At 58.0% G+C, this 55,332-nt stretch carries 59 protein-coding genes (2 of these 59 running past the window's edge); 17 read left to right on the top strand and 42 right to left on the bottom strand.

Annotation, left to right across the window (positions count from 1 at the left end):
* Together V8G57_RS21970 and V8G57_RS21965 are read right to left on the bottom strand one after the other, a co-directional pair.
* Positions 1–66, bottom strand: the beginning of a protein-coding gene (locus V8G57_RS21970) for a hypothetical protein (protein ID WP_342831205.1). 111 nt of this gene lie to the left of the window's left edge; only the first 66 of its 177 coding nucleotides appear in the window; it begins with the start codon at positions 64–66; the stop codon falls past the left edge of the window.
* A 60-nt stretch (positions 67–126) separates the two neighbouring features.
* Positions 127–591: a transposase gene (locus V8G57_RS21965; protein WP_342831204.1), complete on the bottom strand. Its 465-nt coding sequence runs from the start codon at positions 589–591 to the stop codon at positions 127–129.
* A 339-nt stretch (positions 592–930) separates the two neighbouring features.
* Between V8G57_RS21965 and V8G57_RS21960 the strand changes: the two genes are divergently transcribed.
* Positions 931–1,215, top strand: coding sequence for a hypothetical protein (locus V8G57_RS21960; RefSeq protein WP_144737152.1), 285 nt, complete (start codon positions 931–933; stop codon positions 1,213–1,215).
* A 145-nt stretch (positions 1,216–1,360) separates the two neighbouring features.
* Here V8G57_RS21960 and V8G57_RS21955 read toward each other — a convergent pair whose 3' ends face one another.
* From V8G57_RS21955 to V8G57_RS21940, 4 genes are all read right to left on the bottom strand, one after another.
* Positions 1,361–2,758, bottom strand: a complete 1,398-nt coding sequence (locus V8G57_RS21955) for a winged helix-turn-helix domain-containing protein (RefSeq protein ID WP_342831203.1) — start codon at positions 2,756–2,758, stop codon at positions 1,361–1,363.
* A 136-nt stretch (positions 2,759–2,894) separates the two neighbouring features.
* Complete coding sequence (locus V8G57_RS21950; protein WP_342831202.1) at positions 2,895–4,301, bottom strand: winged helix-turn-helix domain-containing protein; 1,407 nt, start codon at positions 4,299–4,301, stop codon at positions 2,895–2,897.
* A gap of 158 nt (positions 4,302–4,459) precedes the next feature.
* Positions 4,460–4,903 carry a tetratricopeptide repeat protein gene (locus V8G57_RS21945; RefSeq protein ID WP_342831201.1) on the bottom strand — a complete coding sequence of 148 codons (444 nt, stop codon included), beginning with the start codon at positions 4,901–4,903 and terminating at the stop codon, positions 4,460–4,462.
* A 276-nt stretch (positions 4,904–5,179) separates the two neighbouring features.
* Positions 5,180–5,434: a hypothetical protein gene (locus V8G57_RS21940; RefSeq protein ID WP_342831199.1), complete on the bottom strand. Its 255-nt coding sequence runs from the start codon at positions 5,432–5,434 to the stop codon at positions 5,180–5,182.
* Positions 5,435–5,845: 411 nt separating this feature from the next.
* Here V8G57_RS21940 and V8G57_RS21935 point away from each other — a divergent pair, with 411 nt between their 5' ends.
* Positions 5,846–6,151 (top strand): hypothetical protein, encoded by a 306-nt coding sequence (locus tag V8G57_RS21935; RefSeq protein WP_342831198.1) that lies wholly within the window; start codon positions 5,846–5,848, stop codon positions 6,149–6,151.
* Between the two features lie 86 nt (positions 6,152–6,237).
* On the opposite strand, the gene V8G57_RS21930 is transcribed toward V8G57_RS21935, so the two are convergent.
* The 4 genes from V8G57_RS21930 to V8G57_RS21915 form a co-directional block, all read right to left on the bottom strand.
* Positions 6,238–6,495, bottom strand: coding sequence for a hypothetical protein (locus V8G57_RS21930; protein ID WP_342831197.1), 258 nt, complete (start codon positions 6,493–6,495; stop codon positions 6,238–6,240).
* Positions 6,496–6,513: 18 nt separating this feature from the next.
* The gene (locus tag V8G57_RS21925; RefSeq protein ID WP_342831196.1) at positions 6,514–6,930 is read right to left on the bottom strand and encodes a cyclic nucleotide-binding domain-containing protein; all 417 of its coding nucleotides are present in this window, start codon (positions 6,928–6,930) and stop codon (positions 6,514–6,516) included.
* A 404-nt stretch (positions 6,931–7,334) separates the two neighbouring features.
* A complete protein-coding gene (locus tag V8G57_RS21920) occupies positions 7,335–8,468 on the bottom strand; it encodes an ABC transporter substrate-binding protein (RefSeq protein WP_342831195.1) in 1,134 nt (377 codons plus the stop codon).
* A 79-nt stretch (positions 8,469–8,547) separates the two neighbouring features.
* Positions 8,548–9,813, bottom strand: coding sequence for a serine hydrolase domain-containing protein (locus V8G57_RS21915; protein WP_342831194.1), 1,266 nt, complete (start codon positions 9,811–9,813; stop codon positions 8,548–8,550).
* A 139-nt stretch (positions 9,814–9,952) separates the two neighbouring features.
* Between V8G57_RS21915 and V8G57_RS21910 the strand changes: the two genes are divergently transcribed.
* The gene (locus V8G57_RS21910) at positions 9,953–10,846 is read left to right on the top strand and encodes a LysR family transcriptional regulator (RefSeq protein ID WP_342831193.1); all 894 of its coding nucleotides are present in this window, start codon (positions 9,953–9,955) and stop codon (positions 10,844–10,846) included.
* Positions 10,847–10,917: 71 nt separating this feature from the next.
* On the opposite strand, the gene V8G57_RS21905 is transcribed toward V8G57_RS21910, so the two are convergent.
* The 4 genes from V8G57_RS21905 to V8G57_RS21890 form a co-directional block, all read right to left on the bottom strand.
* The gene (locus V8G57_RS21905; RefSeq protein ID WP_342831192.1) at positions 10,918–11,865 is read right to left on the bottom strand and encodes an NADP-dependent oxidoreductase; all 948 of its coding nucleotides are present in this window, start codon (positions 11,863–11,865) and stop codon (positions 10,918–10,920) included.
* Positions 11,866–12,085: 220 nt separating this feature from the next.
* The gene (locus tag V8G57_RS21900) at positions 12,086–12,865 is read right to left on the bottom strand and encodes an ABC transporter substrate-binding protein (RefSeq protein WP_342831209.1); all 780 of its coding nucleotides are present in this window, start codon (positions 12,863–12,865) and stop codon (positions 12,086–12,088) included.
* 281 nt (positions 12,866–13,146) lie between these two features.
* A complete protein-coding gene (locus tag V8G57_RS21895; RefSeq protein WP_342831191.1) occupies positions 13,147–14,463 on the bottom strand; it encodes an NRAMP family divalent metal transporter in 1,317 nt (438 codons plus the stop codon).
* Between the two features lie 138 nt (positions 14,464–14,601).
* Positions 14,602–15,249 carry a universal stress protein gene (locus tag V8G57_RS21890; protein ID WP_342831190.1) on the bottom strand — a complete coding sequence of 216 codons (648 nt, stop codon included), beginning with the start codon at positions 15,247–15,249 and terminating at the stop codon, positions 14,602–14,604.
* A 98-nt stretch (positions 15,250–15,347) separates the two neighbouring features.
* Here V8G57_RS21890 and V8G57_RS21885 point away from each other — a divergent pair, with 98 nt between their 5' ends.
* From V8G57_RS21885 to V8G57_RS21875, 3 genes are all read left to right on the top strand, one after another.
* Positions 15,348–15,722 (top strand): phasin family protein, encoded by a 375-nt coding sequence (locus V8G57_RS21885; RefSeq protein ID WP_092399894.1) that lies wholly within the window; start codon positions 15,348–15,350, stop codon positions 15,720–15,722.
* Between the two features lie 93 nt (positions 15,723–15,815).
* On the top strand, positions 15,816–16,022 hold the full coding sequence (locus tag V8G57_RS21880) for a cold-shock protein (RefSeq protein ID WP_092399896.1): 207 nt from the start codon (positions 15,816–15,818) through the stop codon (positions 16,020–16,022).
* A 66-nt stretch (positions 16,023–16,088) separates the two neighbouring features.
* Complete coding sequence (locus V8G57_RS21875) at positions 16,089–17,126, top strand: zinc-dependent alcohol dehydrogenase family protein (protein WP_092399898.1); 1,038 nt, start codon at positions 16,089–16,091, stop codon at positions 17,124–17,126.
* A gap of 24 nt (positions 17,127–17,150) precedes the next feature.
* On the opposite strand, the gene V8G57_RS21870 is transcribed toward V8G57_RS21875, so the two are convergent.
* The 3 genes from V8G57_RS21870 to adhP all read right to left on the bottom strand — a co-directional run bounded on the left by V8G57_RS21870 (position 17,151) and on the right by adhP (position 21,415).
* The gene (locus V8G57_RS21870) at positions 17,151–18,659 is read right to left on the bottom strand and encodes a L,D-transpeptidase family protein (RefSeq protein ID WP_342831189.1); all 1,509 of its coding nucleotides are present in this window, start codon (positions 18,657–18,659) and stop codon (positions 17,151–17,153) included.
* A gap of 98 nt (positions 18,660–18,757) precedes the next feature.
* A complete protein-coding gene (locus tag V8G57_RS21865) occupies positions 18,758–20,323 on the bottom strand; it encodes an oleate hydratase (RefSeq protein WP_092399902.1) in 1,566 nt (521 codons plus the stop codon).
* Between the two features lie 57 nt (positions 20,324–20,380).
* Entirely contained in the window at positions 20,381–21,415 is a 1,035-nt protein-coding gene (adhP, locus tag V8G57_RS21860) for an alcohol dehydrogenase AdhP (RefSeq protein ID WP_342831188.1), read from the bottom strand.
* Positions 21,416–21,682: 267 nt separating this feature from the next.
* Between adhP and V8G57_RS21855 the strand changes: the two genes are divergently transcribed.
* Positions 21,683–23,110: a bifunctional enoyl-CoA hydratase/phosphate acetyltransferase gene (locus V8G57_RS21855; protein WP_342831187.1), complete on the top strand. Its 1,428-nt coding sequence runs from the start codon at positions 21,683–21,685 to the stop codon at positions 23,108–23,110.
* Entirely contained in the window at positions 23,107–24,330 is a 1,224-nt protein-coding gene (locus V8G57_RS21850) for an acetate/propionate family kinase (protein ID WP_342831186.1), read from the top strand. Before V8G57_RS21855 ends, V8G57_RS21850 begins: the two co-directional genes overlap by 4 nt.
* Here V8G57_RS21850 and V8G57_RS21845 read toward each other — a convergent pair.
* Positions 24,327–26,210, bottom strand: a complete 1,884-nt coding sequence (locus tag V8G57_RS21845) for an AMP-dependent synthetase/ligase (RefSeq protein ID WP_342831185.1) — start codon at positions 26,208–26,210, stop codon at positions 24,327–24,329. The two genes, V8G57_RS21850 and V8G57_RS21845, sit on opposite strands and share 4 nt — an antisense overlap.
* Positions 26,211–26,421: 211 nt before the next feature.
* Between V8G57_RS21845 and V8G57_RS21840 the strand changes: the two genes are divergently transcribed.
* From V8G57_RS21840 to V8G57_RS21825, 4 genes are all read left to right on the top strand, one after another.
* Positions 26,422–26,628 (top strand): hypothetical protein, encoded by a 207-nt coding sequence (locus V8G57_RS21840; protein WP_342831211.1) that lies wholly within the window; start codon positions 26,422–26,424, stop codon positions 26,626–26,628.
* Positions 26,629–26,777: 149 nt separating this feature from the next.
* Positions 26,778–27,152 carry a TraR/DksA family transcriptional regulator gene (locus V8G57_RS21835; protein ID WP_342831184.1) on the top strand — a complete coding sequence of 125 codons (375 nt, stop codon included), beginning with the start codon at positions 26,778–26,780 and terminating at the stop codon, positions 27,150–27,152.
* A 24-nt stretch (positions 27,153–27,176) separates the two neighbouring features.
* The gene (locus V8G57_RS21830; protein ID WP_342831183.1) at positions 27,177–27,560 is read left to right on the top strand and encodes a translational machinery protein; all 384 of its coding nucleotides are present in this window, start codon (positions 27,177–27,179) and stop codon (positions 27,558–27,560) included.
* 19 nt (positions 27,561–27,579) lie between these two features.
* On the top strand, positions 27,580–28,428 hold the full coding sequence (locus V8G57_RS21825) for a universal stress protein (protein ID WP_342831182.1): 849 nt from the start codon (positions 27,580–27,582) through the stop codon (positions 28,426–28,428).
* 58 nt (positions 28,429–28,486) lie between these two features.
* On the opposite strand, the gene V8G57_RS21820 is transcribed toward V8G57_RS21825, so the two are convergent.
* On the bottom strand, positions 28,487–29,158 hold the full coding sequence (locus V8G57_RS21820; RefSeq protein ID WP_342831181.1) for a BON domain-containing protein: 672 nt from the start codon (positions 29,156–29,158) through the stop codon (positions 28,487–28,489).
* 407 nt (positions 29,159–29,565) lie between these two features.
* Here V8G57_RS21820 and fnr point away from each other — a divergent pair, with 407 nt between their 5' ends.
* Positions 29,566–30,372: a fumarate/nitrate reduction transcriptional regulator Fnr gene (gene fnr / locus V8G57_RS21815; RefSeq protein WP_342831180.1), complete on the top strand. Its 807-nt coding sequence runs from the start codon at positions 29,566–29,568 to the stop codon at positions 30,370–30,372.
* Positions 30,373–30,382: 10 nt separating this feature from the next.
* Here the strand turns inward: fnr and V8G57_RS21810 are convergent, their stop codons facing one another.
* From V8G57_RS21810 to V8G57_RS21750, 13 genes are all read right to left on the bottom strand, one after another.
* Positions 30,383–32,800, bottom strand: coding sequence for a bifunctional acetate--CoA ligase family protein/GNAT family N-acetyltransferase (locus tag V8G57_RS21810; RefSeq protein WP_342831179.1), 2,418 nt, complete (start codon positions 32,798–32,800; stop codon positions 30,383–30,385).
* A gap of 15 nt (positions 32,801–32,815) precedes the next feature.
* Positions 32,816–33,712 (bottom strand): ribose-phosphate pyrophosphokinase, encoded by an 897-nt coding sequence (locus V8G57_RS21805; protein ID WP_342831178.1) that lies wholly within the window; start codon positions 33,710–33,712, stop codon positions 32,816–32,818.
* Positions 33,712–33,888 carry a hypothetical protein gene (locus tag V8G57_RS21800; RefSeq protein ID WP_342831177.1) on the bottom strand — a complete coding sequence of 59 codons (177 nt, stop codon included), beginning with the start codon at positions 33,886–33,888 and terminating at the stop codon, positions 33,712–33,714. The genes V8G57_RS21805 and V8G57_RS21800 overlap by 1 nt, the downstream gene beginning before the upstream one ends.
* A gap of 21 nt (positions 33,889–33,909) precedes the next feature.
* A complete protein-coding gene (locus V8G57_RS21795) occupies positions 33,910–34,674 on the bottom strand; it encodes a potassium channel family protein (protein WP_342831176.1) in 765 nt (254 codons plus the stop codon).
* Between the two features lie 180 nt (positions 34,675–34,854).
* Entirely contained in the window at positions 34,855–35,409 is a 555-nt protein-coding gene (locus V8G57_RS21790; protein ID WP_342831175.1) for a FixH family protein, read from the bottom strand.
* A gap of 67 nt (positions 35,410–35,476) precedes the next feature.
* Positions 35,477–36,877, bottom strand: a complete 1,401-nt coding sequence (gene ccoG / locus V8G57_RS21785) for a cytochrome c oxidase accessory protein CcoG (RefSeq protein ID WP_342831174.1) — start codon at positions 36,875–36,877, stop codon at positions 35,477–35,479.
* 21 nt (positions 36,878–36,898) lie between these two features.
* The gene (gene ccoP, locus V8G57_RS21780) at positions 36,899–37,858 is read right to left on the bottom strand and encodes a cytochrome-c oxidase, cbb3-type subunit III (protein ID WP_342831173.1); all 960 of its coding nucleotides are present in this window, start codon (positions 37,856–37,858) and stop codon (positions 36,899–36,901) included.
* Complete coding sequence (locus V8G57_RS21775) at positions 37,851–38,057, bottom strand: cbb3-type cytochrome oxidase subunit 3 (RefSeq protein WP_342831172.1); 207 nt, start codon at positions 38,055–38,057, stop codon at positions 37,851–37,853. The genes ccoP and V8G57_RS21775 overlap by 8 nt, the downstream gene beginning before the upstream one ends.
* Positions 38,058–38,059: 2 nt before the next feature.
* Positions 38,060–38,674, bottom strand: coding sequence for a cytochrome-c oxidase, cbb3-type subunit II (ccoO, locus tag V8G57_RS21770; RefSeq protein ID WP_342831171.1), 615 nt, complete (start codon positions 38,672–38,674; stop codon positions 38,060–38,062).
* A 34-nt stretch (positions 38,675–38,708) separates the two neighbouring features.
* Positions 38,709–40,187, bottom strand: coding sequence for a cytochrome-c oxidase, cbb3-type subunit I (ccoN, locus tag V8G57_RS21765; RefSeq protein ID WP_342831170.1), 1,479 nt, complete (start codon positions 40,185–40,187; stop codon positions 38,709–38,711).
* 99 nt (positions 40,188–40,286) lie between these two features.
* Positions 40,287–40,487 carry a cbb3-type cytochrome oxidase assembly protein CcoS gene (gene ccoS, locus V8G57_RS21760; RefSeq protein ID WP_092399988.1) on the bottom strand — a complete coding sequence of 67 codons (201 nt, stop codon included), beginning with the start codon at positions 40,485–40,487 and terminating at the stop codon, positions 40,287–40,289.
* Between the two features lie 10 nt (positions 40,488–40,497).
* A complete protein-coding gene (locus V8G57_RS21755) occupies positions 40,498–43,035 on the bottom strand; it encodes a heavy metal translocating P-type ATPase (RefSeq protein WP_342831169.1) in 2,538 nt (845 codons plus the stop codon).
* Entirely contained in the window at positions 43,026–43,805 is a 780-nt protein-coding gene (locus V8G57_RS21750; protein ID WP_342831168.1) for a sulfite exporter TauE/SafE family protein, read from the bottom strand. The genes V8G57_RS21755 and V8G57_RS21750 overlap by 10 nt, the downstream gene beginning before the upstream one ends.
* Before the next feature lie 472 nt (positions 43,806–44,277).
* Between V8G57_RS21750 and V8G57_RS21745 the strand changes: the two genes are divergently transcribed.
* The gene (locus V8G57_RS21745; protein WP_342831167.1) at positions 44,278–44,832 is read left to right on the top strand and encodes a cytochrome b; all 555 of its coding nucleotides are present in this window, start codon (positions 44,278–44,280) and stop codon (positions 44,830–44,832) included.
* Here the strand turns inward: V8G57_RS21745 and V8G57_RS21740 are convergent.
* Positions 44,822–45,133, bottom strand: coding sequence for a hypothetical protein (locus tag V8G57_RS21740; RefSeq protein ID WP_342831166.1), 312 nt, complete (start codon positions 45,131–45,133; stop codon positions 44,822–44,824). The two genes, V8G57_RS21745 and V8G57_RS21740, sit on opposite strands and share 11 nt — an antisense overlap.
* On the opposite strand from V8G57_RS21740, the gene V8G57_RS21735 reads away from it, so the two are divergent.
* Together V8G57_RS21735 and V8G57_RS21730 are read left to right on the top strand one after the other, a co-directional pair.
* Positions 45,120–46,085, top strand: a complete 966-nt coding sequence (locus V8G57_RS21735) for a universal stress protein (RefSeq protein WP_342831165.1) — start codon at positions 45,120–45,122, stop codon at positions 46,083–46,085. The two genes, V8G57_RS21740 and V8G57_RS21735, sit on opposite strands and share 14 nt — an antisense overlap.
* 27 nt (positions 46,086–46,112) lie before the next feature.
* The gene (locus tag V8G57_RS21730) at positions 46,113–47,348 is read left to right on the top strand and encodes an MgtC/SapB family protein (RefSeq protein WP_342831164.1); all 1,236 of its coding nucleotides are present in this window, start codon (positions 46,113–46,115) and stop codon (positions 47,346–47,348) included.
* 291 nt (positions 47,349–47,639) lie between these two features.
* On the opposite strand, the gene V8G57_RS21725 is transcribed toward V8G57_RS21730, so the two are convergent.
* The 8 genes from V8G57_RS21725 to V8G57_RS21690 all read right to left on the bottom strand — a co-directional run bounded on the left by V8G57_RS21725 (position 47,640) and on the right by V8G57_RS21690 (position 54,393).
* On the bottom strand, positions 47,640–48,065 hold the full coding sequence (locus V8G57_RS21725) for a lipocalin-like domain-containing protein (RefSeq protein WP_342831163.1): 426 nt from the start codon (positions 48,063–48,065) through the stop codon (positions 47,640–47,642).
* Positions 48,066–48,317: 252 nt separating this feature from the next.
* Positions 48,318–48,656, bottom strand: a complete 339-nt coding sequence (locus V8G57_RS21720) for a hypothetical protein (RefSeq protein ID WP_092399954.1) — start codon at positions 48,654–48,656, stop codon at positions 48,318–48,320.
* A 200-nt stretch (positions 48,657–48,856) separates the two neighbouring features.
* Positions 48,857–49,177 (bottom strand): hypothetical protein, encoded by a 321-nt coding sequence (locus V8G57_RS21715; protein ID WP_092399956.1) that lies wholly within the window; start codon positions 49,175–49,177, stop codon positions 48,857–48,859.
* 425 nt (positions 49,178–49,602) lie between these two features.
* Entirely contained in the window at positions 49,603–50,286 is a 684-nt protein-coding gene (locus tag V8G57_RS21710; protein ID WP_342831162.1) for an HD domain-containing protein, read from the bottom strand.
* 70 nt (positions 50,287–50,356) lie between these two features.
* Complete coding sequence (locus V8G57_RS21705; RefSeq protein ID WP_342831161.1) at positions 50,357–52,207, bottom strand: M61 family metallopeptidase; 1,851 nt, start codon at positions 52,205–52,207, stop codon at positions 50,357–50,359.
* 30 nt (positions 52,208–52,237) lie between these two features.
* Positions 52,238–52,885, bottom strand: coding sequence for an NAD(P)-dependent oxidoreductase (locus tag V8G57_RS21700; protein ID WP_092399962.1), 648 nt, complete (start codon positions 52,883–52,885; stop codon positions 52,238–52,240).
* Between the two features lie 89 nt (positions 52,886–52,974).
* Positions 52,975–53,355, bottom strand: a complete 381-nt coding sequence (locus tag V8G57_RS21695) for a hypothetical protein (protein WP_342831160.1) — start codon at positions 53,353–53,355, stop codon at positions 52,975–52,977.
* A gap of 177 nt (positions 53,356–53,532) precedes the next feature.
* Entirely contained in the window at positions 53,533–54,393 is an 861-nt protein-coding gene (locus V8G57_RS21690; RefSeq protein ID WP_342831159.1) for an SDR family oxidoreductase, read from the bottom strand.
* Between the two features lie 89 nt (positions 54,394–54,482).
* On the opposite strand from V8G57_RS21690, the gene V8G57_RS21685 reads away from it, so the two are divergent.
* On the top strand, positions 54,483–54,935 hold the full coding sequence (locus V8G57_RS21685) for a winged helix-turn-helix transcriptional regulator (protein WP_342831158.1): 453 nt from the start codon (positions 54,483–54,485) through the stop codon (positions 54,933–54,935).
* A 119-nt stretch (positions 54,936–55,054) separates the two neighbouring features.
* Here the strand turns inward: V8G57_RS21685 and V8G57_RS21680 are convergent, their stop codons facing one another.
* Positions 55,055–55,332, bottom strand: partial view of a lysozyme inhibitor LprI family protein gene (locus V8G57_RS21680; RefSeq protein ID WP_342831157.1) — the 3' portion only. Its footprint extends 259 nt past the window's final position; only the last 278 of its 537 coding nucleotides appear in the window; the start codon falls outside the window, past its right edge — the gene reads right to left on this strand; the stop codon is at positions 55,055–55,057.

The raw sequence follows: 55,332 nt of genomic DNA, 5'->3' as shown, positions 1-55,332 counted from the left end.
ATCCCTGGCCGCAGGTCCGCAAATGTCAGTACCGATTCCTTCATCGGCAACCTGAAATTCAGCCATCAATTTCTCCAAAAATTTTCAAATCAGCCTACATGGAAATTCAGCCTCTTTCGCCCGGCATCAAAGATTCATGCCCCCATTGTCTTTAAGTGGCCCTACCAATGACAGCCAGGTCACGCCGGCCTCACTTTCATTATATTTTTCCAAGCCCCTTCTCAGCGAATTTACTGAGGCTGCATAAATTTCACGTTCAACTTTCCTGGTCTTTCTTCTGACAGCATCTTCTGTTTGCTGATCGGCATATTCGGCAATCTTCTCCATTGCGATACGCAGTTCCCCCTGGCCATCCAGGTCCTGCACTATCTGGCGCCAGAAGCCGCTTTGGTTCCACCGTCTAAACCGCATATAAATGGCATTCCATCCTCCGAATTCGGATGATAATTCGCTCCAGCAGCGACGATCGGAGACATGCAAAAGCACGGCCTCGATAAATAACCGGTTATTGCGCCCGCTTACTCCCGGCGCGCCTTTCTTACCAAGCAACAACGGTTCTAATTTTTCCCACTGATCATCCCGAAGAATCATGATTAACGCCCATCAAATAAGAGATTTGACCCAACTGCCGCGCAGCCGGCATTGAATGGAATATAGGTGATTATTTTCTTCGTGTGACATACGAAAACAATGATTAACGAAATCATCAAGAAGACGTCATCATTTGTGGCATCTGCGAACCAGGAGAAGATGTGACGCGAAGATCGTTTTCGAAAAGCAACGAAAAGAATGAAATGCGTGCCGGCAGGCAAGAGTCTGACCAAACGATATGGAAATTGACAACCATTGTGAAAGCACGCACAAACGAATGGACTGCAAGCGCCTTGATCTCTAGGATGAACGACTCGACTACCACGGGTTATAAGTCATATGGAAATGATCACGGACGACAAAGTGCTCGACGAACGCGTCGATGAAATCTTGAAGCTGGCAGCGCTTACGCTTTACGGTGCGAATGTCATCGGCCAGGTGCATGTTGTCATCAACGGAGTTTGCCGCTATCTCATCCTGGAAAAAGCAGGTGATCCGGAATCCAATTTATTGGCTTTCAAAAATCGGTTAACGACCTTGAGCAATCTCACGCATCCCAGCCTGCCGGCTTACAAGAAAACCATCGACTACGCGGCATCGTTGATCGTTATAGAGGCGCCTTGATTTCTTCAGGCAGAAAACCAAGGGCATCGTCCGTTACGAAAGACCGCGCTTTCGAATATTGGCGACTAGTCTTTCCGGAAGAAATGGCGACGGCAGCTCCAGCGCCGGAAAATATGGCGTCAATGTTCTTTCATTGCGCCGTTGCTCACTTCGCAGGCACGCGGCCAAATACCTTGGCGTGTACCTCAGCGTAATCCGGATGTTGTTTCAGCGCCGCGCATTCCGGAACGCTGAGTGAAAAAGGCAGGACGCCAAATCCGGTTTCAGCGGCCGCCCTCACCTTCGCCATTCCTTCGTCAAGCATGCCCATGGCAGTTAACGCCGCCAGGTGTATGCCATGGACACTGCTGTGCTTCTCAATGATTTCCAGCGCCCCGGCATGGTCGCCGCAACGCGCAAGTATGTATGCCACGGCCCTCGACGAGAGAGCGTGCGCATAGCGGTTCTTTTCCACGAAATGACGTGCGGCATGGGCGACTTCCGGTTGCGGGTCCACCCAGGCTAGCGTGTAGAGCAGATTCACATAAGTCGAGGGACTATCCGGATGAGATGAATATGCGCTTCGCGCGTGAACCAGCACTTCGGCCGGATCCATATTTGCACAAGCGTAGGCACGTACCAGTCCGACGGCCATATTCGGGGAGAATGGATTGAGCTGGACGGCAGAATGCAAAGCACTGACTGCCTCGGACGGAGCATTGCTGGTCAGTAGATGAAAACCATAACGATAATAGGCGACGTCATCGTCGGGCGACATTTGCAACGCCTGTTCGTGCGCGCCCCTGGCTTCATCGAAATGCCACTTGCAATCGAGGAGGTAGCCTATCTGCGACTGCAGGCCTTGCAAATACGGCTCGGCTTCTTGAACGAACCTTAACTGGCCAAGGGCATCGTCGATTTGCGAGCGCTGTATATTCCCGTCAAAAAACGCCCTCTCGGCTACGTATTGCGCGAGCAGGAGCTTGGCCACCATATAGTCGGGGGCCTTGGCGATGACATTTTTGAGTATGGCTTCCGCTTGGGAAAAGGCATCCAACGACCGGCGTTCCAGTAATTGCCGGGCGTGGATGCAAGCCTCTACCAGCGCTGCATGGGGCTTTACCGCATCGGATTTGCGTGGAGGAATTGTCGCCGGCACAACGGATAATCGCCGCACTTTGTCCGACAAAATCGTCAGACGATAACCCTGGCCATAAAAGGAATCGATCTGCGCGACGCCAATATTGGAGAGGCCTCGGCGCAGTTGCGTAATACAGCGCGCCAAACTTTCATCCGACATGCGCCCTGCCCAGACATTTTTTGAAAAGTCTTCTTTTAAAACGACTTTAGGCCAGGCATTGAGCAACAGACGGAAAGCGCCGCGTTCCTTGGGCGGTAAAAACAGGAGCGAGTTTTTGTAAGAAACAAAACCATCCCGGTCTATATCGAATCCGGCTGATACGGGATCTATATCGGCAAGTGCGCCTGATGAGTTATGCATTTCGAGTGATCCAAAATATTTCATGCGATTTTTGCAATCGACAGCCAAATTTGCATCACTCATATTCTATCGACTATGCAGTGCTGGTTGTTGCATTTCCCCTTGGAATTTTCACGATAGCGCGACTTTCCTCGCAATGGCTCCCCACATGGGTAGAAACGCAGGTAGCCGAAACCGAAACGTTATATACAAATTGCCGCTAAATTTGTTTTCCGGGCATGCGGGAAAATACTTTCGCATGTACCTGGGGATAGTCAGGGTGTTGTTTCAGTGCAGAGTTTTCAGGAACATTGAGTAAAAAGGGCAAGACGCCAAATCCGGTTTCAGCAGCAGCTTTCACTTTTATCATTGCCTCGTCCAGCATTCCCATTGCAACCAAAGCCGCCAGGTGTATCCCATGGACACTGCTATGCTTTTCAATGACTTCCAGCGCCCCGGCATGGTCGCCGCAACGCGCAAGTACGTATGCCACGGCCCTCGACGTCAGGGCGTGCGCATAGCGGTTCTTTTGTACGAAATGACGTGCGGCATGGGCGACTTCCGGTTGCGGATCCACCCAGGCTAGCGTGTAGAGCAGATTCACGTATGTCCAAGGACTATCCGGATGAGATGAATATGCGCTTCGTGCTTGCGCTAATACTTCGGCTGGATCCATGTTTGCGCAAGCGCAGGCACGCACCAGCATAGTGGCAATGTTCGGTGAGAACGGATTGAGTTGAGCCGCGAAACGGAAAGCGTCGACGGCTTCGGATGAGGCATTGGTGTAGATCAGATGATAACCGTAGCGATAATAGGCGACGTCATCGTCGGGCGACATTTGCAAGGCCTGTTCGTGTGCGCCCCTAGCCTCATCAAAATGCCACTTGCAATCAAGAAGATGGCCTGTCAGTGATTGCAAACCTTGCAGATACGGCTCGGCCTCTTGGACATGTCTTAACAGGCCAAGGGCATCGTCAATTTGGGAGCGCTGTATATTCGCATCAAAAAAACCCCGCTCGGCCACGTATTGTGCGAGCAGGAGCTTGGCCATCATATAGTCGGGAGCCTTGACGATGACATTTTTGAGTATAGCTTCCGCTTGGGAAAAGGCGTCCTGCGAACGACGTTCAAGTAGTTGCCGGGCGTGGATGCAAGCCTCGACCAGCGCTGCATGGGGTTTTACCGCATCGGATTTGTGTGGAGGAACCGTCGCCGGCGCGCCTGACAAGCGCCGCACTTTATCCGACAGAATCGCCAGGCGATAACCTTGGCCATAAAAGGAATCGATCTGCACGACGCCAAGACTGGAGAGAGCTCGGCGCAATTGCGTAATACAGCGCGCCAAACTTTCGTCTGACATGCGCCCTGCCCAGACATTTTTTGAAAAATCTTCTTTTGAAACGATTTTCGGCCAGGCATTGAGCAACAGACGGAAAGCGCCGCGTTCCTTGGGCGGTAAAAACAGGAGCGAGTTTTTGTAAGAAACAAAACCATCCCGGTCTGTAGCGAATCCGGCTGACACGGGATCTATATCGGCAAGTGCGCCTGATGAGTTATGCATTTCGAGTGATCCAAAATATTTCATGCAATTTTTGCAATCATCGACAGCCAAATTTGCATCACTCATATTCTATCGACTATGCAGTGCCGATTGTTACATTTCCCCTTGGAATTTGCACGATAACTGGACTTCCCTCGCAATGGCTTCCCACATGGCCGGCCGCAATTCTTGCCCACAGCTTATCGTAGGCAATATCATCGTCAATCGTCAGGCATTTCAGCCTGTCAATGAGGTTGTGACGCAAGAATAGCGGCGGCACGCTTTTCCACGGACTCGGCGCTTTCTTCTCTTCCTGTCTGGCGGTACACCAAGGCCAACTGACTGAGCGTGTTGACGACATCCGGATGATCTTGACCAAGTATCCGCTCCCTTATCGCCAGTGTTCGCTTGAGAAACGACTCGGCCAGCGTGTATTGTTTCTGGGTGGAATATAGCCACCCTAGATTACTCATTATTCCCGCAATATCCAGAGGGAGCGAGGCGGCAGTTCCCTGGATGACTTGGAGAGCTGTCTTTTCCGCGGCGATAGCGGCGGAAAACTGTCCTTGCCGGCTCAGTGCCACGGCCTGGTTATTCAAGTTTCCCCAGTTGTCTTCTTGTGCGTATGCCAGCAGGTTTCCGCCAAATGCCAGCAAAAGCAGCAGCAGCGGTTTCGTCGCTATTTTCATGAAATTATCAACTCCCTCTATCCATTCATTCCAAACCGGCTATATTTTTGACCATGCAATTGGCACTGGCCTTAAAACCCAGGAATAGCTGACTTGTACCTCACTCCGGTAAGTGGGCCTCGTATAGTTCATTGAAAACAATGTAGGCGCTGCAGGAAAGACAGATGAGCGGCCGTCAGTGGCTAGCTCCGGCTCTTGTGGCGCAGGTTTGCTTGCCGTCTTCGATGTTTTCATGCGGGATGCGGTTTCTTGAGTCATTGCTTGATAAGAGGAAGCTCAAACCATGCTTTTGCAACGTCCAAACGGATCATGGCAGTGAAGAATCGGAGGATCGTTGCTCGCATTTGCGATAGCATTTTCAGCCAAGATTTCCTTGATCGTTGTTACAGAAACGGCATATCTGTTGGCCAGCATCCGAGTAGGCGCAATGCTGCCGGCGTTGACCAGCGCCACATGTTCGGCCTTTAACGCCGCATGGCTCCATGTTCCGTCCTGGTCCCTGGCTGTGCCGGGTTTTTTAGTGATTTGCATATTCGACAGCTTTCTATGCCGGAAATTTCAAAAAAATCATTGTGTCCCGTCTTGCTTTTGTTACGGCATCGCACAGCATTTGACGACACGGATATGGCAACGGAGTGGCGACAGTCGGCAACTGCCCAGAGCTCATGAATGACAATCAGCGGAGCTGCGTACTCCAGAAAGCTGAATTGCCATAGGAATGATTTATAGGGATATTAGGGACAGGCAAGCAGCCTGTCTATTGGCTTGCATGGCATTTCACAAGAGTTTTCAAATCCATCATGAATAAGTAAATATTGAGCCGCATCAAATACAACAGGATGCCAATTATTTTCCGAATGGAATTGGCCAGGATTTATCGTATCCTGGTTCGTAACGTCAGAAAGTCGAAACGGATCAGCACCCAGTCAAAAGGCAATGAAAATGTGTCGTCAGTTATCGGATCGGCCTGGATTTACAAAGATATTGATAGGGCAAAGCCAGAGCAATCTCGGCTACCATGACTCGCCGGCCTGCGACGCGCTGTACGACAAAGCCGTCGCCTTGCCGCCAGGTCCTGAGCGCAATCAGATCTACCTGCAGATGAATCGCCAGATCGAAGCAGACTCGGCCCTGGTGCTGAAAACCACTCGCATCCGCAGCTGGCTGGCGCGGCCATGGGTCAAGGATTTAAAGAAACACCCGATCCTGCACGCTAAATGGCAGTACATCGATGTCGTCAAGCATTGACTGGGTCGCCGCCGGTACGTTTCTGATCCAAGGCGGATCCGTTTCAGACGCAAATTTGTTATGGGGGGCAGTTCAGGGCAGTTGGTTCAATATTTCCACCTGAGATAGAGAGCCACTGCCACCGGGATCAAAAATACCGCAAGGAAAATGGGCAGTTCGTCCGCCACCGGATAACCGGCCCGGGCCACCCCGAACCACAGGTTCGCCGCCGCTCCGAACAGCCACAACACAATGAACGCCAGGACCGAAGCACCGATGGCGCCAGGTCCGCCGAGCATGCGCCCTACGCCGAGGCAGATAGCCAGCAATAGCAGGCCGGATGCGATCACCTTAACGGTATGCATGCGATATTTCCTTTTTGTTCAAGGCTTCAGAATCTCGGAATAGAATTGCACCCCGCGCCGTAAATGCCGGTCGAAATCGAAACCCTGGCGTATCATCTCGTTGAAATCCTCCAGCCGGATCTCCATCACGTAGCTATCGGCGCTAGCCATCAGGCGCGAAGCAACGGCAGCAGTGTGCACCGTGTCAGCGCCGTACCAGTTGCCTGGATCTGCGTGGCCGACCGGGTATGTGCGACTGCCGGCTTCGATTTTCCAGCCGCCGTCCAACAGCACCCAGAAACTGCCGGGATCGCTGTCGCTGCGGGCAATCAGGTTGCCCTTGGCGGCTTCCCACTCCTTCGAATGGTCGATGACCCATTGCAGCTGCTTGCGGTTAAGGCCTGTGAAGAATGGCGTCTTGGCCAGCAGGTGCAGATAGGTGATGGATGGTTTCATATTGCCTCCTTGCGATGCCAATGCGGCGATTTTCGGACTGGCCGCCGCTGCCATTGGCGGCGGCGGATGCTGCTCGACTTGCAGATCCGCGTTCAAGCATTCACCCGCGGACTGAGCAGGTATTCCGGGCCGATGCCGCGTGATGCCACCGCGACGATCGCTGCGTGTTGATTTGTGTTGTTCACTTGAAATTCCTTGATGCTGGTTTTTAGCGCTGCCGAAGCCGCTTCGTCACTTCCGATGAATCTGTCGTGCAAAGCAGTGGCACATCATGCCGGTAAATTTATCGGACATAAACCACCCGAAACTGATTTCACAATTCAGCAACCACCAACAATCGCCATAACCCCCGCACGCGGAAAGCCCCTGATGTTTCAGGTATCTGATTTCAGGAACACGGCGCGCTATTTTGCTGCGCCCTGGAGCACGGCAAACTTGCCGCCGCGCATACCGACAATTTGCATCGCCGTATGTGCGTGATTATTTTTATCCATGGTGAAGGTTCCGCCAGAAAGAGACGGCATCGTGCTTGCTTTCAACGCTGCCTGGATAGCCTGCGGAGCGTCGGAGCCGGCACGGCCAATTGCGTCGGCGATCAGTTTTGTCGCCTCGTACGCGAAGAACGCGCGCTGCGTTGGCGCAATGCCATATTTGTCTTGATAAGCGCGAACAAAGACTGCCACCTCCGGGACCAGCGGCGTGAACACGGATATTCCCGACGCTTTCTCAAATTCAGGCGAAGCCAGGAATTTGGGAGAAAGCGTGGTTGCGGCAACCGCAAAATCAATGCGTCCGGCCAAGGGAATTTTTCCGCCGCTTTGCTCATAGGCGCGGAGAAATGCGGCGCTTGAACTGGTCACCACTGTAAGGATACGGTCCGGGGCAGGCGCCGCAAGCTTTGCAACGACATCGTCGATGTCCGTTGCACCACTCTTGATTACTTGCGTGGCGACGGCGGCAATTCCCGATTCCGCGGCAGCCGATTCCATGGCGTGCGCGTTTGCCAGGCTGAAGGCATTGTCGTCCGCGACAATCGCCACGCTGCGCACGTTCTGCGATTTCAGCCAGCGGATCGTAGCTGTTGCGATGTCCAATTCTGACGGATTGGTTTTGAAAACATACTCGAAACCGCCAATCCCGGCGGCGGCAACGAATTCCTGCCCGGCGGAGATGTCGATCACAAATGGAATCCGTGCCGCGTTTGCGATCGGCATCACTGCTTTTGTGACAGGGGTTGCCAAGGCGCCCAAGAGTACCGAGACATGCTGTTGTTCAATAAGGCGCCGTGCGGCAGCAATTCCGGTTGCAGGATCCGCAGAGTTATCGGCGTAGCTCGCTTCCACCTGGCGGCCAAGCACTCCGCCGGACCTGTTGATTTCGGTTAACGCCAGTTCGACGCCATACTGTTCGCTTTGCCCGCGATCAGCGTTTGGCCCGCTCAGGATGGTTGTCACGCCAATCCGTATCGGAGGGGCGCCGAACGCGGGCGCTCCCGCAAACACGCAGCACAATGCCAGCAAGCTCAACAAAAATTTCATTTCCAACTCCCTGTTTCAGTTTTTCCTTAGCGGAAAATTGCAATTACCCCAGATACCGGCGAATTTAGCTGGCGGCGAGCTAAGCGGCATAGACCGCGCGGCGCAGCGCCATCGGAAAATTGCCCGTCATTCCAGCGACAGCCGTATTCGTCAGCACGACGACGGAGAGCTTCTCAACCGGATCCACCCAAAAATTGCTGCCGTACACCCCAGACCAGCTCCAGGCGCCTTTGGACAAGGGCGACTTCGCCGCAGCCGGGTCTTCCAGCACCGCCACGCCAAGTCCCCAGCCGAAACCGGCGCCGGCGGTCAGCCTGCCTATGGCGTTGGTGGTCATCGCGGTCGCGGTTTCCGGGCGAATAACGCCCGCCCCGCCGGTGCGGATTGCCTCAGCGAAGCGCAGGTAATCGCGGGCGCGGCCCACCATGCCCACCCCTCCCGAAGGAAACGCCTTGGGATCAAAGGCCCGCGCAGGCGCGTAGACAATCTCGCTTTGCCCGAACTTGAGCGCAAAGGAGTCCGTCATCCGAGCCGGCTGCGGAACCGCATCGCCGTATGGCGTGGCCAGCAGTTTGCCGGCTGGAGCGACGAACCTGACGCTCGACATGCCCAGCGGACCGGTGACGATGCTGCGCACGGCTTCCGCCAATGTCATGCCGGCCGCGCGCTCAATGACGGCGCCGAGCACGTCGATGGCAATCGAATAGTGCCAGCTGGCGCCGGGTTCGTAGAGCAGGGGCGCTGCCGAGAGCCGCCGAAGATTTTCTTCGAGCGTCAGGCCGGACGCATCCAGTCCATCGGACACGCCCAGGCGATGGTAAGGACCATCCGGGGCTTCCAGGAAGCCGTAGGTCAGGCCCGCGCTATGCGTCAGCAGATGTTTCACCGTGATGGCCGGTTCCCGCCCGTCGGCCAGCTTCGGCCGAAACCAGGGGAGCCAGCGCGTCACCGGGTCTTCAAGCTTGAGCTGGCCGCGGTCGGCCAGCGCCAAGGCAGTCACGCAGACGATCGGCTTGGTCATCGATGCCAGCCGGCAGATTTCGTCGATTGTCATCAGGCGCTCCCCTTCCCGGTCGGCGAAGCCGGCGGCGCGCTGATAGACGACCTTGCCATCTTTCGCGGCAATCACCGTGGCGCCCACAATCGCGCCGCTGCCGACTGCGTCCTGGATAACCCCGTCCAGTGCATTTGCGCGGTCCCACGGAGACGCCGTCTTGAACAATGCGCGTTCAACGCTCCATGCGGGGCGTGTGACTGCAGCGGCCAGCGCGCCGATAGCGGCCGTGGCGAGCAGGTCTCGCCGCGACAGTTTCAAAGGGCGCGCATCCCTGGATGATGAGTTCATTTCCTGTTCCTGTATGCCAAACGGTTAATGCAGACCAGCCCTCAGGTTACATTCCCACCTGGCGACTGATAATATGGTGAATAATATTTTCAGTTCATACCAGGGGTGTTAAATAACCATGCTCGACCGCATAACAGGAATGCAGGTTTTTTCTCGCGCCGCCCGGGCAGGAAGCCTTTCCGCCGCTGCGCGTCAACTGATGCTGTCGCCGGCGATGGCCACCAAACACGTGGATGCGCTGGAGGAGCGCCTCGGGGTGCGATTATTCCACCGCAGCACACGCAAGCTGACGCTGACCGAAGCCGGACAGCAGTACCTGGAGGTGTGCAACCGATTGCTGCCCGACCTGGAAGAAGTGGAAGCGGCGATTACATCGCAGCGCCTGGAAGCTACGGGGCTGCTCCGGCTCAATACCCCGCTGTCATTCGGCGTGCGTTACATAGCGCCGCTCTTGCCGGCCTTTAACCAGCAGCATCCAAGAGTCGCCGTGGATCTCGGATTGAATGATCGCGTGGTCGACCTGATCGAAGAAGGCTGGGACCTGACGATCCGGGTGGGGCCGTTAAAAGACAGCCGCCTGGTATCCAGGAAACTGGCGGACAGCGCCATGGTCGTTTGCGCAGCTCCCGGCTATTGGGCACTGCATGGACGTCCGAAGCTCTGGTCTGAGCTGCAAGCCCACAATTGCCTCAGCTTCACGCTGTCCAACCTGTCGCGCCCGGACGTGTGGCATTTCGGCAAGGCAGGAGAGCGGCGCGTCGCCGTGAAGGGAACTTTGCGCACCAACAATGGCGACGCACTGGTCGCGGCCGCCGTTGCCGGGCTTGGCGTTCTTTACGAACCGGAATTCATCGTCGCCGACGCCATCCGGCGCGGCGAACTGGAGCTGGTCACGCTCGATGCCGTCAGCGCAGATCTCGGCGGCATACATCTGGTCCGCTCGTCGGACCGGGCGCCGCCGGCAAAGGTGCGTGCCATGACTGACTTCCTTCTCGCCGCATTCAATGCCAATCCGCCCTGGAAGATAAGCTGACATCTCGCACCCTGCCCGCCCCGGCTTCCCTATATGAACCGGATGCCAATCATCTGCCTGGCATTTCGCATTTATCCCGTAACATGGACCAGCACCTTGCCGACGGAATGTCCCGACGCAACATGGTCAAGCGCGCTACGTGCCTGCGCAAAGGGATATACGGTATCAACGACCGCTTTCAGCTGCCCGCCTGCCGCCAGCAAAGCGATCCCGTGCAATGTTGCCGCATTGTTGGCAAGCGGCGCAAAGGCGCCGCGGATCTCGCCGCGATTTCCTATCACGCGATCGATCAGTGAAACCAGGACGCCACCAGGCTTGATGACACTCCACGAGCGTTCCTGCGTTGCGCCGCCGATTGGATCCAGCACTATGTCGACGCCTGCCACGCGCTGCGTAAAATCGTCTTTCTTATAGTCGATTACTTCATCCGCTCCCAAACTCCTGATCAATGCATGATTCTCCAGCGACGCAGTAGCAATCACGTATGCGCCGGCCAGCTTTGCCAGCTGCACCGCGAACGAACCCACGCCGCCGGATGCTGCATGGATCAGGACTTTTTGTTTGGCGCCCAGGCCTCCTATGTCGAACAACGCAAGCCATGCCGTACCGGCCGCCGTAGGCAACGCCGCCGCAACCTTGAAATCAACAGCCTCCGGGATCGGGCACAAGCCGTGCTCAGGGGCGATAGCGTATTCGGCGAACGCCCCGCCAACCCGCGCATCAAGGCGGCCGAACACCCTGTCTCCGCGTTTGAAACGTCGAACCAGCTCGCCAGTCGCCTCGACGGTTCCTGAGATATCGGTCCCGACGGTATAAGGGAAATTCAAAGGGAAGACGGCGGCCATCCGGCCGGATAGCAACTTGAGGTCGAGAGGATTTGCACCGGCAAACCCTATCCGCACGCGCACTTCGTGCGGTCCTGGCTGCGTGGACTCGCACTCCAGCATCTTTACATCATCCAGTGATCCATATTCGCCGAAACGCAAAGCCTTCATCATCTTCTCAATCATTAAAGTCATGTTGAATCCATTCCACCTGCGAGATGGAAACCTGGTCGCATTGATATGCTACATTTCACTGCCTTGATTGATAACCTGGCTATCATCAAATTCAGTTCTCACCAACAGAATGAAATGCAGCGTTCAGAACCATGGCCGGCATGATCGGCGGCGCACGCCGCTAGTTACGGCTTGCGGAACAGGGCATGCACGCATTGGCAACGGTTCTGCGGGCGCATGATCACTTCAAGGGATCCGGCATAGAGTTGCCTGCCGGAGCAACCGTAGCCCCATCTATTCCGTGCCGCTCCAATGCTGCGGCGACAAATCCGCTAGCTTTCATGTCTTCCACGAATTGCGCAAGGTAGGCTGAAGCTTCGGCTCCCCGACTCTTAGGCACACCCATTGCCTGGCGAATGACCATGAAGCGCTGGTCCAGCAGCCTCAGTCCGCTGATACGCCGGGAGTCGGCCTCAAGTTGCTGCTTCACCCCGGCAGCCGCCTCGGCGTGCGTTTCAATAAAGGTATCGACGACTGTGGGAGAAGAGGGAGAACGCAGGATCTCTGCGTGCTTCAATTCGCGCGTCAGATACAGGTCGTAGGCACTGCCGGCGCCAACCACGACGCGGGTACCTGGCGCATCAACTTCTGCATTGCGGCGGATAGGAGAATCGTCCTTAACCAGGTAAAAACCTTCAATCAGGACGTACGGCGGCGTGAAGGCAATCTGGGCGCCGCGTTTAGGATCGATGGCAAAGAATCCGATGTCTGCATTTCCAGCAGCGACTGCATCTACCGATTTTCCGGCAGTATCGACAACCAGCAACTCAAGATCCAATCCTAGCCGAGATGCGAATTCTCTCGCCAGATCCACGGATACTCCACGAGGGGCGCCGGATGCATCTTTGCCGGCCAGGATCGGATTGCCCAGGTTGATGGATGCGCGCAGCTTGCCGGTGGGCGCGAAGGCAGAGGCCAGCGTGTTTGCCCCGCCGGGAGCCGCATCGCCGGCTCCGGCCACCGATGGCAGCACGGCCGCCGCCGTCACCGATAATGCACCTGCGATTAGCAGGCCGCGCCTGGATATTTTGATGTCGCTGAAGTCGCCCATGCTGTTCGCATCCTCTTGGCCAGTGTATTGGAGGCTTGGAAGGTATGCCTCTTCATCATCATGACGCAAAATGACGCATTTGTGGGCCAGTGGCATGGACCCCGGCCACGAAATACTCACAACTGTTTTTTATTTCCCCGTTTCGGGACGACGAATCGCATCAAGCACATCGTCAAATAACAGTCTCCGCCTTAGCCAGGGATAAACATCCGTATCGCCGCCGCCCCCATCACCGCGGTTGCTATCCAGCCGAGCGCAGTTGTCAGCCGGCCTGCGGTGAATTTCCCCATCACCGACTTCTTTGAAACCATCACGATAATCACGATCATCAAAGGCACGGCGACGACGCCGTTGATCACTGCGCTCCAGAACAGCGCTTTCATCGGACTGATCGGCGAATACTGGACGGCAAGCCCGGCAAGTACGCTGACGGCGATGACGCCATAGAATCCGCGTGCGTCGGCCGCCTTGCGCTCCAGTCCTGATTTCCAGCCCATTGCTTCCGATAACGCATAGCCGGCGGAACCGGCCAGCACCGGCACGCCAATCAGGCCGACGCCAAGAATGCCAAGGGCGAACAGGATATAGGCGAAATTTCCGGCAAGAGGCTTGAGTGCGCTGGCTGCCTGAGCGGAGCTATCGATGTCCTGGACACCGGCGGCGTTGAGCGTGACAGCTGTCGCCAGGATAATGAAATAGGCCGTGATGTTGGAGTAAAACATGCCGCTCCAGGTGTCCCATTGAATGCGGCGGAGTTCGCCGCCGGCATCCTGGCCGTTACGGATTAACGGGACAGCGCCTTTTTTTACCTGCATATCCTCCACTTCTTCGGAAGCCTGCCAGAAAAAAAGGTAGGGGCTGATGGTAGTGCCGAATACACCGACGATGACAGCGGCGGTGGCGGAATTCCATGCGAATTTCGGCCAGACAGTGCGCAGTGCTACTTCGCTCCAGGGAACATGGACCGTAAACAGGACAGCAGCGTAGGCCAGCAGCGAGAACGTCAGCCATTTCAAGAAAGATACATAACGATGGTACGGGATGAATATCTGCAGCAACAGGGTGCCAAAGACAAAGAACGCTGTCATCAGATGCCGGTTGAAACCAGTGACCAGCTCTGCCACTTCGCCCATGGCCGCGACGTCCGCTGCGATATTGAGAACGTTGGCAACCAGCAGCAATAACACTACAGCCAGCAGCACGGCTGGAGAAAACGTCGTCTTGATATTGGCGGCCAGTCCCTTTCCCGTCACCCTGCCGATGCGTCCGCACATGGACTGAATCGCAGCCATCAAAGGAAAGGCCAGCGGCATCGTCCACAGCATGTTGAGGCCGAACTGCGCGCCTGCCTGGGAATAGGTGGCGATGCCGCTGGGATCGTCGTCCGCCACGCCGGTGATCAGCCCGGGTCCGACCCGGGCCAAAGGATGTTCTTTCAGGCGTTCCCACAAGACACGGAGGCCATTGGCGGGAATGGAAGCGCCAGAATCGGCGTCGGACGATTTCATGCGCTAGGCCGTCGCCGCGATGCCGGCCAGGCCCAGCGACCTGATTGCCTGTTCCGCGGCATCGTGCGTGCTAAATATATAGGCCGGAGAATGTTCTTTTTTCATGGTTTGTCCTTGGAGATAACAAGCGGAAGAATGTTATGCCGACTTGACAAGCAATACCGGCACGGGGGACGTGCGCGCCACCATCTCGGCATCGCTGCCCATCATCAAGCGCCCCAGCCCGCGCCTGCCATGCGTTCCCATCACGATGACGTCCGCGCCCCAGGCTGCCGCCCGTTCAACGATGATCGCAGCCACTCGCCCGCCCACGCTTTCCCGCAGCTCCGTATCGACCGGAACCTTGGCCGCTTCCAGGATGGCTCGTCCGCGGGCAAGCCAATCTTCGGCTGCAGCCAGCGCCAGTGGCCGGATCTGGCTGACGTAGATTTCCGCCTGTTCGAAGCCGTTGCTGTAGGCAGCCATATCAAGCACATGCAGCAAGCGCACACGCGCAGAACAGATGGCGGCAAGTTTTGCAGCTTCTGCTATTGCACAGTCTGAAGTCGGACTGCCGTCGACGGGAACCAAGATAGTTGTGTACATAATCGATGTCCTGGATGTCAAATAAACAATGGAAAGCAAGCTTGGAAAACATGCAATTCCTCCCTTTTTTAAATACATCCGAGGAATGCACATCGAATGGTATAGAAACAGGCAATGCGCAATTTGACCTGCATCAAAATCAGGCCGATTCGCTTGCCGACGGGAACCGCCGCAAATTTTCGCGGCAAATTTGATATGCATCAATACCGCCGGGCGAGCGAAGTTCAGAATAAATCCTGGTACCACATCCTCCGGCCCGGCCGGTGCCTGACAATGTCCATCTCTTGCAAGGAGAAACCATGTTTCCGCTCTTGGAACCAATTTCGGCTGCGATAAAAGCCGTTTACGCGGCACAATTCACCGCAATGGCGGCACTGACCAAAACTGCGGTCGAAGGCGCAGCGAAGGCGGCGAGCCTGAACCTCGATACGATGAAAGACTCCTTGGCAGAGTCGGCAAATGCGTCGCAGCAGATGATGTCGGCCGTTACTCCTCAAGAATGGCTGCTGCTGAGATCTGCCCAGGTACGGCCCACCGTCGAAAGGGCTTTTCACTATAGCCATCACATGGCTGATATCGTCTCTTGCACGCAAGCCGAACTCGCGCGCGGTACCGCAGCGCATGCAGCGGAGACCGCCGGCAGGATGAAGAGCTTGATGACGGATGGAAAGTAGCCCGAACAACAGGCAAGCCGAAAATGCAGCGCTTCGGCGATATCTGGCAGAAACCGTTTTACATCATTCACGGTATTTTTTGAAAGGCATCTCATGTCGACAGGCATTGTCAAATGGTTCAACGATTCCAAGGGTTTCGGCTTCATCGCTCCGGATGATGGCGGCGAGGATCTGTTCGCTCACTTCTCTGCAGTCCAGATGAATGGTTTCAAGACCCTCAAGGAGGGCCAAAAAGTCAGGTTTGAAGTGACCCAAGGCCCGAAAGGCAAACAAGCTTCCAACATCCAGGAAGCGGCTTAAGAAAAGCCCCTTAAGACAAAAACTCAGCAGCCGCTCAAGGAGCATTGCATGGCACGCGCCCCCACTATGAATGCCCTGGTCTATCACGGACCTGGGGAAAAATCGTGGGACTCGGTCCCCACGCCAACAATATCCAAACCGACCGACGCCATCGTCAAGATGCTCAAAACCACCATTTGCGGCACAGACCTGCATATATTGAAAGGCGACGTGCCGGAGGTGAGCAGCGGCAGGATTTTGGGGCATGAAGGCGTCGGTATCGTGGAAGAGACCGGCGGCGCCGTCAGCAATTTCAAAAAAGGCGACCATGTTCTCATCTCTTGCATTACCTCGTGCGGGAAATGCGAGTACTGCAAGCGGCAAATGTATTCTCATTGCGAAGATGGCGGATGGATACTCGGGCACCTGATCGATGGCACCCAGGCTGAATATGTATTGATTCCGCAAGCTGACAACAGCCTGTATCCGATCCCTGCGGGCACAGATGAAGAAGCCCTGGTCATGCTGAGCGACATTCTGCCTACCGGTTTCGAAATCGGCGTCTTGTATGGCGCAGTGAAGCCGGGCGATACGGTCGCGATCGTCGGCGCCGGCCCGGTCGGCATGGCCGCCCTGTTGACCGCGCAGTTCTTCTCGCCAGGAAGAATCATCATGATCGACATTGACGAATCCCGGCTTGGCCTGGCTATGAAGTTCGGCGCAACGGAAGTCATCAACAGCGCCAAAGTGGATCCGGCAGAACGGATCAAGGCAAGCACAAAAGACGGCGTCGACGTCGCCATTGAAGCGGTCGGCATTCCGCAGACATTCGACGTCTGCCAGCGGATAGTCCGCCCCGGCGGCCATGTCGCCAACGTCGGCGTGCATGGCAAGAGCGTCGATTTCCAGATCCAGACGCTGTGGGCGCAGAACATTACGCTCACTACAGGCTTGGTCAACACCAATACCACGGCGATGCTGCTCAAGACGGTTGAATCGAAAAAACTGAAACCGGAAAACCTGATCACGCACCGCTTCACTTTCGACCAGTTTTTGCAAGCCTACGAGGTCTTCTCGAACGCAGAAAAAGAACACGCCCTGAAAGTCATCATCAGCAATGCATGACGCACTGGTTTAGAGCACAATTCCTCAGCCTGAAAGACCCTGCTTGACGATTCTTTTCCGCTCATCAAGCCGGGATTTTTCTTCCTTCCTCAATGCCATATCAAGCAGTCTGTCATTGCCGTAAATATCGTCAAAGAAATATACCCTGTCGTCGTTTTTCACAATGACGGTAGCATAAGCAATGACAACCGGCAGCCGCTGCTTGAGGCGCAACGTTGCCGATTTCCCGCTGTCCATCGCCTTGCGTATACGCTGTTCAGTCCATTCCGGCTGGCCATTCAAGACGAATTTCGCCAGCGCCATGGGATCTTCCACACGGATGCAGCCATGGCTGAAATCGCGCCGGTTGCGGTCGAACAGGTCGATTGCAGGGGTGTGATGCAGATAAATGTTGTCGCTGTTGGGGAAAACGAACTTGATGTCGCCCAGCGCATTGGCAGGTCCTGGGCGCTGGCGCAGCTTCATCTGGTTGTGCATCACCGCGTCAAGGTTTGCCGGCGTCAGGTCAGGTACGACGGCGCCAGCGCTGACGAACTCCAGCCCTTGCGCCTGGAAATAGGCGGGATCCCGCCGCAAGCGCGGCACCACTTCCGATTTGGCGATCGAAGCTGGAATATTCCAGTAAGGACTGAATTCGATGAACTGCATGTCTTCCACAAAAAGCGGGGTTCGCTTGTCCATCGCCTTTCCCACGATCACATTCATGCTGACCCTCACGCTGCGGTCCTTTGTATCGTAAGCGCGCAGTACAAATTCAGGAATATTCACCACGATCATGCGTTGGTTCGTCAGGAGCGGAGTCCATCTCAGGCGCTCAAGCGTCAGTTCAATCTGCCTTACGCGCGCCGCGACGGAAATGTTCAACGCCGCAAACGTGCTTTTGCCAATCACTCCGTCCACGGCCAGGCCGTGCCGCAGCTGAAACGCTTTGACTCCGTCGGCCATGGCTTCCGTGTATATCGTGCCGGCCTCGGCGCCGGGACTGGTATCGCCCCAGGCCGCCAGCCTTTGGCCAAGGTCGCGGGCGCCGGCATAAGGCTGGCCTGGTGCGATTCTGTTTGCCGGCAGCGGCGGCAGTGGACGTTGCAGGGCCGGATTCCTTGCGAGTTCCCGATAGGCAGCCAGCGCCTGCTGCAAATGGCGATAGAGCGGCAGCTGCGGCGCAGCCGCACGCACAGAGGCTGCCAGTGCATGGCCGGCAACGGCTTGCCTCAGGTATTCAGCAGGAATCAGCTGCCTGCGCGGCGCCTTGAATGATGCGTGGACATCAAGCGGATTTACCCGGCCGTAATGCAAATCGGAAATGAAACGTTCCATGGCCCGCGTGAGTGCGGCCGCATTGTCGGCTTTGCCATCGTTTGCAGGGGATGCGCCGCGCCTGGCTTCTTCGACGATGCGCGCGAACAGGCTTGCCTGGTAGTCTTCTGGATTGAGGCCGTCCAGATCGGCAGCCTGCAGGATTTGTACAGCCTGGATTGCCTCTGCGCTGGGGCGGCCATTGCTAAACCAGGCAGGAATATCGTCTGCAAGCACATTGCAGCTGTACCCAAAAAGAAGGACTGCTATCCCGATGTTTGAACATCTGGCAAACCAGGTGCGAAGAAACATTGTTTCCTTGATCTTTTCTTAAATCAGCGCAGCGACTTGATCAGGGTTTCAAGCAAGACCAGCGGCGACTTGTCGTGCGGCGTAACGGCAGGCACCTGGCGGTCGATGCAAAGCAGCTGGTAGACCGCCATCTGCGCAGCCCGCACAGAATATTCGACGGTGAAAACGACATCGTCTGCAATTTCAACGAACTGGCTGATAAAAGCCAGGTTTTTGGAATTCCGCGGGACTGGCAGCGGCCGGTCGCCGCGTGTGCGCGGCATGAACATGCTGGTGATGTACGGCATGCGGCAAGGAATGCAAATCGCTTGAGCGACTGAACCAAGGTCGAAGCGCAGGTGCCCGCACAGCTCGCGAAGGATTTCCTCGCCGTTGCAATCAGCCATGGGCTTGGCGACAAAATTTCCCACCCTGTCCGGAAACAGGGCATATCCCCAGAATACCTGCACATCTTCCGGCTGGCCGGGAAAATGCGGTTGATGCGGCAGCACCACCGACAGCAGCCAGCTGGAATCCTTGAATGTCACCAGGCCGCCGGTCCCGGCCTGGTTTCCGCTGAAATCCTTCATCTGCCTGAAGAACGCCGGATTCTTTAACGTAACGGTGAACGACTCCCAGGATGACTGGGCGATACAGCTGTTGAAAACGGCAGGATTGCCGAATTCCGGCCGTCCCAGCGCCAGTTTTTCCCAGAGTTTCCAGCCGCCGCTGTCAATCTTGGACAAGGATGCGGGCGCGGTTGTCATCGAGCCCAAGCTGGAGGCATCGGTCATCGAGCCGTTTTGAAAGAACACCAGGTCGCCCTGCCTGACTTCAATGACCTCCTCCATTCCTTGCCGCCGGCAGCGGATGGCGGTGACCACGAACATGTCGTCGACTATCTCGTGTCCGAAATCCGTCACCGTGCAATCCATGACGAAAAAAACGCCCTCCGCCGCCAGCCAGTCATGCAATGGACGCACCAGGGAATCGTATTGATTGAAGATGGTGCGCTTGACGCCGCCCAGCGTTTCGATGCGCGTGAATTCCAGCATGAAGCGATGCAGGTAGCGTTTGAACTCTACCGCGCTGTGCCAAGGCTGGAAGGCGAATGTGGTTGACCACATGTACCAGAATGCCGTCTCAAAGAACGGCGGCGACAGCCAGTCTGTGATATTGCTGCTGCCCAGCAGGTCTTCGTCGGCATTGCTGAGTTTCAGCAATTCGGCGCGGTCCTGCATGGAAAACCCCATCGACGTCACCGGGACGTTGCCACGCCAGCGGTCGACCAGGCGCGCCTTTGAAGCGGACCTGTACAGCTCGTTGAATTCAATGGTTTCGTCAAGCACGGACTTGTTCTTTGCAGTCAGCGACGGAATCGACTTGAACAGGTCCCAGGTGCATTCATAGTTATCGAAGGTCAGCATGCGGCCGCCGCGCATGGAATAGCCCTGCTCCGGATTGCCGCAGCCATCCAGGCTGCCGCCCGGAACGGCAGCAGCCTCCAGGATGGTGATATCGCTGCCTCGCATCTTGCCGTCGCGGATCATGAATGCGGCGGCCGCCATGGAACCGATGCCGCCCCCTACCAGATATGCTTTCTTGTTCATTTTTCCATTTCCTTGAAAATTCATGGCGTTTCTGCAACGTTGTCCGGTCCGGCTTCGTCAGTCCTTGCGGAAATCGATCACCACGCGCGACGCCACGTCGCCATGCTCAAGCCGTTCAAAAACACGGTTGATGGCTGACAGCGGCTGCAACTCGATCTGCGCCTTGACCTTGCCTTCGGCGGCAAAGGCAAGCGCTTCGGCCATGTCCTGGCGGGTGCCGACGAACGAGCCGCGCACCGTGATGCAATTCGCCACCACGTCGAACAGCGGGAACGGGAATTCACCCGGCGGCAAGCCAACCAGGACACAGGTCCCGCATTTGCGGGTCATGGCGACCCCTTGCTGGAATGCGCTTAGCGAAGGCGCCGTGATCAAGACGCCGTGGGCGCCGCCGCCGGTCGCCTCCCTCATGGCTGCCACCGCGTCGCCGTCCCGGGCATTGATCGTCAGGTCGGCGCCCAGGGATTTGGCGCTGGCCAGCTTGCCGTCGTCGATATCGACCGCACAGACATGCAAGCCCATCACTTTCGCGTACTGGATGGCCAGGTTCCCCAAGCCTCCGATGCCTGAAATCGCGATCCAGTCGCCGGGCTTGACGCCGGTTTCCTTGATGCCCTTGTACGAAGTGACCCCGGCGCAGATAATCGGCGCCGCGTCGACTGCTGCAAGACCTGCGGGGATATGGGCGACATAGCTGGCGTCGGCCAGGATGTACTCGGCAAACCCGCCATTCTTCGTGTAGCCGCCAAACTGCGCTTCCGCACATACCGTCTCGTGCGCCGAAAGGCAATACTCGCAATGGCCGCAAGCTGAATAGAGCCATGGCACGCCGACCCGGTCGCCTTCTTTCACCGTCGTCACGCCGGCCCCGATCCCGACCACCAGGCCGATGCCTTCATGCCCCGGGATGAATGGCAATGCAGGTTTTAGCGGCCAGTCGCCGTGGGCGGCGTGCAGGTCGGTGTGGCATACGCCGCAGGCTTCGGTCTTGACCAGGATCTGGCCGGGACCGGCAACCGGAATATCGCATTCCTGGATCACCAGCGGTTTCCCGAACTGTTCGACAACGGCAGCTTGCATTTTATTTGACATGGCGTCTCCTTCTTTTGGATAGATGATTGGCGCCAGCGTAACCGTGCAGGACGGCAGTGTTATTGATGTAAATCAAATTTCACCCCGATACGAAACTTCTGTCACGCCAGGCTGCGTCGCGGATGAATGTGCCGATCCGGCGGCGCTGTCCTGTATAGTTGATCTGCATCAAAATCTTTTGTATCCCTATTGTTATGCTTTGGATATACCGCGGCGTCCGGCCTGCCTCCTGCCACCGGACTCTCGTTCCATCTACTTTCGACTAACATGACCGATACTTCTCACGCCGCCTTCCACGACGATTTACGCATACTCCACAACCTGACTTTCGACGAGATCGCCGTCGGCGACAGCGCTAGCATGGAACGCAAGCTGAGCACCGAAGATATCCAGCTGTTCGCCGTCATGTCCGGCGACGTCAATCCCCAGCACCTCGATCCGGCATTCGCCGCAGCCAGCCGTTTCCATGGCGTCATCGCCCATGGCATGTGGGGCGCATCGTTGATTTCAGCAGTGCTTGGCACCCGCCTGCCCGGACCGGGTACGGTGTACCTGGCGCAGACTTTGCGGTTCCTGCATCCGGTACGGGTGGGCGATACCCTGACCATCAGTGTCGTTGTGACCGCGCGCGATCCCGAGAAAAAGCAGCTTAGGCTCAGCTGTTCATGCATCAACCAGGACGGCAAGATAACGATCGAAGGCGATGCCGAAGTGATTGCGCCCGCCGAAAAGATCGCGTACGCCAGGATGACCTTGCCGGAAGTCCGGATCAGCTCCGGCGACAAGGTGCAGCGCTTGCTGGACCATGTGCAGTCCTTGAGCCCGATCCGTGTCGCGGTGGCCCATCCCTGCGACGAACCGAGCCTGTCGGCTGCGCTGGATGCGCACCGGGCCGGCCTGATCGTACCGCTGCTGGTGGCGCCGCGAGCCAAGCTCGAAGCAGTCGCCAGCGCCGCCGGGCTGGACCTGGCGGACATCCACATTGAAGATGTCCCGCATAGCCATGCGGCTGCCGCGCGCGCCGCGGAAATGGCCGGCAAGGGCGAAGTCGAAGCAATCATGAAAGGCAGCCTGCATACCGACGAACTGATGGAAGCCATCGTGGCCGCGGCTGCCGGACTGCGCACCAAGCGCCGCATCAGCCATTGCTACCTGATGCAAACCGCCGCCTATCCGCGCCCTTTCATCATCACCGACGCCGCCATCAACATTGCCCCGACCCTGGATGACAAGGCAGATATCGTGCGCAACGCCATCGACCTGGCGCATGTGATCGGCGTCGCTTGTCCGCGGGTAGCGATCCTGGCGGCGGTGGAAACAGTCAATCCGCGCATGCCGGCGACGCTGGATGCGGCAATACTGTGCAAGATGGCAGAACGCGGCCAGATTTCCGGCGCCCTGCTGGACGGCCCCCTGGCTTTCGATAACGCCGTCTCCGTCGCCGCCGCCGGCATCAAGGGCATTGTCTCGGAAGTCGCCGGCCGCGCCGACATCCTGGTGGTGCCGGACCTGGAAAGCGGCAACATGCTGGCCAAGCAGCTGGAGTACCTGGGCGACGCCGCCAGCGCCGGCATCGTGCTTGGCGCCAAGGTGCCGGTCATCCTGACCAGCCGCGCCGATTCGCGTGAAACCCGCATCGCGTCTTGCGCCATCGCCTTGATGCTGGCCCACCATTACCGCAGCCATCCGCAATGAACACGGCCGCAACCCTGCCGCCCAACAGCGCCGGATTCATCCTGGTGCTCAATTGCGGTTCGTCCAGCATCAAATTTGCCCTGTTCGACGCCGCGCCCGCCGCGCTGCCGCGGCAGGCCGAATGGAAAGGCAAAGTCGAAGGCATAGGCGGCGCCAAGCCAAGCCATGTCGAATCCGGCGCCGCATCCGCGCCGTTGGCGCTGGATGCGGCGCAGCCCTACCACAGCGCCCTGATGCATATACGCGAGCGGGTGGCCGTTCACCTGGGCGCGCGCCGCTTATGCGCGGTGGCGCACCGCGTAGTCCATGGCGGCAGCAAATATTCCGCGCCGACCAGGATCGATGCGGAAGTGCTGGCGGACTTGAAAAACTACATTCCGCTGGCGCCCTTGCATCAGCCGTTTGCACTGGAAGCCATCGAGGTATTGCTGGCCAGCCAGCCCGGCCTGCTGCAGGTGGCCTGTTTCGACACCGCATTCCACCACACCCTGCCCCAGGTCGAGCAGATGCTGCCGCTGCCCTATACGCTGTGGGAGCGCGGCTTGCGCCGCTACGGTTTTCATGGCCTGTCCTATGAATATATGTCGGTGGTGCTGGAAGAACGGTTTGGCGCCGCATCCCACGGCCGCGTAATTGCCGCCCACCTGGGCAGCGGCGCCAGCCTGTGTGCGATGAAAGCATTGCGCAGCGTCGGCACCACCATGGGATTTTCAGCGCTGGACGGATTGATGATGGGCACGCGCTGCGGCGCGCTCGATCCGGGAGCCGTGCTCTATCTGATGGAAATCGAGAAGTTGAGCCTGGAACAGGTAGCCCACCTGCTTTATCACGAATCCGGCTTGCTCGGCGTCTCGGGCGTATCACCGGATCCCCCTGCATTGTTTGCCCAAGAGCGGCGGCAGGATGCCATCGGCGACCAGGTGCGCGCCGCACTGGACTTGTACGTGCGACGCATCGTCCGAGAGATCGGCGCACTGGCGGCCGTGCTGGGCGGTCTCGACCTGCTGGCATTTACCGCCGGCATCGGCGAACACAGCGCGGAGGTCCGCAGCCGCGTTTGCCGAGACCTGGCGTTCCTCGGCGTACGCCTTGACCAGGATGCCAATCAATGCAACTCGCCATTGATCTCTTCTGCCGACAGCCAGGTCGCGGTGGCTGTGGAGCCCACCAATGAAGAATGGATCGCAGCCCGGCACGCACTGGCGATCCTCCGTTCCTAGCTGACGATGGTGTCCACCACATCGTCCAATGCCTGGATCGGCGTGCGCGGCGCGTAGATATTATCGATGTCGGCATGAAAATGCGCCAGCAATGCATTGCGCTTGAGTTTCAATGTCGGCGTCATCAAGCCGTTTTGCAGCGACCATGGCTGCGCCGCAATGCGAACCACGCGCGGCACCGCGTAGGCTGGAAACCGCATGCTGACCTGCTGCACTCTACGCAGGACGGCATCCCGCAGCAGCGGCGAGTCGACGGTAGCGCTTGCGCTTGCATCCAGCTGCAGCTGGTGCGACAGCGCTGCCAATCCGGCCTGGTTCAGGACAACAAAAGCCGCGATGAACGGCCGGTTGTCGCCCAGCACGAAAGCCTGTTCAAACAATGGGTCAGCCGTGATCGCCAGCTCCAGGTCTGCCGGTGAAACTTTCTCGCCGGTGGAGGTAACGATGATCTCCTTGATCCTGCCGATGATGCGGATGCGCCCGCCCTCCATCGCCGCCTGGTCTCCGGTACGCAGCCAGCCATCCGCAGTCATTGCCTTTGCGCTTTCTTCGGGGCGTTTCCAGTAACCGGCCATGACGCTGCCGCCGCGCACCTGCAACTCCTGGTTATCGCCGATACGCACCGCGACGCCTGCCAGCGGCCTGCCGACAGTGGCAGGCCAGTTGTCGGTTGGCGTATTGCAGGCAACCACCGGCGAGGTCTCGGTCATGCCGTAACCCTGCACCAAGGGCAAGCCCAGTCCAAGAAAACATTCCGCCACCGCTTGCGGCAAGGGCGCGCCGCCGCACACGGCGATACGCAGGCGGCCGCCGAACTGGGCCAACACCTTGCGCGCCACCAGCCGCCGCAAGACTGGAAACAACAGCGCATCCAGCCAGCGCGGCGACCCGCCGGCGCTCGGCAGGTGCTGGCTGCGGCAAAACCGCCGCCAGCCGACTGTTTGCGCCAATGCGAACAATCCTTGCGCCATGCGGCTGGAACCGGCCAGCGTCTCCAGCAATTTGACGTGTGACCGTTCGTAGATGCGCGGCACCGAGACCAGTACCGTCGGCCGGACGATTTTCAGGTCTTGCGGAATCTGGGCAATGGACCTGACGTAAGCGACACAGCTGCCGGCGGCAACCGGCAGGTAGTAACCGACAGTACGTTCAAAGGTATGCGACAGCGGCAAGAACGACAGGAACACATCCGATGCGCTCACCGTTACCCTGGCCATCATCGCCCGGATATTCGACAGGACATTATCGTGCGTCAACATGACTCCCTTTGGCCTGCCCGTGGTTCCCGAGGTATAGACGATCGCCGCCAGCGCTTCGCCCGTCACCGCCGGTCGGCTTGCATTGCTGGGCAAGCTGCCGCCTGCCAGCCAGGCCGGCAAGGCGATCACCAGTCCCTGGGAATGCAGCGGCGAGTGATGGCCGGCGAAATTGCCGTCTTCCGTCACCAGCACCAGCTTTAATAGCGGCATTGTTTCGCCGACCGCGGCGATAGCTTCCCATTGCGCACGGGTGGACACCACCAGCATGGCGGCGTCGCAATCCTTGACGATGTACGCGATGCTGGCCGGATTGTCGAGCGCATGCATAGGCACGGGAACCAGTCCCAGCGCCAGGCTGGCCTGGTCGATGCAGACCGCGTCGATGCCGTTGGGAAGCAATACCGCAATCCGTGCGCCAACCGGGAAACACAAGGCGGCCAGCGCGCTGCGCCAAGTCCTGACGCGTTCGCCGATCTGCCCCCAGCTATGGGAGCGCCAATGTCCCGTCTCGGGATTGAAGTGACGATATGCTTCGTTTTCGGGCGTCTGCCTGACCCGCCAGTCAAACAGATCCGCCAGCGTTGCAATGTTCTCCAAATATGTGCCCTCGGCGCTCTTCATTTTATTCCCCGATCCGTTTTTCCCGACCTATGTAAGCCACTCTAGTAGCAACCCGTTCCGCCTGAATTGATCTGGATCAAATTCTTCCGCCTGGCCGTGGTTATGCTGGGTATCATCCGTATCAGGAAACGCACCATGAATCGAAAAAAACAGTCCGCCGGAACAGAACACCTGGCAAGCGCATGGTCAGGCGCAGCGTCCAGGCAATCCGATGATGGAGGAATGCCGCAAGCTGGGAGTGATGGCAGCGGTCGATGCGGTTACAGGCATCACCGGCTCGGCGCAAGTCAATGGCGTCGGCCATTGCCTGGGCGGCACCTTGCTGGCGATTGCCGCGGCGAGCATGGCGATCGGTATTCAAGATACACCGGCTGACCGATGCCGAAGTGACATTTTTGCTGACCTCAGGCGGCCATAACGCCGGCGTGGTTTCGCCGCCCGGCCATCCGCATGCATGTATTGCAGCCCTGAACCAGGAAACGATGCGGATTTTGATTTACATCAATATCTCCTTCTCTCACCGAATTAAGCTCGTAACCGATTCTTCATTTTTCCGCTGAGGCAGAAATGATCTCTTCTCGTCTGACAGGGCAAGTCGAAAGCCAGCTGCAACGGCGCCGGAAATACATACTGGATGCCATCCGTTTGCATCAGCATTCGGCCGACCAGGCGCATTTCAAGCACAGCGGCAAGGACGATGCCATTGCCGCAGAATTGCTGACCGATGCCGAAATCGCCTTGTTGCTGCACAAGCCCGCGGAAGCGGAAAAGATACAGGCCGCGCTACGGCGCATCAAGTCGCATACCTACGGTGTCTGCACCGCGTGCGGCGCAACGATTGCGCCACAACGGCTGCAAATACATCCCACGGCAGAGCGTTGCCGGCACTGCCAGGCCGAGATGGAAAACAGCCAGCGCCAAGGTCCCGAGCCTGGCGCCTGATGCATTTTTTTGCAAGGACGCCCCATGTCATTCAATCACATCGTCGTATGGCTCGACCATGCAGAAGCCCATATCATCGCGTTCAGCCCGGGTGCGGCCGCGCACGAAACCATCAGGATGCATTCCAGGCATGCGAATCCATACGCCTCCGAAATGCATTCCAGGATACCGGATGCGGTAAAACAGGCGCCCTACTTTGACGCCATTGCCAATGCACTGCCGCAAGCCCTTCAGATCCTGATCGTAGGACCCGGCCTGGAAAAGATGGCCTTTATCAAGCATTTGCTAAGGCACAAGCACCAACTGGCGGAAAAAATCGTTGGCGTGGAAACCGTGGACCATCCCGGCGACCCGCAATTGCTGGCGTTTGCGCGTCAATATTTTCTCAAGGCGGATTTCCTGCTTTGATCGACCAGAGAGGCCTCACATGGACTACAAGACTATTCTCGTGCACGTGGACGAATCGCGGCGCGGCCAGGAGCAGATCAGGATTGCCGCATTGCTTGCCCAAAAACACGGCGCGCATCTGATCGGCGCCGCGGCGACCGGCGTTGCGCCGCAGTTTCTCATGCCTGGAGTCATCGGCGAAAGCAACCTGGCGCTGCTCGAGCCGGCAATGAGCGAATTGCGCGAACAAGCGGCAAGCCGGCTGGCGGAATTTGAATCCGCAGCCTGGAAGATGGACGTCAAATCATTCGAAAAACGCCTGGTCGAAGACGATGCAGGCGCCGGCCTGTGCCTGCAGGCACGCTACAGCGACCTGGTGGTGATCGGCCAGGTCAACCCCGCCGACTATTCCGCTGTGCTGCGCGCCGATTTCCCCGAATATGTGCTGTTGAATTGCGGCCGGCCAGTGCTGATCGTGCCCTATGCCGGCCACTTTCCTGCATGCGGGAAAAGGGTGCTGGTGGCGTGGGATGCGAGCGTGGAAGCGACGCGCGCCGTCAGCGCATCGATCCCGCTGCTGCAGCAGGCCGATCTGGTGCAGGTTGTGGTGCTTGGCAGGGGCAATCCATCCGGCGCCCATGGCGAGCAGCCGGGGGCCGACATCGCCCTTTACCTGGCGCGCCACGGCATCAAGGTCGAGGTCTCGGAACAGGCCATGCCGAAAGATATCGATACCGGCAATGCATTGCTGTCACATGCTGCGGATTTCGGCGCCGACCTGATCGTGATGGGCGGATACGGCCATAAGCGCTTCCGCGAAATCATGCTAGGAGGCGTGACCCAGACGGTTCTGGAGTCGATGACGGTCCCGGTTATGATGGTGCATTAGGGGATATGCGCTCTGCCACCGGTATGGCAGAGCGCTTTGCTTCAGGAGTCGGATGCCGTCATCCGCCCCACGCGCCAACCTCGGCAATCACCATCTTATCGATTACCCGCGTCACGCCCGACGCCGCCGCGGCTGCCTGTAATGCAGCGTAACGCTCCGACCATGAACGTACCGGCCCGGCAAGCGTCACCTGGTCGCCGTTGACGACGACGGTAAGGCGTTGCGTTTCTATGTGAGCGCGCCGTTGCAAAGCGGCTTCGATCTTGACCTTGACGTCGCTCGGCAGTACGGCAGGTTTGACCGTGATCTGATTGCTGACGCCAGTCACTCCCATCAGGTTGCGGATCGCCTTTCCTGCAGCCACGCGCTGGTAATCCCGCTCCAGTTCGCCGCTCAGCGTCACCCATCCGTCTTCCACCATGACATGCACCCTGCCCGGCGGCACCAGGACGTTCCATTCCAATGCAAACTCGGAGGCGCACACGATTTCAGCATCTGTCCGCTCGCTTGTCCCGGACAGCCGGACATCAAGTTCAACGGCGACGCCCTTGACGCCCGCAACCCGCAGCGCCGCGTGTTCGGCGGCATATTTCTCGGCATAGCTGCCCAGATGCCCGCCCAAAGTCACCACGCCATCCTTGACTTCGACGCCAATCTCCGTGTCATTGATAGACGGGTCCCATTCCAGCTCATCCATGACGTCCTGCCTTAACTGTCGATCGCTTTTCATCTCGTTCCTCCATTATCGGTTTGACATGATGTTCCGTAACCCACGCTCAGGACCGCGCCGGTCCAAGGTAGTCTCCACCGACTATCGATGCGGAACCCGCGCGCGGCGCTTGATTGCGCGTCCTGAAACCATCATAGATGCGGCAGGAAGCAGGGATTTGATGCACATCAAAAAAAATGGACAGCTGTCACTATTGACAGGTCCAGCCACGGAAAAATCAGGAAAGCGGCAATTAATTCATTCCATTGCGGCTGGCGCTGATTTGTATATCCTTCACATACGGTGTACATTCATCAGCAAGATTTCGATACAATGCGCTCCATGGCTTTGCGAACGCCGCAGCGGCAGATATGTATGTGCGAAACCGATAGCCAATCAATGATGAATGCGGAATATCCCCACCAACCATGAATACGCCGTTTTCCAGAGTGGCCTCGCCGCTCCTCAATATCCCCGTGCTGAAGGCAAGCTGCGCGGGCTGCAGCCTGCACCAGCTGTGCCTGCCGATGGGGCTGGGCAATGCCGACATGGATCGCCTCGACCAGATCATCGGACGCGGACAGCGGATCCAGCGCGACCAGCATTTGTACCGGATGGGGGACCCGTTCAAGAACCTTTACGCCATCCGTTTCGGCCACTTCAAGACTTGCCACATAAGCAATAATGGCGAAGAACAGATTACCGGCTTCCAGATGGCCGGCGAATTGCTCGGCATGGATGCCATCAGCTCCGACCATCACCACTGCGACGCCGTCGCGCTGGAAGACAGCGAGGTCTGCGAGATTCCATTTACGCGGCTGGAAGAACTGTTCAGCCATATCCCGACCCTACTGCATCATTTCCACCGCATCATGAGCCAGGAAATCACGCGCGACCAGAATGTCATGCTCCTGCTTGGCAACATGCGCGCCGAACAGCGCTTTGCCGCTTTCCTGGTCAACCTGTCCTCACGCTACCTGGCGCGCGGCTACTCCTCCACCAATTTCCAGTTCCGCATGTCGCGGGAGGACATCGGCAATTACCTTGGCCTGACTATCGAAAGCATCAGCCGGCTCCTTTCCAGTTTCAGGGTTAAAGGCTGGATCGCCGTCGACAAACGGGAAATCCAGATCCTGGACCTCACGAAATTAAAAGAGATCGCGCTTGGCGGCGAAGCGGCGCTGATGGCAAAAAAAACCGGCAAGCCGGCCGGCCCGGCGACCGCTAAAACCTGAGCTCGCGCTATCAGCGCTGCAACCCGGGCCGAAGATCCAGGCGCAGCCACATGGTGTTGCTGCGCTCCAGCGGTTTCACCTCGAAGCCAAGCTTCTTTACCAGATGCAGGATGCGGACATTGTGCGGCAGCGCTTCGCCGATCATCTCGCGGGTGCCATGGCTGCGGCAATACGCAATCAATTTTGTCATCAGCACCTGGCCAAGCCCCAGTGCTTTCAGGTCAGAACGCACGATCACTGAAAACTCCGCCTGGATATTGTCCGGATCCGCCACCACCCTGGCTACGCCGAGCGTCTCGGCGCTACCGTCGCCGCTTGGCCTGGTCGCAATGAACGCCATTTCACGGTCGTAGTCGATCTGCGTGAAACGCGCCAGCTGCGACGGCTGCAAGGCGCGCATGCCGACGAACATGCGGTAACGCACATCCTCCGGATCAAGGGCGTTGAAGAACGCCACATGCGCCTCGCCGTCTTCCGGCCGGATCGGCCGCAGCAGCAGCGGCGCGCCCTGCCAGCAAACGATTTCTTCCAGGTCATCCGGATAGGGGCAGATCGCCAGCCGCTGCAGGCCGCTGCCGGCCTCGCTCGGCTGCACCCTGGCATGCGCGTACATGCCGGCCATTTCTTGGCCGCCTGGCGACGGAAAGCCGATTTCAAGCTCGGCCAGTTCGGGAATATCGGTCAGCAAGCGCGAGACCTTGAGCAGGACCTGGCAAATCTGGTCCGCACCGGGGGCGGATTGTTGCAGCCCGTCGTCAGCCAATCCCGCCACGCCGCCATGCGCGGCCATGTCACGCGCCAGCACCAGGTTCAGGGGCGGCAAGCCTGCGCTTGTCTCCGTCCGGCCATCTTTCCCGCTCTGCCTGAGGACGACAGCCGGGCCGAATACAGGATCGATGGCAAGGCCGATTGTCAGTGCGGTGGCCTCAGGCAGAGCGTCGCTCGCCTGAGGCGCCTCCTTTACCGCGATGCCGTAAGCGGCTAGCAGCGTGCCGGTGTCGGCCGCCGACAAATGCTGCCGGCTGTCACGCAAGGCAACCTCGACAATCCCGTTCGCGGCCACCCGGTCCACGATGAAACCGGCCGATGCCGACGGCGGCACCTGCATCAGCAGATTCTGGTTGCGCCGGAAATCCACCATTTGCATGAAGCCGCATACCGCTGAATCCGGCGTCGCATAGGCGGGAATGCCGGCCGCCGCGCAAATCTGCCGGGCCGGATCCAGCGAAGCGCCGCCCAGCCAGCAAGAAAGAATGTTGCGTTCACTTTTCGTTCGTACGGAAGCGATGGCATTGGCGATCTCCGTGCAGGACTCCAGTGCGCTCGGCGCATGGATGACAAGCAAGGCGTCCGCGCCGCGCTCGGCCGATACGGCTTCCATCACCTGTCCGTACAGCAGCGCAGACGCATTGGCCGGCAGCGCGACAGGAACAGCGTTGCTTCCCGCTGCCGGCAGGAGCAGCTTAAGTTTCCCCACCGTCTCGCCCGATAACATCGCTGGCTTGCCGCCGCTGCGCACCAGGGCGTCGCAAGCCATCAAACCCGGTCCTCGACCATTGCCAATCACCAGCAGCCGGCGGCCGTCGAGCGGACGGATCCGCGACAGGGTTTCGACCGCGCTGAACAGGTCTTCGGTAGAAAAGACGCGCAGCATGCCAGCCCGGCGCACCGCGGCGTCGAAGATCGCATCCGGGACGGCGCCGTACAGGCCGCTCCTGAGCACCAAGACCGGCCTGTTGCGGGCGGCGGCGCGGGCGGCCGACATGAACTTGCGTGCATGCGGGATATGCTCGACGCACAGCAATATCGCCTGCGTGCCGGCATCGCCGGCCAGGAAATCGAGCATGTCGCCGACGTCGACATCGGCGCTGCCGCCCAGCGCAACCACCTTGGAGAAGCCAATACCCTGCGAACTTGCCCAGTCGGCCATGCCGCAAGCCAGCGCGCCGGATTCTGCCAGCAATGCTATCCGTCCTGGCAGCGCTCCGCCGGCAACCAGGCTGGCGTTAAGCGCGACTGCCGGCGCCATGATGCCGGCTGAACCTGGGCCGATCATGCGCAGCAAATACGGACGCGCCGCCTGCAAGGCGGCTTGCAGCAAGCCGCCGTCGCTGACGGCCGCCTCGCCCATCACGATAACCGCCTTGCTGCCCAGGGTGCCCAGCTGGCCGATGATCCTGGGCACCGTGGCCGCCGGAGTACAGATGACGGCCAGCTCAGGCGCTGCCGGCAATTGATCCAGTTTGCGAAAGGTCTTGATGCCGTCCAGCAGGTCATACTTGGGATTGACCGGAAAGATTTGCCCCTTGAAACCTCCCCGCACTATATGCCGCAACACGCATGTCCCTATGCTCTTCGGCTTTTCAGAAGCGCCGATAACGGCAATCGACTGCGGCTCGAAAAAATACTGCAGGTTTCTTGCGCTCACGCGTATCCTCCCGGGCTAGCCGCGTTCACCCAGCAAATCCGCGACGGCAGCCGCAACCGGCTTTGCCATGTCAATCCGGTTGCTCGAATGGGCGATCGTATTGCAGCTGACGATACGCTCGACGCCGGCTACCTGCAATGCGATATAGCCGTCTCCCGCAAACAGGGGATGGACGGCGATGCATACCGGCGGCGCCATGCCTGCGGCCTTGACCTGCTTGACCGCCGCAACCATGGTGCGCGCAGTGGAGACGATATCGTCGACCAGGACCGGCGTGCGGCCGCTCCACTCCGCCACATCGGGAATGGATACTTCGACCTCGCTGTCGCCGCGCCGCTTCTTGTGCAATACCGTATGCGGGCACCCCGCCGCGGCTGCCACCGCGGCTACCCATTGTTCGCTTTCCGCGTCCGGGCCGATGATCACCGGCAGCGCCACGTTGGCGACAATCCACTTTGCCAGCTCAGGTGCCGCATGCACAACGCGGCTTGGAACCGTATAGATTTCGGCCAGGTCGCGATACCGGTGCAGATGCGGATCGACCGTCACCAGCCAGTCGCAGCAACTGGAGATCAGGCGCGCGAAATGACCGGCGGTCACGCCCTCCTGCTCCATGAAGCGCGCATCTTGCCGCATGTAAGGCAGGTAGGGGATGACCAGGCCGACGCTGCGGGCGCCCAGTTCGCGGGCAACGCTGGCGGCCAGATACAGTTCCATGATCTTGCCGTCAGGCCGGTCCAGCGCACATGCCAGCACCACATGGCGCCTATCGACGGCGGTCATGAAGCGCGGACAGGACTCTTTGTCCGGAAAATGATGCATCTGCATGTCGCCAATTTCGGCAGTTAACATACTGCGCAGCTGCGAGGCAAAGCCGTCGTTGCCTGGCATCGAGAAAAGTACGGGTCTCATCAAACCTCCTGTAACGAAATCAAGTTTTCCTGGGCCTCGGCATACGCACGCGCATAGGCCAGCTCCCTCGGCGACTCGGCATGGATGGTCAGGTACGGCTGCCCGATCTGGTAGCCGGCAAACAGGATCGTATTGCGCGGATCAGGGGCAAAGGCCTTCAAATATTGGATTTTCATTGTGGTTTTCTTTCTGCCGGTTCAAACGTGTTTCAATTTCTTGCCGGCGTTCTCTGGATCGTTGCCGCGGCTTTCAGCACGCGGAGACTTCAACTCTTTGTGCAATAACGAAATCTCCTTGCGCAGCATGCGCATATCGGCATGGAGTTCGCGCTCCAGGCGCTGTTCGTCCTCACCCACCAGCATGGCGGATATGTTGGCTGTGACCACTGAAAATAAGGCGTAACCCAGCAATACAATGAAAGCAGCAAAAATCCTGGACGCCGGTGTCGAGGGAACCAGGTCGCCATACCCGACTGTTGCCCCGGTAATGAAAGCCAGCCAGACACCGTCGGCGTAGGTATGGACCCGCGGCTCCAGCCACAGGAACCCGGCGCCTGCCACGGCAAGCACGGCGACGGCGAATGCAACTACGTGCAGCAGGCGGCACGACACGACATACTTTCCCGACAACATCAGCAAGCGGAAGAAGACGATGGCGCAATAGCCCATCCGCAAGACCCATTCAAGCATGGGCCAGGGAGGATTGCCTGGCCAAACGCTGAGGACTGCGCCGACAAAAATCACTCCGTCCAGCAGCACCGCACCTCCGCGCAGGCCCTTCATCTTGTCCCGTCGCAGCAGGTCGGCGCCAACCAATGCCGCGACGACCACATAAAGCCCGCTGCCGAGGCTGCGGTAAAGCGGCCCCATTCCTGCCAAGATCAGGTAAAAAGCAGGAATCGACAACAGCAGCGCGGCTGGCATCAAGACTTTTTGTTGCCAAACCGGTGTCGGATTTTTCATGGCGCTTTAGCCCTCGCCAAAACCAAGAGGGCAATCATGTTGTTTTGTGAATATTGACGCAGATCTCTGGAAACAACTTGCGCTGGATCAAAAACGCGCTCGAATTTCCCCGTCCGCAGACTGGAACAGTCGCCGCCGTGTTTTATCTACGTCAACCACGTCAGCGATAGCGCTACATCGTCAATCGTCCGCCGGTTTCATTGCAACCGGATCCAGGTCGACGCTAGCCTGTTGCGGCCAGGACCAGTTGGCATGCAAGCGCCAATCGCGATGCGCGTCTTCAATCAGGATCCGCCAGCGCGCCTTTTCCAGTTGCGGCAAACGCACCGAGAAATTACCGTTGACATCCGGCCGCACAAACAGGGTGATATCTTTACCGGGCAAGGTCGAATGAATAAGGCGCAACTGCAAGCCAGGCATCGCTTCAGGCGCCATGTCCGAGGCTGCGGCCTGGCCGCCGGCATGGCGCAAGACCCCGCTCATTACGCCGCTTTTCGCGTCATAGCGCAGGTTCCCGGCGATGCCGCGCCGTATTGCTTCCTCATCGCGCCGCAGATCCTGGTTGATCGCATTGCCCTCCTTGTAGTAGTCATCTTCCACCAGCGCATCTTGCCGGGAAAATGCCAGCCAGCTGGTATAACTGGCCGCCGCCACCACCACCAGCGGACCCAGCATCAGCAGCCACGGCCAGCGCTGGGCGTACCACGGTGCGGAGACAGTAGATAGCCTGGTCATCAAATGTGCTTGGTTTTTCATCGTTATCCCGTTCGTCTTGTGTAATCCATGCGGGTTCCTGGCCGTTTCATCCAGGTATGTAAAACACGGCCTTTTCATTCACCTGCGACCTCGCGCCATCGAGCCCCTGCAGCCTGAAAGAAATGCTGTTGGAGCCGGGCCTGCCCTGCCCGTGCGGCACTCTTACCCGCACAGGAACCAGGCGCGTCTCAGTGGCGGCGAGCGTCACCTCGCTATCGCCGGAAAGCGCGATGCCATCGATGCCAGTCACGCTGATCTTGTAACGATGCGGCAATTCGTCGGTATTGATCGCCTGCAGCCGATAGACATTCTCAACCATGCCTTCTTCGACTTCCCGACCCATGGAGCCACGGTCCCGAATCACATCTATCTTGAGCGGAACCCTGAGTATCAGCGAGCCAAGGAAAATTGCCGCGATCACCAGCAGCGCCGAGCTGTAAATCAGCACGCGCGGGCGAAAAACCCGGCGCAGGATGGCAGCCGCCGGTAAATTCTCCGCCATCGCATGTTCCGTTGAATAACGGATCAATCCACGCTGCGCACCGATCCGGTCCATCACCATATTGCAGGCATCGACACAGGCTGCGCAACCGATGCACATGTATTGCAGGCCGGCCCGGATGTCGATCCCGGTCGGACAAACCTGCACGCACATGCTGCAATCGATGCAGGGCGAAGACGCCGGTTCCGGTGTTTTCCGGTAGCGGCTGGTGCGCGGCTCGCCGCGCGCCGCATCGTAGGTAACGATCAAGGAATCGCGATCGAACATGGCGCTCTGGAAGCGTGCATAAGGACACATGTATTTGCACACCTGTTCTCGCATCCAGCCCGCATTGCCATAGGTTGCGAAGCCATAGAACATGACCCAGAACCATTCCCACGATCCCAGGCTGAGCACGCTTGCTTCACGCGCAAGATCGCGGACAGGCGTGAAATAGCCGACGAATGTAAAGCCGGTCCACAACGCCACGGCGACCCAGGCCAGGTGCTTGCCGCTTTTGCGCAACAGCTTGTCGGGCGACCACCCCTGCCGGTCGAGCCGCATGCGCGCGCTGCGCGGTCCTTCTATCCGGCTTTCTATCCACAGGAATATCTTGGTGTATACCGTTTGCGGGCAAGCGTAGCCGCACCAGACGCGGCCGGCGATGGCTGTAAACAGGAACAGCGAGAACGCGCAGACAATCAGCAGCACCGCAAGATAGATAAAATCCTGCGGCCACAGCACAACGCCGAACAAATAGAATTTGCGCGCGGCCAGGTCGAACAGCACTGCCTGGCGGCCATTCCACCTTAGCCACGGCATGCCATAAAAAACCAGCTGCGTCAGCCATACGCATAACCAGCGCAGCGTGGCGTAACGCCCGCCCACATCGCGCGGATATATCTGCTGCCGCGCCTGGTACATCCTGACAACGGCAGTCTTGGGAGAAGAATCACGCGTGCTCATGGCTGGCTACCGGGTGTATGGTCATTGCGAGGCAGCAGCCGGGCGATCAAGTGCGGCTACGCTACCGGGATGGTTCGACAAGCTCCACACATAAGCGGCGAGTACATGCACCTTCGGTTCGCCGAGGAAGTCCTTGAACGACGGCATGGTGTTGTCGCGTCCCTTGCGGATGGTTTCCATGATGGTGTCGGCGCTGCCGCCGTACAGCCAGATCTTGTCGCTCAGGTTAGGCGCGCCGATGGCCTGGTTGCCGATGCCGCCGGGTCCATGGCAGCCCATGCAGGCGGCAAACTTCGGCTTGCCGAAAATCGCCTTGATCGGATCGTGGGTCGAGCCGGACAGGCTCAGCACATAATGTGCGACGTTCTCGACATCTTTGTCGCCCCCCAATGCTTCGCCCATGGGCGGCATCACGCCACGGCGCCCCTCCATGATGGTGGCCTTGATGGTTTCCGGCGCGCCGCCATGCAGCCAATCCTGGTCGGTCAGGTTGGGAAAGCCTTTATTGCCGCGTGCATCGGAGCCGTGGCATTGCGCACAGTAAGTCAGGAACAGGCGTTCACCGATCGCATGGGCCTGCGGATCGGCGGCGACGGTTTTCAAGTCCTGATGCAGGTATTTGCTGAACATGGGACCGTAGTCGGCATCGGCTTTCTTCAACTCGTCCTGATAGGCGCCGCTGGATTTCCAGCCAAGCTGGCCGGCGAAGCTGCCGAGGCCGGGATACAGCACCAGGTAAGCCAGGGAAAAGACGATGGTCACGTAGAACAGCCACATCCACCAGCGCGGCAAGGGATTGTTCAATTCCCCCAGGTCGTCGTCCCAGACATGGCCGGTGGTATTGTCGGCGGGATCCTGCCCCGCTTCAAGCGTGACCCTGCGGCTGCCCTGCATCCACAGCAGCACGCCGCAGCCGAAGATGCTCAGTATCGTCAATATGGTGATATAGGGACTCCAGAATCCATCGGTAAAATCAGCCATGGCGACGCTCCCTGGCATCGAGTTCCGCCTTCACCTTGGCGAATTGCTCCTGGTCGTCGGCGAAAGGCAATAGCGCCGCCTCGTCGAAATCGTCGGGACGCCGCCGAACGTAGCTCCACCAGACAATGCCGATGAACGTGACAAAGCTGATCACGGTAATGATGCTGTGCGCATCGATCAGTATTTTTTGGATGGCCATGATTATCTCTCCGCCTTGATTTGTATGCCCAATCCCTGCAGATAGGCAATCAGCGCATCTTGCTCTGTCTTGTCTTGCAACGCCGCGGGCGCGGCGGCGATCTCGGCATCGGTGTAAGGATCGCCAAGGCGCTGCAGCGCGCGCAGGTGCGGCACGATATCGTCAGGAACCAGGCGCGTCGATTCCAGCCACGGATAGCCCGGCATGTTCGACTCCGGCACCAGGTCGCGCGGATTGCGCAGGTGGGCGCGGTGCCATTCGTCGCTATAGCGGCCGCCGACGCGCGCCAGGTCCGGGCCGGTGCGCTTCGATCCCCATTGGAACGGCCGGTCGTAGACCGATTCGCCGGCCACCGAATAGTGGCCATAGCGTTCGGTTTCGGCCCGGAATGGCCGGATCATCTGGGAATGGCAGTTGTAGCAGCCTTCACGTATGTAAATGTCGCGCCCCGCCAGCCTCAACGGCGAATACGGCCGCAGGCCGGTAATCGGCTGGGTAGTCGACTTCTGGAAAAACAGAGGCACGATTTCTGCCAGGCCGCCGACGCTGACAACCAGGATCACCAGCCCGATCAACAGCCAGTGATTTTTTTCTATCGATTCATGTGAAAATTTCATGCCAGTGCCCCAGGTTCAGAATGGATCAGCCGTTTCATAGGACCTCCGCCGCCTCAGCCACCGCCGTGGCCGCAGGCGCCAGCGGCGCCACGGGATGAATGCGCGGCACGGCAATGCGCGTATCCACCGGGAAGCTGTAGCGCATGGTCTTGAATACGTTGAAAGCCATCAGCAGCATGCCGCCCAGGTACAGCAGGCCGCCAAAGAAGCGAATCACGTAATAGGGATAAGTAGCCTTGACCACCTCAACGAAGGCGTAAGTCAGCGTGCCATCGGGATTCACCGCGCGCCACATCAAACCCTGCATCACGCCGGCAATCCACATTGCAGCGATATACAGGACGATGCCGATGGTGGCCATCCAGAAATGCAGTTCGATCATTTTCACGCTCCACATCTGCTGCTTGCCTACCAGGCGCGGAATCAGGTAATACATCGAACCCATCGTGATGAAGCCGACCCAGCCCAGGGCGCCGGAATGGACATGGGCGATGCCCCAGTCGGTGTAGTGCGACAAGGCATTGACGGTCTTGATCGCCATCATCGGCCCTTCAAAGGTCGCCATGCCGTAGAACGACAGCGACACCACCAGGAATTTCAAGATGGGATCGGTGCGCAGCTTGTGCCAGGCGCCCGACAAGGTCATCATGCCGTTGATCATGCCGCCCCAGGACGGCGCCAGCAGGATCAGCGAAAACACCATGCCCAGCGACTGGGTCCAGTCCGGCAATGCGGTGTAATGCAGATGATGCGGGCCTGCCCACATGTAGGTGAAGATCAGCGCCCAGAAATGCACGATCGACAGCCGATAGGAATACACCGGACGCTCGGCCTGCTTGGGGATGAAGTAATACATCATGCCGAGGAAACCCGCGGTCAGGAAAAACCCCACGGCATTGTGGCCGTACCACCACTGGATCATCGCATCCTGCACGCCGCTATAGGCAGAGTAGGACTTGGTCAAGGTAGCCGGCATCGCCATGCCGTTGACAATGTGCAAAAGCGCTACGGCGATGATGAAAGCGCCGTAGAACCAGTTGGCCACATAGATATGCGCCACCTTGCGCTTGGCCAGCGTACCGAAAAACACCACGGCATACGCCACCCAGACCACGGCCAGCAGGATAGCGATCGGCCATTCCAGTTCGGCATATTCCTTGCCGCGGGTGTAGCCCATCGGCAGGGTTATCGCCGCCAGCACGATCACCAGCTGCCAGCCCCAAAAGGAGAATGCGGCCAAGCCATCCGAGAACAGGCGCACCTGGCAAGTCCGTTGCACCACATAGTAGGAAGTTGCCATCAGCGCGCTGCCGCCGAACGCGAAGATCACCGCGTTGGTATGCAAGGGCCGCAGCCGGCCGAAGCTCAGCCAGGGAATATCGAAATTCATTGCAGGCCATGCCAGCTGTGCGGCGATCAGCAGGCCGACCAGCATGCCGACCACTCCCCACACGATCGTTGCAATCGAAAACTGCTTGACGACCTTATAGTTGTAGCTAAGCGCTTTTCCCACGTTCCTCTCTCCCCAAGATGCCACTGCAATGGAGCGAGGTTAAATGGCTGCAGGAAGTTGTTCTTTGATATGAATCAAATAGCGCTGCATTGATGGAGATTATTTCGCGGCGCCGTTGTCGGGCGGCGAATCGGAAACGGCCTTTTCTGGCGGCCCGGGACGGTCGTCGTCCAGCAGGATCCTCATCGCGGGACCGACCATGTCGTCGAACTGGCCGCTGTCGGAAGCCCGGATGAACACCCAGATCGCCAGGAACACCAGCACGGTGCTGATCGGGATGAGCAGATAAAGCGCTTCCATATCCATGCCCCTATATCTTGTTACGCAACCGCAACGCGTTGAGCACCACCAGGGCGGAACTGAACGACATGCCTGCCGCCGACAGCCAGGGATTGAGCAAGCCCAGCGCAGCCGCCGGGATAGCCAGCAGATTGTAGACTGACGCCCAGGCCAGGTTCTGCCGGATCACGTGCATGGTTCTCGCGCCGAGCCTGGCGGTATCTGCCAACGTCGATAATCGATCCGACAGCAGCACCGCATCGGCATGGACCTGGGCCAGCGCGGCGCCCGCTCCCATGGCAAAGGAAACGTCGGCGGCAGCCAGTACGGCGGCATCGTTCACGCCGTCGCCTATCATGGCGACGATCTCGCCGCGCCGCTGCAAGGCTTGCACGAATGCCAGCTTCTGCGCCGGCAAATGCGCGCCGTAAGCGTCATCGATATGCAATTCACGCGCTACATGCTGCGCCACATGGCTGTCGTCGCCGCTCAGCAATATCGCCTGCTTGCCTTGGCGCTGGAAATAGGCGACGGTCTGGCGGGCGTCTTCCCGTATCGCGTCGGCCAGGTCGAAACGCGCCAGCCATTCGCCGTCCCGGCCAAGAAACACTGGCGTCGCCGTCGCATCGCTGGGCGTTGCGGCGGGCGTCGCGGTACCGGCCAGTCCTGCCACGAACGACGCTGAACCGAGTCGATACAGGACGCCGTCGAACTCCGCCTGCACACCCTCTCCCGCCACCTGGCTGACTGCCTCGACGCGCAATGCGGCCGCTAGTGCCGACATGCCGCGGCTGGCATCAACGATGGCCGCCCCCAGAGGATGGGCGCTGGACATTTCCATTGCCGCAGCTATCTGCAGGCATCGCTCGCTGGCGCTGCCGCCCAGTACTGCAATATTTTTCAGCACCGGCTTGCCCACGGTGAGCGTGCCGGTTTTATCGAAAATGATGTAGGTCGCCCGGTGCAGTGTTTCCAGCACATGCGGCTGCACGATCACTATGCCGCTGCGCAGCAGCCTGTCGGTGGCCGCCGCCAGCGCCGACGGTGTCGCCAGGGACAAGGCACAAGGACAGGACACCACCAGCACCGCGATTGCGATCGGCCACGCACGCGCCGGGTCCAGCCATTGCCAGGCGCAAAACGCCAGCAATGCGCACAACAGCAGGGCCGCCACAAACCAGCCGGCGACCTGGTCGGCCCATTGCGCCATGCGCGGCTTGCACTGGACCGCCCGCTCTGCCAGCTTGAGCAGCGCTGACAAGGTGCTTTCGCGCGCTACCCGGCTTATCCGCAGCACCATGGCCTGCCCGCAATTGACCGCGCCGCCGGGCAAGGCGTCGCCGGCAGCACAAGGCAGAGGCTTGCTCTCGCCGCTCAGCAAGGAAACGTCAATCCTGCTGCTGCCGCTCAGCAAAACGCCATCGGCAGCGATCACTTCGCCCGGCTTGACCAGGATCAGGTCGCCTTTGGCCAATCTTGCGGCGGCAACCACTTCGCCGTCCATCGCGCGCGGGTAGTCAAGCAGGCGGGTAGCGGAACCAGGCAATGCCTGCTGCAGGCGCTCCAGCGTCGAGGCCGCCTTGCGCCGCGCCGTCAGCTCCAGGTAACGGCTGCACAACAGGAGGAAAACGAACATGGCGACGGTGTCGAAATAGACTTCGCCGGAACCGCGCACGGTCGCCGCTGCGCTGCCGGCAAACGCTGCCGCCACGCCAATCGCTACCGGCAGGTCCATGCCGAAATGGCGCGACTTGATGCCGATCCAGGCGCCATGCAGGAAAGGCAGCGCCGAGTAACACAGCACCGGCAAGGTCAGCAGCAGGCTGGCCCAACGCATCAGCTGGAGCTGCGCATGGTCGATGCTGCCTGCCGCGGCGAAATAGGCGGGAGCCGCGTACATCATGACTTGCATCATGCACAGCCCGGCGATGAACGTCTGGCGGAACAGGCGCTTGCCGGATTTGCGCAGCTGCTCTCCTTGCCTGGCCGCATCGAACGGGTAGGCGCTGTAGCCAATCTCGTGCAGCGCATGCAGGATATCGCTGGGCTTGCATTGCGTCTTGTCCCAGCGCACATGCAGGCGCTCGCTGGCCACATTCAGGCTGGCCAGCTGCAGCCCCGGCAAGCGCGCCAGCCGTTGCTCAATCAGCCAGACACAGGCCGCGCAACGAATCCCTTCCAGCGCCAGGGTCGCTTCCAGCAGGCCGGCAGCCGGGCCGGCAGGATCCTCAAGCACGGTGGCGAATTGCGAATAACCGTCTTCGTCGTCATACAGCTGCAGTTCCGGCGGAACCAGCCCATCGCCATCGATACGATTGGAAAAAGTCGTGCGAGAGACGTAATAATCGGAGTAGCCGCTGTCGGCAATGGTTTGTGCAACCGCTGCGCAGCCCGGGCAGCACATCGCGCGCGGCAGCTGTCCGATCATGACGGACCAGCGCGGTCCTGTTGCAGATGGCGGCAACGGCAGGCCGCAATGAAAGCAGTTGCCGGAGGCTGGCTCGGGAGCAGCTTTCGACGAGGGCGCAGAGGTCGGCGCCAGGCCGATCGAGGCGGTAGTCAACGCCATGCTCCCGCCGCGCCGAGACAGAGCGCATCAAGCCAGCCCAGCGACAGTCCGTTGGCCAGCCGGAAAATGCCCGCCAATCCGAACAGCAACACAATAAAGCCGCCGGCGATACGGACCCGCTGATCGAGCAGCCAGGTTTTCAGGCGCATTCCCAGCATGCCGAGCATCAATAGCATAGGCAAGGTTCCCAACCCGAACGCCAGCATCACCGTCGTGCCGGATATCGCATCGCCGCTTAGCATTGCTGTCAGCAGTACGCTGTAGACCATGCCGCATGGCAGCCAGCCCCACAAAGCGCCCAGCATCAACGCCTTGGCCGGACTGTCCATCGGCAGCAACAACCTGATGGCCGGCTGCAAACGCCGCCAGGCAACCTGCCCGAGCGCTTCCAGCCAGCTCAAGCCACGCCAGGCCCCCATCAGGTGCAGGCCCAGCGCTATCAATATCAGGTTGGCCAGCCAATAGGCGCCTATCTGCAGCGACGACAGCGACGCCATGACACGCACGCCTTGGGCCATGCCGCCGGCCATGGCTCCTGCAATCGCGTAGCTGAACAGCCTGCCGCTGTTGTAGGCGAGCACGCGCGGCAACTGCATGAAATAGGTTTGCCTTGAGGACTCCTGGACAATGCCGTCGGTCGCCAGCCGCAACCGGATTACACGCGCCGGTGGCTTCGCGGCCACCGACAAGGCGCTGACGATGCCGCCGCACATGCCAATGCAATGGACGCTCCCTAGCAGCCCTATCAGGAAAATCGGCAGGAGGTTCATGCCTGCCCCGTGCTCCGGGCGGAAAACGTTTGCCAATATCGTTCAGAAGTGAAATCTTCTGGGTGCCTGCGTGTCTTTTGGCAAGACTTATAGCTTGCCCTCCTCTCATTCAGCCCTGGAAGCAAAGAAGCATCATGATTGACCGCATTACACGTGGGAGACGTTTTTCCTGAAATTGACATGTGCGGGCTCCGGCGATTGGATGGGTCGACGCACGATGTCAACCATATCTGTTCGGAGCAATATACATGGCGCCAACGGCAAGTACTTTGATATAGATCAATCCGCGGCTGTTGAATTTTATTTAAAGTACCCGCGATAACGCTACCGCGCATGGAGCGCAGCCTCGCCTGCGCATCTAAGTTGATCCTAATTCCGGACTGCTATAAGGTTCAGGGGGAAGCGGCAGATCCTGCCGTTTTCCAGGGTATGCCGAACAACAAACTTCCAGCCGAAATGGAGAACCCCTGCCATGCACGTAAAGCACAACAACGACTCCGCCAAATATAGTTCGCTCGCCATAGGAATCCATTGGCTGACTTTGCTGCTGCTCATCGCGGTCTATGCAACGATGGAGCTGCGCGGCATTTTCCCTAAAGGCAGCGATGGCCGCAACGGCATGATGACCTGGCATTACATGCTTGGCCTGACAGTCCTGGCCATCGTCGCGTTACGCCTGGTAGTGCGATTCTCCAGCGCCACGCCGCCGATCCAGCCGCCGCCGCCACGCTGGCAAATGTGGTTTGCCAGCGCCATGCATGTAGCGCTGTACGCTTTGATGGTAGGCATGCCCATCCTCGGCTGGCTGACGCTGAGCGCTGCCGGCAAGCCGATTCCCTTTTTCGGCCTGCACCTGCCCGCGCTGCTCAGCCAGGACAAGGAACTGGCGTCGCAAATAAAAGACGTGCATGAAACCTGCGCCACCATTGGCTACTTTCTCATTGGCTTGCATGCTGCGGCCGGGCCGTTTCATCACTACGTGGTCCGCGATACGACATTGCGGCGCATGCTGCCGTTCAAGAACTGAGCGCAGGCAGCAGGACTGCGGCGCCAAGGCTCGCCGGATCAAGGAGGCGACGGAATCCGGCAAGCGGCCGCCGCGCCAGCCGGCGACGATGTGTTTGATCTATGTCAATCATTGCTTCAATTGCGCTTGCCGGCTTACCGCCACGACATACAATGATTTTCAAGGCATGGGCTTGCATCAGCACCGGATCGTCCATGTCGAGACTGCCGGCCGGACTGCGCTGACGCCATGGATCCGAGGATGCGCGGATCCGGCCATTGTCCACGCTTCTCTTTTTGAGACACATCATGGCCATATACAAGAAAATCCTGCTCGCTATCGACGGCAGCCAGGCTTCCGATCAGGCAATGGCAAAGATTGCCAGTTTCGCAATGCCCGGCGCCGCCGTGCGCATCGTGCATGTGCTGGAAGATCCCCTGACCATCTATCCGATGATCAATGAAGACTTCACCTATATCGAGCTGCTGCGCGAAGTAAACATGGCTGAAGGAAAAAAATTGCTGGCCCAAGCGGAAGCGGCCTTGCATGCGCAAGGCTATGCGGTGCAAACCAGCCTGCCCGACTTGCGTGAGCTGGGCGGCGACATTCCAGGCGCCCTCAAGGCGGAAGGCGAAACATGGGGCGCCGACCTGACAGTGCTCGGCACCCATGGCCGGCGCGGCGTACGGCGCATGTTGATGGGCAGCGTGGCTGAACATTTCGTACGTATTTCAGAGCGCCCGGTGCTGTTGGTCCACCCGACTGAGCAAGCGGCTGGAAGGCTTGGCCATGAGCCTCCCGCAGCGCCGGAGCAAACCGGCGTGCTCAAGCGCATCCTGGTAGCGGTAGACGGCAGCGAACTTGCGCAAAGCGCTTTGCGCCAGGCTAGCGCACTGGCCAAGGAGCACGGTGGCGAGATTCGCGCGCTGTATGTCAATGTCGACCCGTTTCTTGCCTTCCCCCTGCTCGGCGTCGTGTATTTCCAGCGCGAACCGATGCTGCAGGCAGCGGCGGACCAGGCGGCAAACGTCAGGAAGGCTGCCCTGGATGTGTTCGACACCTTTGGCATCCGAGGCGATGTCCAGATAGTAGACCTGGAGACACGCGACAAGCGCGTTGCCGACCTCATCAGGGAAGTTGGCAAGCGCTGGAACGCCAGCGCTGTCGTGATGGGATCGCACGGATTGCAAGGCATGCAACGGCTTATGCTGGGCAGCGTTGCCGAGCATTACGTGCGCATCGCCGACCGTCCGGTATTGATCGTCAAGTCCTGAAGCAGGAACGGCATCGAACGGACAACAATGACAGCCGACCTGGCAGAAGCACTAGCGGTCGCCGCCGGCATCGGCTTGCTGATCGGCGCCGAGCGCGAACGCCATAAAGGCAGCGGGCCGGCGCGCAGTCCTGCCGGCATTCGTACCTTTACGGTGGTCGCCTTGCTGGGCGCAGCCAGCATGCTGCTCGACAGCGTCCTGTTGCTTGCCGCCGTGGTCCTGTCGGTGACCGCCCTCTTCGCCGCTGCCTATGTCAAGCAAGCGCAAGACGATCCCGGCCTGACCACGGAAACCGCATTGATCCTGACGCTGCTGCTGGGCGCCTTGGCGATCCGTGCAGTCTCGCTGGCGGCGGCGCTTGGCGTATCGGCGGCGATCGTGCTGGCGGCACGCGGCCGCCTGCACCATTTCGTCAGCATCGCAATGCGCCAGAAGGAGTGGAACAACGCACTGATCCTTGGCGCCGCTGTCTTTGTGTTATGGCCGCTGCTGCCGGATCGCACCATCGATCCCTACGACGTGCTCAATCCGCACGCAATCTGGCGTTTCATCGTATTGATGCTGCTCATCGGGGCGCTCGGGCACATCGCTCAGCGCTTGCTCGGTCCTCGCTTGGGGCTGGCGCTGACCGGCCTGCTTTCCGGTTTCGTATCGAGCATCGCTACCATCGGCGCAATGGGAGCGCGCGCCGTCCAGACCCCAGCCCAGGCCGATGCCGCTGCCACCGGGGCGGTGCTGTCGACGGTAGCGACGGTGCTGCAACTGGCTCTCGTGCTGTGCGTGACGCACCCGCCGACGTTCCTGGTGCTGGCCCGGCCGCTTGCCTGCGGGCTGGCCGCCGCACTGGCCTACGCAGCGCTGACGGCAGCCCGTTCGGTGCATTCGCAGCCGGGCGCGGGGTTGCAAATGGACAGTCGGGTCGACATCAAGGACGCGCTATTGTTGTCGCTGATGATTTCAGCCATCCTGCTGCTGTCGGGCGCCTTATCTGCCTGGCTCGGCAACCGAGGCCTCCTGCTGGCGTCTTTTATCGGCGGCTTCGCCGATGCGCATTCGACAGCCGCCTCGGCCGCCTCATTCGCAGCCCACGGGAAAATCAGCAGCCAGGCCGCAACCGGACCAATCCTCGCCGGATTTACCGCCAACACCTTTTCCAAATGCGTGATAGCTTTCACCAGCGGCAACCGGCGCTTTGCGATGCAAGTCTTTCCTGGGTTGCTGCTAGTGGCAATTGCAGTCTGGCTTGGATTGGCACTCAACTGAAAAAATGACAGCGATGAGCGCGCTGGTTGTTAATGCCCCGATTGATACGCCGCGAAACAAAAACCCCATCATCATGGGCAAAGGGAGATACGGGCTTTGGGATTTCTTGAAACTGCTTAAAACCAAAAAGTGATCGATTGACGTGCCTAGCGACGGGCAAAAAAAGAAGCAAAGCCGACCTGGAGACCGCCACAATGCGGTCATTCAAAGATGGCTGCCCGGCTGCCAGACTCACCGTCGAGTGGATGACCTGCAAACTGGCGGCTAATTGCGAACTCAGCGTAGGGAAAATTACTCGCGCCTAAAACTGAGAATAGCTCTTCCTATTGGATTTCCTGATACTAACGGATTCGGCATCCAGTCCGTAAAGACGACGAGCGTGTCTCCATCAAGCTTGTAGGATCGTTCCTGCTCACTGCCGTTCCAGGCTTCATTCCAAGATGAGTCAACCTTTGTGATGAACCTATCCCCATCTATCCGATATCGTCCTGTGTAGGCCATCACAGTACGGAAAAGCGCCACCAGTTTCTCATCTGTATTCCCCGGCTCCCGCGCCTTTGCGGTAATTAGCACCATCATTCGCCCATCAGAGTCGAAAATAAGGTAGCCATTGGGATCCGCGCCCCACGGTTGAATGCGTTCCTTTGAATCCTGAAGCTCAGTATCAAAAGAAACCAACCGCCAGCAACCGTGAAGCTTGGTGTCGCGCTCAGACATATTCCCTCCTGTAGCAGTTCGCCTCAATGTACCCACTTGTCGAATGCTGGGTAAGTTGCCATGCAGATTACAATAACACCATCAAATTCGCGGAGTGCGCCACGGACCGCTCATGGCCGAATTGAGCCAGTCACGATAGACTCCATTCGACCCAAAGGCGACATAGCGAATTCTCCAAACCGGCCATTCAAATTTGGCAATTTTCCTCTACTTTTAGGCTGCCGTTACTAACCAAAATCAATGCACTGAAGCTCAAAGTATTCTCGGCACTCCAGGTTTTCTATCCTCTGGAGCCTCGCCTTTTGCAATAAGACCTAAAAGCACATCGAAATTCTGAGCAACGTTCAAATGCAATCTCACCTCCGGCAAATACTCCGCACGACTACGAATAGCATTCGCAGCATCCAAAATCGATGCCAAGTACTGTCTGGGGATAACAAACTCCGTTTTTAATTTGACTGCTTTTTCACAGGCATAGGAATACAAGTCGTCAAAGGCTGTATTACTAAACACGTCTGCCATAAGGAGTCTTCCAGTAGCCTTTTCTTCTAGCTCTTTTAGGCGCATATCAAAGTGAGATTGATGGTCCATTTTTTCTGTATTTAGATATTGATTTTTCTACGAATTTAACAAGGAGTGAGCGCCTTCCTTTGGCCGGTAGCGGATGTTCGCGTAACATATGCCAACATAGCGTGATCTCCGTGTGACACGCAATTTCCGTAGATAGAAATTTTTCAAAACCGATCATTGACATGGCCAATGTAGAGACCACTATCTGGCTGTTGCTCAAACTATCGCGTCATTCCTACCGCGATCGCTGCCATTAAATCGGTATTTGTGACGCCCACGACATGGCACCATCCGTCTCCGATCTCGCCTTTGATTGTCAGCGTCAGCTGGTCGCCGGGCATCGTGAGCGCCAGTGTTTCAAGATCGCTGCGCGGTTTCTGAAACAGGAATTTGATCGGCTCCCTTTCACCCTCAAGCACCAGTACAAAGTACCCTTGCGTTTCCCCGCTGGGATGGGCAAATCCGATGCGTGTGACTGTCCCGGAACGAGTCGTAACCGGCTTTTTTTTCAATCCCAACATTTCGAGAAGTGGTTTGTTCATAAGGTCTTTCAATCAATTTTCGGAAATTAATTTTTCAATCATCGGCATGGCCTTGTAGATTGGATACACGCCAAATGCTGATGCCTGCAGATCCTGCGGGCTTTGCGTACCCGGTTTGATAGAGAGGTACGAATCTTTATTAAACCAACGCGTAGCATACGATGATGACGTCCAAATGTCCGCTTTGGGCTGAATTTGTCAGTGGCTGCTCCTGGCCGTTTCGAGCCGGCCGCAGCAGGTTGATTTCGACCCATAGCTGTCACACGGATTTCTCCATAACGGACACTCGTTGTTACCCCTTCAAATTAGAAGAAATTAAGGTAAAACTAGTTGTTGCCGTAGATCCATATCGCCCTTCTTACTCCGCACAATACCGGTATAGACATCGCATTTCACGGCCTGACTAATTCATTAAGACCAATGGTTCACAATGAATTCAAGTTCGCAGTTTCGGAATTCAATTGCTTAAGATAATTCATGGCCTCTGCGTTACGCTCGACCGCCAGCATTTTCCCAGCCGGAGAAATTACATGATTTGGCACATTTTTCATGTAATTTTCGAGTAGCGCAACCATGTTATGACTGTCATGTTGCCCTCCATTAGGCTCAATCATCGAAAAAGCTCGGATGATTCCAATCGCGCCTAGCCAGTCTAGTGCATCCGCATCATGTAGATAGACGCTTTCCGGACCCGCCGGATCACGGTTATACATATGTGTCCTGATCGCAAGACGAACCATTTCAATTTTTTCGTCTGGGAAACCGCTACCGTTCAATACCGTATCAACAATGGCAGCTGCCTGGTCGGCGTGATCAACTCCATGCTTTTCCCATCCTGGAAACATAGCCATATCGTGTAGATAGGCAGAGGCGAATAGCACGTCGTCGTCAAGCTTTACCTCGTCTTGCTCGGCGAGTGATTTGACCAAATTATAGTCACGCACGCTGTGCGAAAATCCCCATGCTGGGTGTATAAAATTTGCCTTAGCTAATTCGATCACGTGGGTCCGCCATCCTGCCTGATTGATTTCGTCAGCAGTGGCTATATTGCACAACAAAAATAGTGCGCAGACTATCGCATAAACCTGTTTTGCTTTGACCAACTTCATTTATCTCTCCATTCCATATGCCGTCCGTTCCAGCAACGTTGCTGGCCGAGCGATCGGTTAGCCCAACATGTCAGCGCGCCTGCAGGATCTCGGACAAGCGATCCGGAGTCCCGGGCACGCGTTCCAGTACCGGAAAACGTTCGCCGTCGTGATAGTCCAATCGCAGCGGTGCCGCGGCCCGCAACGAAACTTCGATGGCGGCGATGTTGGTTTTCGCATCCCGTATCGCCTCCTGCATAACGGCGTTGCTGTACGGCTGCCCATTGACCGCGGTGATCGACATGCCAGGCACGAAGCCCGCCTTGGCACCAGCACTATCAGGAAGGACGTCGCCAACCACACCGGCGCCGCTGATATTCAAGCCGATCGAATATTCAAATGCCTTGGTGCCGTTAGACTTGGACCAGTCGCTGGGCCGGTCTCGGTACACCAGCCGGTAGCCGCTGCCGGTGATGCCACCCATCGGACCGTCACCGCTGTGCGAATGTAGGCGCTCGTTGAGAAAGTTCGCCCAGTCGTTCGGCACCACACTGTTCAGCGCGGCGACCAATTGGGCGAACGAGTAAGGCTTCACTTGCGCGCCAAGATTGGCGCCACCGTTGAACATCGCCAGGAAGTCGTCCAGCGATTTGCGGCCGTCGCTGCGATTGCGCATTGTGACATCCACATCCAGCCATATCAGGGCGCCCTCGCCGTAAAACTCGAAACCGTTGCGACGCCAGTTGTCGTAGGCGCCGCCGCCTTTGTCCCACAAAGCCATAGCCGCCACCGCTGTGTCTTGCAGATCGCGCCACTGGCGTCCGCTACGGTGGCTGAAGAGGGCTGCGCTTGCGCCCAGCATGCCGAGGTATTGTTCACGGTTCCACAGGCCAGCACGGGCCGTGAGCACGGCACCCAGATAATCGGTCAGTCCTTCGTAGGCCCACAAGCCGCTGTTGTCGACCGGCACTTGGAAGTTCGGCGTGGTCATGCCGTCGGGCCGACGGTATTTACCGTTCCAGCTATGGACCAAATCATGCGGCATAAAATTAGCATAGCGCGACATCATTCCTTCATCGGTCAGAAATCGCGCGGGGCGGCGGTTATCTAGCGACTGGTGATGGTCAGCTGCGTGTCCTTCGATCTCGTCCGACAGGGTGACGAGCATGCGGAAGGCATCGTAGTGGTGGCTGCGGAACATTTTACTGCTTTGGTTTATCAGTTCGGACAGCTTGTCGATGTAGGCCTGATTGACTTCTAGATTCTCCGGCGCGTCGGCCACCATGTCGAGATAGTGGGGAGGAGTGATTCCCAACGCCAGCGGCACCTCACGGAAATAACGGCCTGCGATCAGAGGCGAATCGACCAGCTGTTCCAATGACACTGTCTGGAATGCGATCAGGCCGGCAGTGCCGACGGCGGCGTTGTCAGCTGGATGCAGTGAGCTGGCATACCGCCATCCCGCGGGCAGCAACAGCGACGGCGTTATTTCGATGCGGTCCACGCGCGTGGCTGGGCCGGCGTAAGGATAAAGCAGCACGTCGTTCCAGCTCAGCACCGCCAACTTGTCGCTGGTCGAGCCTCCGGCCGTGCCTCCCGCCGACGCAGTGATAAAGTCGGTCCTGACTTCGATGCTGTGCGCGCCGTTGGGAACCGTGATGCGGTAGGCGTAGAGGTCAAGCGGATCGCGCCGCCAAGCGAGCTGCTTGCCGTTGGCGCTGATCGTCAGCCCGACCTGCTGAGCGATCGGTGCCACCTCATGCGCATTCGGCATCCACTTCGGATAAGCCAGCGTCAAAGGCCCAGGCTGCACTGGAATGGTCAGTGTCGCGTGAATGATTTTGCGTGGCACGTCGCGCATGTCGACAGCCAGTTGTATCGGTTCGGCGGCGGCTGCGGATAGGGGGAGCAGTAAAATGATCAGCGAAGTGCGCAGTCTCATGTCAATTATCTCTATAAAAAATATAGCGAGTTAATAAGATAGCCCGACCTTTTGACCGATCCATGAAGTATCTTTAGCTGAGCGAATCATAAAATGAGCAACGTCCGCTCGCGAAATTTTTCCGGTACCCCAAGGATTTAATTTTACTTCCGTGCGGTACTGCTTGCGGGCAGCATCGTTCGTCAATTGAGCTGGGCGCACTACCACCCATTCTTCGGAGTAGGATCTTAAAAGTGTTTCAGCCTCTTCATGATCGCGGTAAGTCTCACCAATAAATATTGGCAAAAATATTTTTCCAACCACAAATGGCAAATCGGATCGAGTCTCATGGGTGCCGTAGGCACTCATGTAGATGATTCGTTTTGGCTTTCCTTTCATAACGGCCGAAAGCGAATCCTTTAAAATTCCCTTAATTGGGTAGTCTTGCGAGAGGCCAATATTGTATCGGACAAGATTCCAAGACATGGGATGGCCCAAGGCAACAAACACGGTTTCTTGTTTTGACGCCCATGCTGTCAGGGCTTCTTGATCCGAAACTTCGCCGCGAATAACCTCCAACTTCATTTCTTTAGGCAATTTGTCAGGTTGCCTTACAAATACCGAAACGTCATGGGAGGGAAGCTGTTTGAGAATCTCAAGCCCTGTTAATCCGGTGGCACCCACTATTCCGTATTTCATTGTTAATTTCTCCTTAATTTAGAATTAAAAAATGCAATTTCCCATGGTCAGCTCCTGGGGTAAATATGACGATGCGGATCTCCACCAGATTACTGTCGGCCAGCAGTAGCCTTCACGTTCATCAGAACGTTTGCGGTGAACGCCGCCAGGCCAATAGTGACGCAGCCGGCAGAGATGGATACGATAGGAACTGCAGCTGTATGACCGGTAAGCACCAAGCCGAGACCGAGCATGAAAAATGGCAGGCCGATGTTGTGCAACCAAAAATGAATTCGCGCGAGCAGCGTCAGCGCTGCAGCCGGGTAAAGGTGATAAATCAACCCCGCAAGCGCGAGCGAAGCCCAGCCGAGCAACGCGAGATGCGCATGGACTGGAGCCAAAACAAAATTGTCGGTCGCCCCCATATAACCGCCAAGTAACGCGCCGACGAATAGATAGATCACCGCGATCTTGAGAAATCGAATACCCATTGAAACCTCCTGTAAAAAATAAACAACTGATCGTTGACACGGCCAGCTAAATTAATCAATTGGCCATCAGCCGAACCTCGACGCTACGGAGGCTGAGTCAACCAACAGCTCAGCGCAATGCGGCGCATCGCGTTGGTTGACAAAGCATGGGCTTGGCGACAATGTGCCAACAATTACCTATGCCTTAAGTTGCGCCGCAATCGTGTCAGCCATCGGCGTTGTTGGTCGGCCGATCAATGTACTGAGCTGGCGCTTATCGTCGAAAAGGCCGCCTTGCGAAGCGCCGCTGTCGGAATCTGCGAGCAGATCCGCGACTGGTTCGGGCAGACCAAAGCCCACCAGCGCCGCTTTGTATTCCGCACGCGGCAGGTTCATGTAGTTGACGGCCTTGCCTGACTGCCGCGAGATTTCGGCCGCGAACTCCGACAAGGTATAGGCAGTATCCCCCGCCAGTTCGTAGACCCGTCCGGCTTGATCGGGAAGCGTCATCGCCAAGGCAGCTGCGGCAGCATAGTCAGCCCGCGCAGCCGAAGCAATTCGTCCGTCGCCGGCGCTACCCATCAGCGCACCGTGAGCCAGCGCCGTTGGAATTGAAATCGTGTAATTTTCGGTGTACCAACCATTGCGCAACACAACGAACGGGATGGCTGAAGCTTTAAGCATCGCCTCGGTTTGAACGTGGTCAGCAGCCAACCCCAACGGAGACGTGCTGGCGTGTAGAACGCTCGTGTATCCGATCAACTTGACTTCACAATCAATCGCCGCGTCAATTACGGCGCGGTGGTGAGAGGCGCGCTGTCCGGGCTCGAGCTCGCTCGAAGATATAAGCAGTAGCTTATCCGCACCAGCAAACGCTGTCCTAAGCGACGCTAGCTGCGTGTAATCAGCCTGACGGACTTGAACGCCGAGAATCGATAGATCGGCCGCCTTCGCTGGATCGCGAACTACAGCGACGATGCTTGATGCGGATTCCGTGCGTAGAAGGTTCTGAATTACCAGACGACCGAGCTGCCCTGTGGCTCCTGTAACAACGATCATGACAAATTCCTTGGTTTGGTTGAGTAAGGCACTTACAATAAGGCATTACCTTACTTTCCGTAAGTACGCACCGAAAGGTTAGTGCAGAGATGGCAACGCAAACCAAACTGATCGCATCTGAGTCCTTTTCCGAACAAGTCCGACGCGAGGGGCTCCCGTCAACCGAATGCCCATGCCGTGAGATGCTTAAAGACGTCACAAGTCCTTGGGGCATACTGCTGCTTATCGTGCTGATGGGCGAAGTGCGACGTTTCAGCGAGCTGCGCAGAATGGTCGGCGGCGTGAGCGAAAAAATGCTGTCGCAAACCTTGAAGCGCCTGGAAGCACACGGGTTGGTTCATCGGAAGTCTTATGGGACTGTACCGCCCCACGTGGAATATTCCTTGACTCCACGGGGAAGAATTCTGGGCGAGAGAGTTGAAGCGTTGGCCGATTGTATCGATACCATGCTTCCCGACAGTTTAGATGCACGGCGCCCCCCCTCGCCCAAACACGCCTATCCTGATCTTGCAAGCACCGATGATCCTGTTACTCGGCTTTGACGGCGTGTTCCATCTGGAACCTTGCTAGATGAAGGTACAACTGCCTAGCGGGTGCCTGTTTTTTTCGAAGCAGACTGTCGCGGCTTGCCTCGGCAGGCCTGGTGAAAGACGTGTCAAGCCTATTTGTTCGTAAGCGGAGCAAGCTGCTGCAAACAGCTGTTTTGTTCGAACGGCCGCTTTTCCAAAGGAATTTTCTCGATGCACTGAATCGCTGAGCGGACTCGGCGAAGACGTTGCTCGGAATGGTTGAGCTCGCATTTGTTGGCATAGGTCGAAGGCCATGTACCACCGGCACCAGTCAGAGAACCAATTAACTCACACTCTTCGGCTCGGTATTTCAGCCACGCGGCTTGCTGGGTTTTGAGTGCAGCCAACAGCCTTCCATCCGCTGGAATTC

This window comes from Collimonas rhizosphaerae (assembly GCF_038896935.1).
GTDB classification, from domain to species: Bacteria; Pseudomonadota; Gammaproteobacteria; order Burkholderiales; family Burkholderiaceae_D; genus Collimonas; species Collimonas rhizosphaerae.
This window is presented reverse-complemented; position numbering and strand designations above follow the sequence as displayed.

Excerpts from the sequence above, each read along its gene's own strand:
- V8G57_RS21965 (WP_342831204.1), bottom strand. The coding sequence starts at position 591 with ATGATTCTTCGGGATGATCAGTGGGAAAAATTAGAACCGTTGTTGCTT.
- V8G57_RS21960 (WP_144737152.1), top strand. The coding sequence starts at position 931 with ATGGAAATGATCACGGACGACAAAGTGCTCGACGAACGCGTCGATGAA.
- V8G57_RS21955 (WP_342831203.1), bottom strand. The coding sequence starts at position 2,758 with ATGAGTGATGCAAATTTGGCTGTCGATTGCAAAAATCGCATGAAATAT.
- V8G57_RS21950 (WP_342831202.1), bottom strand. The coding sequence starts at position 4,301 with ATGAGTGATGCAAATTTGGCTGTCGATGATTGCAAAAATTGCATGAAA.
- V8G57_RS21945 (WP_342831201.1), bottom strand. The coding sequence starts at position 4,903 with ATGAAAATAGCGACGAAACCGCTGCTGCTGCTTTTGCTGGCATTTGGC.
- V8G57_RS21940 (WP_342831199.1), bottom strand. The coding sequence starts at position 5,434 with ATGCAAATCACTAAAAAACCCGGCACAGCCAGGGACCAGGACGGAACA.
- V8G57_RS21935 (WP_342831198.1), top strand. The coding sequence starts at position 5,846 with ATGTGTCGTCAGTTATCGGATCGGCCTGGATTTACAAAGATATTGATA.
- V8G57_RS21930 (WP_342831197.1), bottom strand. The coding sequence starts at position 6,495 with ATGCATACCGTTAAGGTGATCGCATCCGGCCTGCTATTGCTGGCTATC.
- V8G57_RS21925 (WP_342831196.1), bottom strand. The coding sequence starts at position 6,930 with ATGAAACCATCCATCACCTATCTGCACCTGCTGGCCAAGACGCCATTC.
- V8G57_RS21920 (WP_342831195.1), bottom strand. The coding sequence starts at position 8,468 with ATGAAATTTTTGTTGAGCTTGCTGGCATTGTGCTGCGTGTTTGCGGGA.
- V8G57_RS21915 (WP_342831194.1), bottom strand. The coding sequence starts at position 9,813 with ATGAACTCATCATCCAGGGATGCGCGCCCTTTGAAACTGTCGCGGCGA.
- V8G57_RS21910 (WP_342831193.1), top strand. The coding sequence starts at position 9,953 with ATGCAGGTTTTTTCTCGCGCCGCCCGGGCAGGAAGCCTTTCCGCCGCT.
- V8G57_RS21905 (WP_342831192.1), bottom strand. The coding sequence starts at position 11,865 with ATGACTTTAATGATTGAGAAGATGATGAAGGCTTTGCGTTTCGGCGAA.
- V8G57_RS21895 (WP_342831191.1), bottom strand. The coding sequence starts at position 14,463 with ATGAAATCGTCCGACGCCGATTCTGGCGCTTCCATTCCCGCCAATGGC.
- V8G57_RS21890 (WP_342831190.1), bottom strand. The coding sequence starts at position 15,249 with ATGCATATCAAATTTGCCGCGAAAATTTGCGGCGGTTCCCGTCGGCAA.
- V8G57_RS21885 (WP_092399894.1), top strand. The coding sequence starts at position 15,348 with ATGTTTCCGCTCTTGGAACCAATTTCGGCTGCGATAAAAGCCGTTTAC.
- V8G57_RS21880 (WP_092399896.1), top strand. The coding sequence starts at position 15,816 with ATGTCGACAGGCATTGTCAAATGGTTCAACGATTCCAAGGGTTTCGGC.
- V8G57_RS21875 (WP_092399898.1), top strand. The coding sequence starts at position 16,089 with ATGAATGCCCTGGTCTATCACGGACCTGGGGAAAAATCGTGGGACTCG.
- V8G57_RS21865 (WP_092399902.1), bottom strand. The coding sequence starts at position 20,323 with ATGAACAAGAAAGCATATCTGGTAGGGGGCGGCATCGGTTCCATGGCG.
- adhP (WP_342831188.1), bottom strand. The coding sequence starts at position 21,415 with ATGTCAAATAAAATGCAAGCTGCCGTTGTCGAACAGTTCGGGAAACCG.
- V8G57_RS21855 (WP_342831187.1), top strand. The coding sequence starts at position 21,683 with ATGACCGATACTTCTCACGCCGCCTTCCACGACGATTTACGCATACTC.
- V8G57_RS21850 (WP_342831186.1), top strand. The coding sequence starts at position 23,107 with ATGAACACGGCCGCAACCCTGCCGCCCAACAGCGCCGGATTCATCCTG.
- V8G57_RS21845 (WP_342831185.1), bottom strand. The coding sequence starts at position 26,210 with ATGAAGAGCGCCGAGGGCACATATTTGGAGAACATTGCAACGCTGGCG.
- V8G57_RS21840 (WP_342831211.1), top strand. The coding sequence starts at position 26,422 with ATGATGGAGGAATGCCGCAAGCTGGGAGTGATGGCAGCGGTCGATGCG.
- V8G57_RS21835 (WP_342831184.1), top strand. The coding sequence starts at position 26,778 with ATGATCTCTTCTCGTCTGACAGGGCAAGTCGAAAGCCAGCTGCAACGG.
- V8G57_RS21830 (WP_342831183.1), top strand. The coding sequence starts at position 27,177 with ATGTCATTCAATCACATCGTCGTATGGCTCGACCATGCAGAAGCCCAT.
- V8G57_RS21825 (WP_342831182.1), top strand. The coding sequence starts at position 27,580 with ATGGACTACAAGACTATTCTCGTGCACGTGGACGAATCGCGGCGCGGC.
- V8G57_RS21820 (WP_342831181.1), bottom strand. The coding sequence starts at position 29,158 with ATGAAAAGCGATCGACAGTTAAGGCAGGACGTCATGGATGAGCTGGAA.
- fnr (WP_342831180.1), top strand. The coding sequence starts at position 29,566 with ATGAATACGCCGTTTTCCAGAGTGGCCTCGCCGCTCCTCAATATCCCC.
- V8G57_RS21805 (WP_342831178.1), bottom strand. The coding sequence starts at position 33,712 with ATGAGACCCGTACTTTTCTCGATGCCAGGCAACGACGGCTTTGCCTCG.
- V8G57_RS21800 (WP_342831177.1), bottom strand. The coding sequence starts at position 33,888 with ATGAAAATCCAATATTTGAAGGCCTTTGCCCCTGATCCGCGCAATACG.
- V8G57_RS21795 (WP_342831176.1), bottom strand. The coding sequence starts at position 34,674 with ATGAAAAATCCGACACCGGTTTGGCAACAAAAAGTCTTGATGCCAGCC.
- V8G57_RS21790 (WP_342831175.1), bottom strand. The coding sequence starts at position 35,409 with ATGACCAGGCTATCTACTGTCTCCGCACCGTGGTACGCCCAGCGCTGG.
- ccoG (WP_342831174.1), bottom strand. The coding sequence starts at position 36,877 with ATGAGCACGCGTGATTCTTCTCCCAAGACTGCCGTTGTCAGGATGTAC.
- ccoP (WP_342831173.1), bottom strand. The coding sequence starts at position 37,858 with ATGGCTGATTTTACCGATGGATTCTGGAGTCCCTATATCACCATATTG.
- V8G57_RS21775 (WP_342831172.1), bottom strand. The coding sequence starts at position 38,057 with ATGGCCATCCAAAAAATACTGATCGATGCGCACAGCATCATTACCGTG.
- ccoO (WP_342831171.1), bottom strand. The coding sequence starts at position 38,674 with ATGAAATTTTCACATGAATCGATAGAAAAAAATCACTGGCTGTTGATC.
- ccoS (WP_092399988.1), bottom strand. The coding sequence starts at position 40,487 with ATGGAAGCGCTTTATCTGCTCATCCCGATCAGCACCGTGCTGGTGTTC.
- V8G57_RS21755 (WP_342831169.1), bottom strand. The coding sequence starts at position 43,035 with ATGGCGTTGACTACCGCCTCGATCGGCCTGGCGCCGACCTCTGCGCCC.
- V8G57_RS21750 (WP_342831168.1), bottom strand. The coding sequence starts at position 43,805 with ATGAACCTCCTGCCGATTTTCCTGATAGGGCTGCTAGGGAGCGTCCAT.
- V8G57_RS21745 (WP_342831167.1), top strand. The coding sequence starts at position 44,278 with ATGCACGTAAAGCACAACAACGACTCCGCCAAATATAGTTCGCTCGCC.
- V8G57_RS21735 (WP_342831165.1), top strand. The coding sequence starts at position 45,120 with ATGGCCATATACAAGAAAATCCTGCTCGCTATCGACGGCAGCCAGGCT.
- V8G57_RS21730 (WP_342831164.1), top strand. The coding sequence starts at position 46,113 with ATGACAGCCGACCTGGCAGAAGCACTAGCGGTCGCCGCCGGCATCGGC.
- V8G57_RS21725 (WP_342831163.1), bottom strand. The coding sequence starts at position 48,065 with ATGTCTGAGCGCGACACCAAGCTTCACGGTTGCTGGCGGTTGGTTTCT.
- V8G57_RS21720 (WP_092399954.1), bottom strand. The coding sequence starts at position 48,656 with ATGGACCATCAATCTCACTTTGATATGCGCCTAAAAGAGCTAGAAGAA.
- V8G57_RS21715 (WP_092399956.1), bottom strand. The coding sequence starts at position 49,177 with ATGAACAAACCACTTCTCGAAATGTTGGGATTGAAAAAAAAGCCGGTT.
- V8G57_RS21710 (WP_342831162.1), bottom strand. The coding sequence starts at position 50,286 with ATGAAGTTGGTCAAAGCAAAACAGGTTTATGCGATAGTCTGCGCACTA.
- V8G57_RS21705 (WP_342831161.1), bottom strand. The coding sequence starts at position 52,207 with ATGAGACTGCGCACTTCGCTGATCATTTTACTGCTCCCCCTATCCGCA.
- V8G57_RS21700 (WP_092399962.1), bottom strand. The coding sequence starts at position 52,885 with ATGAAATACGGAATAGTGGGTGCCACCGGATTAACAGGGCTTGAGATT.
- V8G57_RS21695 (WP_342831160.1), bottom strand. The coding sequence starts at position 53,355 with ATGGGTATTCGATTTCTCAAGATCGCGGTGATCTATCTATTCGTCGGC.
- V8G57_RS21690 (WP_342831159.1), bottom strand. The coding sequence starts at position 54,393 with ATGATCGTTGTTACAGGAGCCACAGGGCAGCTCGGTCGTCTGGTAATT.
- V8G57_RS21685 (WP_342831158.1), top strand. The coding sequence starts at position 54,483 with ATGGCAACGCAAACCAAACTGATCGCATCTGAGTCCTTTTCCGAACAA.